Origin of the sequence: Micromonospora sp. NPDC047644 (assembly GCF_040704315.1) — a bacterium.
GTDB lineage: Bacteria > Actinomycetota > Actinomycetes > Mycobacteriales > Micromonosporaceae > Micromonospora.
On record NZ_JBEYSY010000012.1, the window covers coordinates 57,672 to 113,672 of the forward strand.

Below are 56,001 nucleotides of genomic sequence, written 5' to 3' on the forward strand. Positions count from 1 at the left end.
GACAGCGTGGCCACCCCGAGCGAACCCATCGCACCAGCGCCGACCACCAGGGCCGGGTGGCCGACAAGGTCGCCGTCGAGGTGCCCGGCGGCCAGCTCCAGGGCGGCGGTGACGACGCTCTGGCCGGCCCGGTCGATGCCGGTCTCGGCGTGGGCCCGTTTGCCGACCCGCAACGCCTGCTGCATCAGCTCGTGCAGCAGGCGGCCGGCCGAGTCGGCGCCGGTGGCCCAGTGGTACGCGTCACGCAGCTGGCCGAGGATCTGCGCCTCGCCCACCACCATCGAGTCCAGCCCGGTGGCGACCCGGAAGACGTGGTCCACGGCCGCGGTGTCGTAGTGCACGTACAGGTGGCTGGCGAGCGCGGTCGGCGAGCTGCCGGCCTGCTCGGCCAGCACGGCGCAGACGTCGCCGAGCCCACCGTGGAAACCGGACACGGCGGCGTAGACCTCCACCCGGTTGCAGGTGGAGACGATCACCGCCTCGGCCACGTACGGCTGGGCGACCAGGCGGTCCAGTGTGCGGGTCAGGTCGGCGGGGGGCACGGCCAGCTGCTCCAGCGTGGCGACCGGGGCGGTCCGGTAGGACGCGCCGACGACGAGCAGTTTCACGTGCCGATCGCCTCCTGGGTGTCGGTGGCCGCGAACCCGCCCGGCAGGGCGGTGAGAGCGGACCCGCCGGTGGCGGGCAGCGCGGTCAGCGACGCCTTGCGGTGCTCGTGGAAGGACAGAATCTGCAGCTCGATGGCGAGGTCGACCTTGCGCACGTCGACCCCCTCCGGAACCGAGAGTACGCACGGCGCGAAGTTGAGGATGCTCGTCACGCCGACGGCGACCAGTTGGTCGGCGACCTGCTGGGCGGCGGCGGCCGGGGTGGCGATCACGCCGATCGCGAGGGATTCCTCCGCGGCGACCGCCGGCAGGTCGTCAACATGCCGGACCACCAGGCCGTTGATCTCCTCACCGACCCGCGAGCGATCGGCGTCGAGCAGTGCGGCGATCCGGAAACCCCGGCTGGCGAAGCCGTCGTAGCCGGCCAGAGCGTGACCGAGATTACCCACGCCGACCAGGGCGACCGCCCGACGTTGGGTGAGCCCGAGCACATACTCGATCTGCTCGATCAGCAGCGCCACGTCGTAACCGACGCCCCGGGTGCCGTACGAGCCGAGGTGGGAGAGGTCTTTGCGGAGCTTGGCGGAGTTGACCCCGGCGGCGGCGGAGAGCCCCTCGCTGGAGACCGTCTCGTGCCCGGTGTCGGCGAGGTTGTGCAGCGCGCGCAGGTACTCCGGGAGCCGAGCGACGGTCGCCTCGGGCAGGTCCGGGAGCGCCGGTACGGCACCGGCGCGGCCGGGCGCGCCTGGGTGACGGTGCTGACTCATGAGACTCCGTGCGGTGCGATCCTCGGCCAACTCCGCTGGTCGGCCGTTTGTGGACTCCCGCTGGCGACCGAGATTGCCGGCTGTGCTAGCAGGGCGCGTCGGAGTCACAGCGTAGGCGCTTGTGAAGACGTGCACAAATCGCGATCTTGTCGCTGCGTGGCGCGACCTCACCAGCCCCTCCATTCCACAAGATCGATTGAACGGCCTGGTCCGCTCACCGCCCGGGCGATTATTGCTCAATCCCGACTTCTCTGACCAATCCCGCGCCGGCCCTGCCCCCGACCTACCGCCACGCCTCGCGATCTTGCACTTTCTGCTCTCACTTCTCGCCCATTCAAGGGCAATTCACCAACACAAACTGCAAGATCGACGCCGTTGAGGGGTGGGGTGGGGTGGGGAGGGTGGGGGGTGGGGCGGGCGGGGGTGGGGGTAGCACTACGGCGGATGGGCGGGGTTTCGGGATGGGGGCGGGGTCCCCGGCTGCCTAGCCTTTGAGCATGACCACCGTTGCCGCCACCAGCGCCCGACCGCCGCTGGCACCGAGCATCCCCCGCCAACTCCTCGTCGACTCCGGCTACGTGCTGCTCGGCCTGCCCCTGGGGCTGGCCAGCTTCGTCGTGCTCGTCGTCGGCCTGTCGGTGGGCGTCGGCCTGGTCGTCCCGGTGATCGGCCTGCCGATCCTCAGCGGCACCCTGTACGCCGCCCGTGGCCTGGCCGACATCGAGCGGCTGCGGATGGCCGCGGTGCTCCGACAGCCCCGGATCCGGCCGAACTACCGGCTGCCCGAGGCGGGCGCGAACGCCTGGAAGCGGATCTTCGTGCCGATCCGGGACGCCCAGTCGTGGCTCGACCTGGCGCACGGCATCCTGCGGCTGATCGCGGCGGTGGGCAGCTTCGTGGTGACCACGGTCTGGTGGGCCATCGCGATCGCCGGCTCCCTCTACTGGGCCTACGATTGGGCCATCCCCCAGCCGTCCGGCGAGGGTGACCAGGATCTGGCGCAACTGCTCGGCCTGGGCGACTCGACCACCGCGCGGATCGGGCTGAACACCGCGCTCGGGGTGTTCTTCCTGATCACCCTGCCGATCGTGGTGCGGGGTTGCGCACTGCTCCAGGCGAGTTTCGCCAAGGCGATGCTGACCGGGGTGGCCGAGATGCGCGACCGGATCACCGTGTTGGAGGAGCAGAAGCGGGCCGCCGTGTCCGCCGAGGCATCCGCGCTGCGCCGGTTGGAGCGGGACATCCACGACGGACCACAGCAGCGCCTGGTCCGGCTGGCGATGGACCTCAGCCGAGCCCGGATGCAGCTCTCCTCGGACCCGGACGCGGCCGGCCAGACCATCGACGAAGCGGTCAGCCAGACCCGGGACACGCTTGCCGAGTTGCGGGCGCTGTCCCGGGGCATCGCCCCGCCGATCCTGGTCGACCGGGGCCTGCCCAGCGCCCTGGCCGCGATCGCCGGCCGCGGGCTGATCCCGATCGAGCTCCAGGTGGACCCGCAGCTCGGCACCCCGGCCGGGCGGCTCGACCCGGCGGTGGAGAACACGGCGTACTTCGTGGTGTCCGAGGCGCTGACGAACGTCGCCAAGCACAGCCGGGCCACCGAGGCCACCGTGACAGTGACCCGGCGAGGCTCCCACCTGCAGGTGTGGGTGGGCGATGACGGGCAGGGCGGCGCGCACCTGGCGAAGGGTCACGGTTTGGCCGGCATCGCCGACCGGGTCCGGGCCGCGGGTGGCGAGCTGATGGTGGTCAGCCCGACCGGTGGCCCGACCGAGATCCGCGCCGAGCTGCCGCTGTGAGCGCGAGGAGTGAGCCGGGTTTGCGAGCCCCGCACTCGCGAACCACGAAGTCGCGGTGAGCCGCCGCGATGGTGAGTGACGTGGTAGACAACACAGCCATGCGCATCGTGATCGCCGACGACGCCGTCCTGCTCCGGGAGGGGCTGGTCCGGCTGCTGACCGAGAGTGGGCACCAGGTGGTGGCCGCGGTCGGGGACGGTGACGCCCTGGTCGAGGCGGTGGTCGAGCACCGGCCCGACGTGTCGATCGTCGACGTCCGGATGCCGCCGTCGCACACCGACGAGGGGCTGCGGGCTGCGGTGGAGGCGCGCCGGTTGGTGCCGCGTACGCCGATCCTGGTGCTCTCCCAGTACGTCGAGGTCTCGTACGCCGATGATCTGCTCGCGACCACCGGCGGCGCCGGCGGCGGGATCGGCTACCTGCTCAAGGACCGGGTGGCCGCGATCGACGAGTTCCTGGACGCGCTGCGCCGGGTGGCGGGCGGCGGCACGGTGCTCGACCCGGAGGTGGTCGGTCAGCTCTTCGCCCGACGCCGCCGCGACGACCCGCTGCGGGAGCTGACCCCCCGCGAGCGCGAGGTGCTCGCGCTGATGGCCGAGGGGCGTTCGAACACCGCGATCGCGCGCGCCCTGGTGGTCAGCGACGGCGCGGTGGAGAAGCACGTGCGCAACATCTTCACCAAGCTCACCCTGCCACCGGACACCGAACAACACCGGCGGGTGCTGGCCGTCCTCACCTATCTGCGGAACTGACCTCCCGGGCCAGGGCCACCGCGTCGGTGAGGGTGTCGGCGACCGGGTGACCGGAGGCGCGCAGCCGACCCGGGTCGGTGAACCCGCCGGTGTAGAGCACGGCACGGCCGCCGACCGCGAGCGCCGCGTCGGCGTCGTCGATGGAGTCGCCGATCAGCACCACCGAGGCGCCGTCGACGCCCAGTTCGGCGAGGTGCAGCTTCAGCGACTCGGCCTTGGGGCCGCCGCCGACCGTGGCCCGCAGCCCGTCGACGCGGGTGAAGTGGCTGGTCAGACCGTACGTGTGCACGGTCGGGACCAGCTCCTCGTGGAACCACATGGAGAGCAGGCTCTGGGTGCCCGGCCAGGCGGCCATCGCGGCGCGCGCGTCGGCGGCCAGCTCACAGGTGGTCAACCCGGTGCGGTACGCGTCGTGGAAGATCTTGTCCAGTCGACCGAACTCGTCGTCGTCCACTGCCTGCCCGAGCACGTCGGCGTAGTACTCGGCGATCGGCCTGCGGAACCGCACCCGGTGCTCGTCGGACGTGACAGTCGGCCCACCCAGGCTCGCGAACACGACGTTGGTGGCGGACACCACCAGGCTGAGGTCGTTGAGCAGGGTGCCGTTCCAGTCCCAGACGAGGTGCGGGCGCGCAGAGGTCATCGGAGCACCATAGGCATCCGTCAGAGCTGCGGCGTGGTCAGGTCCCGCAGCAGCCGGTCCTCCTCGACCCGCCAGTAGCCGTGCTCCTTGCCGTCGAGCATGACCACCGGCAGCCGGTCCCCGTACTCCCGCTCCAGCCCCTCGTCGGCGGTGACGTCCCACTCGACCCACTTGTCGCCGGTGACCGCGACCACCCGGTCGAGCGCCGCCTTGGCGTCGTCGCACAGGTGGCAGCCGGGACGGGTGATCAGGGCGAGTCGGGCGTCAGTGGCCATCGGTTACCTCCGTGCGGTCGGTCGGCGGGGCCGACCGGAGTTGGGTCTTGCGTACCTTGCCGATCGCCGAGTGCGGCAGGGCGTCGACGAACTCGACGGTGGTCGGGCACTTGAACCGGGCCAGGTTCCGTGCGCAGTGGGCGAGCAGCTCCTCGCTGGTCACCGGTCGGCCCCGCGCCGGCACCACGTACGCCCGCACAGTCTCGCCGGTCCGCGGGTGCGGCACACCCAGTACCGCCGACTCGACCACCCCGGGGTGCCCGGCGAGCACCAGCTCGACCTCGTGCGGGTAGACGTTGAACCCGTTGACCAGGATCAACTCACCGAGCCGGTCGACCAGGAAGAGGTCGCCGTCCTCGTCGGCGTACGCGATGTCACCGGTGCCCCACCAACCGTCGGCGTCCGGGCCGCCCCGACCGTCGGGCCAGTAGCCGGTGAAGAGGTTCGGACCGGACACCACTATCTGCCCCGGGTCGGTGCCCGGAGCCACGTCGGAGATGTCCAGCTCGTCGGGGTCGTCGTCGAGGACGGCCAGTCCGTCCCGCCACAGGTCCGCCCCGTCGGCACCGACCAGGCGTAGCCGCACCCCGGGCAGCGGCCGGCCGATCGAACCCGGCTTGGCCACGCCGCCGACCAGGGTGGAGGTGAGCACCGGCGCGGTCTCGGTGAGGCCGTACCCGATGTGGACCTGATGGCCGGTGACCTCGGTGAAGCGCGCCGCGACAGCCGGTTCGAGCGGTGCCGCGCCGCAGACCGCCACCCGCACCGACGCGGTCGCCGCGCGGGCCGTGGCCGCGCCGGCCCAGGTCAGGAACATCGACGGTACGCCGACCAGCACGCTGACCCGGTGCCGTGCGACCTCGTCCAGCCCCGCCGTCGGGCCTGGCTCGTCGAGCAGCACACCCGTCGCGCCGTGGTGCACGACCGCGCCGAGCCCCGAGTTGAGCCCGTACGCGTGGAACAACGGCAACGCCAGGAGGACGGTGTCGGTCGGCCCGACCACCGGCGGCGCGATCCCGGCGACCTGTTCGTGGTTGGCGAGCAGGGCCTGGTGCGAGAGCATCGCCCCCTTGGGTCGCCCCTCGGTGCCGGAGGTGTAGAGCAGGACAGCCAGATCGGGGCCGCCGCGTCGCGGGCGGGGTGCCGGTCCGGGCGGGTCGGCGGTCGGTGGCGTGCCGTGCACCGAGGCGAGCGCGGGCAGGTCGGCGGCCACGTCGGCGACCAGGCCTCGAACGTGGTCGGTGGCGATGAGCACCGACGCGCCGGAGTCGGCGAGCACGTGCCGTAGCTCCGGGGCGGTGAGGCCGGGGTTGACCGGCACGGCGACCAGCCCGGCGCGCAGGGCGCCGAGCCAGGCGATCACGAAGTCCGGTGTGTTGGGCAGCGCGATGGCGACGCGTGGCGGCGTACCGCCGGGATCGGTGGGTGGCGCGGCGGCGGACAGGCCGCGGGCGGCGGCGTCCACCGCGGTGTCCAGTTCGGACCAGCTCAGGGTGTGGTGACGCCAGTGCAGCGCGGGCCGGTCGGCGCTGTCGAGGGCCGCCCGGCGGACCCGGTCGGCGAGGTTCGGCGCGGGGCTTTCCGAGGCGTCCTGCACGGTGATCGAGTCTGGCACAACGGGCCTCGGCGGGCCACGCCCGACGGTGGTGCGCCACGCCCGGAGGACGACACCGCGACAGTCCCATGTACGGGACTGTCCGGTGTGCCACCGGCGATCCGATCGGGTCCTGTCGATGGGACGTGCGACGCTGACCAAGGGCAGTTCGGCCACCCTCGTCCGGCCGGCCGACACGGCGGGCCAGCCGAACGGGCGGAGCGCCTCCGACCTGGGGATCCACCCTGGAACACCGAGCCGACGGAAAGTCAATCGCACACGACGGACAACCGGTCCGCCACCGGTGCGACGGAGCGGGAAATACTTCCGCCTTGTGTAACGGACTTGCCACGCGCGGGTGACGTTGGCCCTATCATCACTCGGGTCGGCTCACCCCATTTGCCGTGAGTCGACACCCCTCAGCCCGAGGAGGCCCCCGTGCCTGTGAGCGCATTGGACCAGCACCTCCACGGGACTTGCCGCGCGTCGGCAACTCCCGTGACCGTCCTGCCCGACCGGTCACCCGGCCGGTCCGCCCCGACGAGACCCAGACCGGCCCGCCCGGCGACCGACGGGACGGGGGCGACGCGATGACCACCTTCGGATACGCGGAACGTCCGGTCGGCCTGACCGGTCAACCCGCCCGCTCCCACGTCAACGAGCGGCCGGCGGCCCGTGCCCCGTCCGACGAACAGCACGGCGGCGGCGTGCGGGGTGACGGCGCGACGCAGCGGATCCGCAGCCGGTCACACCACAACGAGCCACCGCCGCGACCCGCGGTGCCCGGCGGAAACGCGAAGCCGGCCGGCGGCCGGGTCGCCGTACCGCCGCGACCCACGATGCCCGTGCAGGGTCGTCGGGTAAACGACACACCGACGGTCACCACCGACCCGGCGGCGGGCGAGACAGCGGTGATCCCGGCGGTGCCGGCCACCACCGCGACCACCCCGACCGGTTTCCCGAGCCGCCCGGACCCGTCCGACCCGGCGACCGAGGTCTGGACGCTGATCGAGCGGGCCCAGGCCGGCGAGTCCGAGGCGTTCGGTCTGATCTACGACCGCTATGTGGACACCGTCTTCCGGTTCGTCTACTTCCGGGTCGGCAACCGGCAACTCGCCGAGGACCTCACCTCGGACACCTTCCTGCGCGCGCTCAAGCGGATCGGCAGCTTCACCTGGCAGGGCCGCGACCTCGGCGCCTGGCTGGTGACGATCGCCCGTAACCTCGTCGCGGACCACTTCAAGTCGGGCCGGTACCGGCTGGAGGTCACCACCGGCGACGTGCTCGACGCCGACCGGGAGGACCGGGGCCCGGAGGGCAGCCCGGAGGCAGCGGTGGTGGAGCACATCACCAACGTCGCGCTCCTCTCCGCCGTGAAGCAGCTCAACCCGGAGCAGCAGGAGTGCATCGTGCTCCGCTTCCTCCAGGGCTTCTCGGTCGCCGAGACGGCCCGCGCGATGGGCAAGAACGAGGGAGCCATCAAGGCCCTCCAGTACCGCGCCGTCCGCGCCCTGGCCCGGCTGCTGCCCGACGGCTTCCAGCCGTAGTTTGTTACGGCGGGACCGACGGACGCCGATCAACGTCCGCGCAGCTCAGAGTCGGTCCCGCCCGGTGATGACCATCACTTTCTGTAATTTCCGCTCCGCCAGGCCCGTAACCCGTGCCCGGTCCGCCGCGTTTCTCCGGGTGCGACCGGTGGATGTCCCGGCAGGCCCGGGGCACCGAGGTCCGACCGGTACGCCGGCGGCACCTCACCTCCGTGGTGTCACACTGCCGCCCGGTCGCTGGCAACGACGGCGGCCGACCGGCCGTGACCAGCGAGAGGAGGTGCCTGCGGTGGACAACACCCTCTTCTCCCGCCGGCGCGCGGAGCGCTTCGCGCAGCTTCTCGACGAGGCCAACGGCGCTCGACGACACCACGTGCGATCCCAGGTGGACGGCCAACTGGCGCCGCTCGTCGCAGTGGGTCAGCGACTCAGCGTCGACCCCCCGGCTGTCGAGGTGGACCAGGACTTCCGTACCGGCCTGCGGGCGATGCTGCTCGCCACCGCCGAGCGGGAAGGGCTGGGCAGCACACCGGCGGCGGTCAGCGAACCGACCGCCACGACCACCCGCGGGCGGCTGCTGCCGGCGGTCACCGCACGACGGGCCCGAGCCCGGGGCGCGATCCTGGTCGGCATCGCCGCCGGGGCCATCGCCGTCTCCGGGATCTCCGCCGCCAGCGAGAACGCGCTGCCCGGTGACGCGCTGTACGGCATGAAGCGCTCCACCGAACGGGCACAGCTCGCCCTGGCCAGCTCCGACATCAGCAGAGGCCAACTCTTCCTGGACTTCGCCCGGACCAGAGTCGGCGAAGCCGCCAAGCTGCGCGGCGACCGGATCGGCTTCAGCGCGGTCCTCGACGACATGGACGCCGACAGCCGGCAGGGAGTTCGCCTGCTGACCTCCGCCGCCGTGCAACGGGCCGAGCCCGGCAGCCTGGACACTCTCAACACCTTCGTGTCGAGCCAGCGCCGGGCCGTACGCGGCCTGCTCGACGGGAGCACCCGGGTCGACCGGGAACGGACCCAGCGGTCGCTGGTGCTGCTGGACAGCATCCGGGAACGCTCGGACGACCTGCGCGCGGCGATCGCCTGCGGCCTGCCGGCACCGACCGCCAGCGACGCCCTCGGGCCGAACCCGGACACCTGCCCCGGGGCCCGCTGACCTGCACTCCCATACCGCACGACCGACCGGCCGCGCCACAGTTCGCTGTGTGCCCGGCCGGTCGCCCGTCTACGGCGGATACGCTCGCTGGAGAGCATCCGTCGTACCGGTGAGAAAGGGATTCGCGTGGCGCGCAGCCGTAAGGTGACGGTCAGCACCGACGCCGAGGGGCACACCGCAGCCTGGGCGGAGACCGACCTGGCCCCGGTCAGCGCACCCGATCCGAGCGCCGCGGCGTTCTTCGACGTGGACAACACGATGATGCAGGGCGCCTCGATCTACTGGTTCGCCCGTGGGCTCGCCTCCCGAAACTACGTGACGACCGCCGACCTGGCCCGATTCGCCTGGCAACAGCTCCGCTTCCGGCTGCTGGCCCGGGAGCACGCGGGTGACATGTCACTGGCCAAGGAGGCCGCATTGGCCTTTGTCCAGGGCTGGCGCGTCAACGAGGTCGAACACCTCGCCGAGGAGATCTTCGACGAGATGATGGCCCCCCGGATCTGGGCCGGCACCCACCAGCTCGCCCAGCGTCACCTGGACGCCGGCCAGCGGGTCTGGTTGGTCAGCGCCGCCCCCGTCGAGATCGGCCGGGTGATCGCCGCCCGGCTCGGCCTGACCGGTGCCATCGGCACCGTTGCCGAGGTGTTGGACGGGGCGTACACCGGACGGTTGGTGGGTGACCTGATGCACGGTCCGGCCAAGGCTGAGGCGGTCACCCAGCTCGCCGCCGTCGAAGGGCTCGACCTGTCCCGCTGCGCGGCCTACAGCGACTCGGCGAACGACCTGCCGCTGCTCCGCGCGGTGGGCCGGGCGGTGGCCGTCAACCCGGACGGCACCCTGCTGCGGCAGGCCCGCCGGCACGGCTGGGAGGTGCGGGACTTCCGCAACGGTCGCCGAGCTGTCAAGATCGCCGTGCCGTCGACCGCCGCCGCCGGGCTGGTCGCGGGCGCGGTCACCGCCGGCCTGGCCCTCCAGCGCCGCCGCCGAGCCGGCTGACGTCACGCCGGCTGGCTCAGGGGCCGAACGGGTCGGGCCGTCGCTCCAACAGCGTGTGCAGGGTCTGCTGGATGGTCTCCCGCACCTGGTCGGCGAGGTTGAAGACCACCAGCGGGTCGTCCGCCGAGTCGGTCAGGTGGGCGGTGGGAATCGGCGCGCAGAACTCGATCAGCCACTTGCTGGGTAGCGGCACCATCCCCAGCGGGCCGAGCAGCGGGAACGTCGGCGTGATCGGGAAGTAGGGCAGCTTCAGCAGCCGCGCCAGGGGCTTGATGTCGGCGAGCATCGGGTAGATCTCCTCGCCGCCGACGATGGCGACGGGCACGATCGGGGTGCCGGTACGCAACGCCGCCGAGACGAACCCGCCCCGCCCGAACCGTTGCAGCTTGTACCGGTCGGCGTAGAGCTTGCCGATGCCCTTGAAGCCCTCGGGGAACACACCGACCAGATCGCCGCCGCCGAGCAGCCGCTCGGCGTCCGGGTTGCAGGCCACGGTGCCGCCGGTCTTGCGGGCCAACTCGGAGACCACCGGCATCCGGAAGACCAGGTCGGCACCGAGCAGCCGCAGGTAGCGGTGGGCGGGATGCTTGTCGTGCAGCGCCGCCGAGAGGATCAGGGCGTCCAGGGCCACCGTCCCGGAGTGGTTGCCGACCACCAGGGCGGGCCCGTCCACCGGCACGTGCTCCACCCCGCTGACCTCGGTGCGGAACCAGTCGCGGTAGAGCACCCGCAGCAGCGGGTGGAAGACCGCGTCGGTCAACTCCGAGTCGAACCCGAACTCGTCGACCTCGTACTCACCGGAGAGCCGCCGGCGCAGGAACGCCAGCCCGTTCGCGACCTTGCGGTCCCAGTGGTCCCCGGGCCGGTCCGACACCGCCGGCTCGGTGCCGCCGGCCAACCCGCCGTCGATGCCGTCAGTCGGAGCCGGGGCCGGCGGCGCGGCCGAGGTCGGCGGCGCGGTCGGGGTCGGCGGCGCGGTCGGGGTCGGCGGCGCGGTCGGGGTCGGTCGATGTCCATTGCGCCGCGCCGGCTCCGCGTCCGGCCCGGGCACCTGCTCGGGTACGTCGAAACGCCCGACCGACTGCGGGTCGCGCCCCTCCTCGAAACCGCTCACGATGCCGCCTCGGTTCGCGACTGCGGGACTCGCACAACCGGCTCGTTCCTCGCGCTCACGATGCCGCCTCGGTTCGCGACTGCGGGACTCGCACAACCGGCTCGTTCCTCGCGCTCACGATGACCGCTCCCGGACCGCCGAGCGCACCTGCCGGATGCCGTCCAGGACGAGTTGCTCGGCGGCGGCCAGCTGATCCCGGGTGACCACCACCCCACCGTGGTGGGCCCGGATGAAGTCCTCGAACGCCTCGGCGGTCGACCGGGGCGTGAAGCCGTACTCCTGCTCGAGCCGGCTGGTGTCGACCACCCGGCCGTGCACGAAGAGGTCGACCTGGTCCAGGCCGTAGCGGCCGAAGCCCATGGTGCGGGCCAGCGCGGCGGCCCCGGAGAGACCCGGCTCCAGCACCGGCACGGCGACCCGGCCGGCGCGCCGGATCGCCTGAGACAGCGACAGCACGCCGGGGCCGGCGACGTTGTACGTGCCGGGATGGTCCTCCACGATCGACCGGTGCAGCACCTCCAACGCGTCGTCGAAGTGCAGGAACTGCAGGCGGGGGTCACGGCCGAAGACGGTCGGCACGAACGGCTGCGAGAAGTAGCGGGTCAGCGTGGTGTCCGCGGTCGAGCCGATGAACGGGGCGAAGCGCAGCACCGTGGCGGTGACGTCGGGCCGACGGCGGCGGAAGCCGCGCACGTACCCCTCAAGGTCGAGGATGTCGCGGCCGAAACCGCCGCGCGGCACCTCGCGGGGTTCGGTCTCCTCGGTGAAGACCGCCGGGTCCCGGAACGACACCCCGTAGGCGGCGGTCGACGAGCGGACCACGAGCTTGCGCAGTCGGGGTGCCCGCTGGCAGGCGGCGAGCATCTGCATGCTGCCGATGACGTTCTGGTCCTTCATCCCGGACCGGCCACCGTGCTGCGGGTCGGGTGAGGTGACGAGCGCGAGGTGCACCACCGCGTCGACGTCCAGGTCGGCGAGGAGGCCACCGAGGGAACCGCTGTCGACGCGGATCCGTTCGACCCGGTCCAGCAGGTCGGTGAACTCGATGCCGGAGTCAGGTGCGTCGACCCCGATGACCCGTTCGATGCGGGGGTCGGCGGCCAGTCGGGCCGCCACGTGGGCTCCCAGGTAACGGCCCACTCCGGTGACGACGACGACCCCCGGAGCACCTGAGGTGCCACCGGGGGTCATCTGACGCACCTACGCCGGCAGGATGGACCGAGCCGGGACGACCACGGCCTGATCACCTGAGCCTCCGGAGGTCGACAGTTTGGCAAGTGACGCCGAACGCCGGGCCTGAGCCCGGCGGCGATCACTTGCCGAGACGGCGACGCTGGACGCGGGTCTTGCGCAGCAGCTTGCGGTGCTTCTTCTTAGCCATGCGCTTACGGCGCTTCTTGACCACCGAGCCCATACGACAGCCTTTCGATACAACGTGCGGGGCGGACCGGATGACACCACGCAGGTGGCGACGGCGACCGCTTGCGGACAACGGACCGGACCAGTCTGGGCGGCGGGGCGCACCGGTGGGGTCTCGGTCGGGTTCCAGGGTAGCCGCAGGGCGTCAGCCGGACCAACGCGCCCCCGTCGCGGCCGCTTCCGGCGCACGACCCGGGGCACGCGAGCTCACCCCTCACGCCCACCGATGCCGGTCAACCGACGATCGGAGGGTGAGGCGGTGGCTCAGGCGGTCTCCTGAAAGGCACCCCGGAGATATTCGTGCACCGCGTGCTCGGGCACCCGAAACGACCGGCCGACCCGGACGGCGGTGAGCTCACCGCTGTGCACCAGGCGATAGACGGTCATCTTTGACACCCGCATGACCGTCGCCACCTCCGCAACGGTCAGGAACTTGACCTCCGACAGCCGTCCGTCGGACTGTGACCCGGCCATGGCTCACCGACCCATCCCATGCCCGGCGCGTGCCAACCCGACGGATGCTCCGGGCCGGGCCGACGACGCGCGTGTTACCAGTACGGTAGCGGGGCGGTTGTGACCGGCGCGATCCCTTCCTGCAACTGATCACGCTTCGGTGGCCGGTTCACCCGATCCGTGCTCCCGGTATCGGCCCGTCCGCGCCCGTCGTCCGGTTGTTCCTTTGCCGCTCATTCGGTGCGCAGCGCGACCACCGGGTCGAGCCGGCCGGCGCGTTGCGCGGGAACCACCCCGAAGACGATGCCCACCACCGCCGAAACCCCGAAGGCGAGCGCCAACGACCACCAGGTGATCGCCGCCGGGATCGGCGACAGCGCGTCGACGAGCAGGGCGGTTCCCACGCCCAGGGCCATCCCGGTCAACCCGCCGATCGTGGTGAGCAGCACCGCCTCCAGCAGGAACTGCACGCCGATGTCGCGGGGGCGCGCGCCGACGGCCTTGCGCAGCCCGATCTCCCGGGTCCGCTCCCGGACGCTGACCAGCATGATGTTGGAGACGCCGACGCCGCCGACCAGCAGCGAGATGCCGGCGATGGCGGCCAGCACGCCGGTGAGGACACCGAGGATGTCGCCGAGCACGCCGAGGATCTGCTGTTGGGTGACGGCGCTGAACTCGGTGTCCGGGTGGCGGCGGTTCAGCTCGGCGACGATCCGTTGGCCCAGTTCGTCGATCCGCTCCCGGTCCGGCGCCTTCACCGCGATGCCGTCGACCCGCTGGGTGCCCCAGAGTCGTTGCGCGGCGGTCACCGGCACGTGCACCTCGTCGTCCCGGTCGACGCCGAGGCTCTGCCCGAGCGGCGCGAAGACACCGATCACCCGGAACCGCACCCCGGCCAGCGCCACCTGCTGGCCGAGCGGGTCCCGGTCGGGAAAGAGCGCACGGGCGACCGAGTCACCGAGCACCGCCACCCGGCGGCTGGTGTCGACGTCGGTGCCGGTGAGGTAGCGTCCCCGCGCCAGCGAGCGGGTGAACACCGCCGGGGTGGTCTCCAGGACGCCCTGCACCGTGGTGAAGTCGGAACGGGCGCCGGCCCGCGCGGTCGCCCCGGAGGCGACGGTTACCGCCACCCGGTCGGGGTCGCCGACCACCCGGGTGACGGCGTCCACGTCCTTGAGGGTCAGCGGCGAGACGACGGGCGCGTTGCCCACCTCGATGCGGCCGGGGACGACCAGCAGCAGGTTGGAGCCGAGCCCCTCGACCTGTTGCTCGACCTTCTGCTTGGTACCGGTGCCGATCGCCACCAGCAGCACCACCGAGGCCACCCCGATGATCACCCCGAGCATCGTCAGCGCGCTGCGCAGCCGGTTGGCCCGCAGGGCGTCCAGTGCCACCCGCCATGCCTCGGCGACCCTCACGCCGTACCTCCGGGTCGCTCGACCGCGCGCGGGCCCGCGGCGCTCTCCCGCGCCTCGCCCCGGTCGGCCTCGGGTCGCTCGACCTCGCGCGGAAGGCGCCCGGTGGCTCCGGCGGCGCCACCGGAGCCACCGGACGGGTGCCCCGGACCGCTTCCGGACGCGGACCGGGGCTCCGCGCTGGGAGCGGGGAACAGTGTCGCAGGTCGACCGTGATCAACGGACGGCGGTCGATCATGAGCGGAGCGGGGGTCGCCGCTGTCCGCCACCACCACCCCGTCGCGCATGGTGATCCGACGCTGGGCGCGGGCCGCCACCTCCTGGTCGTGGGTGACCATCACCAGGGCCACCCCCGACTCCGCGTTCAGTTGTTCCAACAGCCCCAGCACGGCGGCGCCGGTGGCGCTGTCCAGGTTGCCCGTGGGTTCGTCGGCCAGCAGCACCGTCGGCTCGGTGACCAGCGCGCGGGCGATCGCCACCCGCTGCTGCTCGCCGCCAGACATCTGGTTGGGCCGGTGATCCAGCCGGTGCCCGAGGCCGACCCGGCCCAGCATCGCCGCCGCCCGCTCCCGCCGCCGCCGGGCCGGGACCCCCCGGTAGACCAGCGGCAACGCCACGTTCTCCACCGCCGAGGTACGCGGCAGCAGGTGGAACGCCTGGAAGACGAAGCCGATGGTCTCGTTGCGCAGGGTCGCCATCTCCGGTGGGGCGAGGGCGTTGACGTCGCGTCCACCGATCACCAGGCGGCCACCGGTGGGCCGGTCCAGCCCGCCGAGGAGGTGCATGAGGGTGGACTTGCCCGAGCCGGACGGGCCGACCAGCGCCACGTAGTCCCCCGGCTGCACGGTGAGCGACACCCCGCGCAGCGCCTCCACCGACACCCCGTCGAGCTGGTACGTCCGGGACACGTCCACCGCCTCGATGGCCGGAACGCGCTTGCCTTTCGGCGGATCGCCGCCCGGGTCCGCGACGGCCGGTTCGCTCACCGGACTTCCTGGCCGTCGCGAACCTGGTCCGCGCCGCGCACCACGATCCGGTCGCCGGGCTGCACGCCGTTGAGGATCTGCACCAGGTCGGACCCCTGGACGCCCACGGTCACCGGCGCCCGGCCCGCCTTCCCGTCACGGATCACCCAGACCGCGTCCCGGCCGTCGGCGGAGAACACCGCCGACGCGGGGACCGTCACGGCGTCGACGGCCTCGCGTACCCGCAGGTGCACGATCGCGTTCATGCCGGGGCGGGGCGTGGGAGCGGGCTCGTCCTCGGCCAGCTTCCCGGCGCCCAGCGCCAGGCGGACCCGGTAGGTGACCCCGCCCTGCGCGGAGTTGGTGGGCAGCACGTCGACCGAGCGGACCACCGCGTCGTAGCTGGCGCCGGTGACGGCGTCCAACTCGACGGTGGCCGGCACGCCGGCCTTGACCAGCAGAACATCGGTCTCGTCCACCTCGGCGAGCAGGCCCAACTGCCCGGTGTCCACAACGGTCAGCACCGGGGTGCCGGCGGTGACCTGACCACCGATTGCGACGGCGTCGTCGACCCCGGGGGGCGGGCCGCCCTGGCTGGGGGCCAGCACGGACGGGTCGAGGCCGGCCGCCTGCGCGCCACCGGCCTGCTCCAACAGCCCGGCCAGACCAGCATTCGCCCCGCCGCCGGCCCGGGTGCCGCCGGGCTGCACCACCCCGGCGATCGGGGCGCGCAGGGTCAACGCGTCGACCGTCGCCTTCGCCAGGTCGTACGCCTGCTGGGCCTGGAGCCGTTGCGCCGCGGAGAGCGCGCCGACGGCGGAACTCAACCCGTTGACCCCCCGCTGCACGGCGCGGACCGCCTGGTCGGCGCTGCGCGCGGCGGCAGCGTACTGGCGTTGCGCGGACGTCACCTGGGTGAGCAGCGCGTCGCGCAGTTGCCGGTCGGCGATCTTCTCGGCGGCCTTGCGGGCCGCGTCGAACGCCTCGTCGGCGGCCTTGTCGGTGCCACGCCGGCTGCTGGTCAGACTGCCCGCGCCGACGCCTCGGCCGGCGCGCTTCGCGGCGGCCAGCGCCTCCTTGGCCTGACGGAGTCGCTGGTGCGCGCTCGGCGAGTCGACCACCGCCAGCACCTGACCGCGCTTGACCCGCTGTCCGGGTTGGACGCGCAGGCTGGAGAGGGTGCCGTCGGCGGGAGCGGTGAGGGTGGCGGCGGCGCGGGCGGTGATCGTGGCGGGTGCGTCGATCACCTCGGTGACCGGGTTGCGGGTGGCCGACGCCAGCGCGAGATCGGGGCCTTCGTCGCCGCAGGAGGCGGCGGTCGTGGCGGTGAGGACGACGACGGCGGTCAGGGCGATGAGCAGGCGGGGCCGCGTGGTGCTGGCGGGCCGTGACGACTGGGAACGGCGCACCCATCGATGGTACGGCGCACCGCCGCACCGCCTGCGAGCTGCGTCAGGCGGCGGTGGCGCGGACGTACGCCACGCACTCGTCGTGCAGCGTCGACCACTGCTCACCGAACGCCTTCTCGGAGGCCGCGTCGATGGTTCTGCCGTCGTGCACCACGGTCTTGAAGAAGGTGAGCAGCCGCAGCGGCCCGTACCTGTCGACGAGGTGCCGAACGGCCAGGTAGCCGATGCCGTAGCTGGCGGCGACCCGTTCGGCGGAGGCGTCGTCGGCGGGGTTGACGCCCTCCAACTTGCCGTCCCAGCCGCCCCGGACCATCTTGCGCACGTCGGCGATCCCCTCGTACCGGTCGACCGCCTGGCCGCCGGCGCCGGCGAACTCGGCCAGGCCCTCGACCAACCACCAGGTGAGCTTGCCCGGGTAGCCGCGCTCCGGCAGCGACGCCGCGTGGGTCAGCTCGTGCCGCAGCAGGTCGTCGGTGCCGCTGTTGGTGAGCCCTTCGGCGTTGAGCACCACCTCGTGGTGGCCGCCGCCCACCGTCACCGCGTAGCCGCCGGTCCACTCCGGACGATCCCCGCCGTACCAGCGTTGCCACTCGGTGCGCCCGGCGTAGAAGATCCGGTACCGGTCCGGCGGTGAGCCGGTCACCGCGTACGTGTCGGCGACCTTCGCCGCCGCCTCCGCCTGCGCGAGCAGGCCGGGCAGCTTGCCGCGCAGGGCCGGGGTGGTGGCGACGATGGTCCGCGCGCCGACGGCGACGGCCAGGTTGCTGATCTCCCACGGCCGGGTGCCGGTCTCCACCGACTTGGATTCCTCCATGGCGACCATCCGGGGCTGGTCGCCGTTCTCCCGCCACCGGGTGCCGATCAGCACCGGGCTGGGCCGGCAGTTCGGTGTGACGAAGCAGTACTGGAAGCGCACCAGCAGCCGCCACTCGCCGGGCTTGCCGATGATCGGCACGGGCAGGCCACTCGGCTCGGCCCGCCAGCCGGTCACCTTGAGCTCGCGCAGTGCGGCGAAGCGTCGACGCAGGTCGTTGTGGGCGGCGGGATCGGCGACGGCGAGGAACCCGGCGCGGTCACCGCCCAGCAGTGCCGCCGACTGCCGGTGGAGCTGGGCGGTGATCAGGTCGGACAACCCCCGGGCCACGGCGGTGGCCGGATCGTCCGCCGACGAGGCGCCGACCCGGCTGACAGTGGCGCGGGAGCCTGTCTCCCGGATCACTCCGACGACGAGCGCCGCCGGCAGGCCGCAGCCCAGCAGCAGGACGACCACCACGAGCACCGTCCACAGCGGCCAGAGCCGCCGCGGTACGGGCTGCTGCACCTCGTCAGTCACCCGCCGAAGGGTACGACCACTACCTGGACGCGGCGAGGCCGCCCCGGCCGCTCGCTCACCCGCCGGTGCGCGGCCAGGAACGGAACGAGATGTCCATGCTCGCGACCAACTGGTGGTACGAGCGGTCGACGTCACGGGGCAGACCGAAGCCGCCCGCGGCCTCCAGGGTCACGAAGCCGTGCAGGGCGCTGCGCAGCGCGCGGGTCGCGTCCACCGCGTCGTCCCCGGTGAGCCCGTACCCGCGCAGCACCGCGAAGACCGCGCCGACGGCGCGTTCGCCGGCCGCCACGTGTTCCTCATCGGCCGGGTCCGGCACCCGCTGCGTGGTCGGGTAGCGGCCGGGGTGCCGCAGGGCGTAGCCACGGTAGGCGTCCGCCATGGCGCGGAGCGCGTCGCCACCGGAGCGGCCGACGGCGGCGGTGGTCATCTCGGTGGCCAGTTCGGCGGTGGCCAGGGCGGCCAGTTTCTGGGTCAGCGCGTCCGCCCCCCGCACGTGCTTGTAGAGGCTGGGCAGCGCCACCCCGAGCCGGCTGGCGAGCGCGGCGAGGGTGAGCTGCTCGAAGCCGACCTCGTCGGCCAGCCGGGCCGCCTCCCGTACGACGGTCTGCTGGTTGAGGCCGACCCTAGGCACCGGCGCACACCGCCAGGAAGCCGAGCAGCTTGTCGGCGGTGCGGTGCGGCCGGTCGGCGTGCGGGTAGTGGCCGGACTCCTCGATCATCCGAGCTTCGGCGGTGCCGAAGAGCCGCCGGGCGGCCCGCGCCTCGGCTCCCGGGTCGGGGAAGTCCGGGTCCTTCGAGCCCATCAGCACCAGCACCGGTTGCCGCACCTGCCGGGCACGGGCGGTCCAGTGCGGCTCCGCCGGTGCGATCACGCCGCGCGTCGCGGCCATCCGACCGGGCTCGCGCAGGTTGGCCACCATCGATCGACGGTACGCCGCGTCGTCGGCGGGCCGGTGCACCGGGAACAGGGTGTTGTGGAACATCCCGAACAGGCGAGGGCTGTGCAGCACCGACCACATCGCCATCCGCAGCATCGGGTTGAGCTTCGGCTGACCGACGAACGCGCCGATCTGCACGATGCCGCTGACCAGCTCGGGCGCGTCGGTGGCGGCGAACACCACCGCCGCCGCGGCGGACGAGCTGCCGACCAGCACGGCCGGGCCGGCGTCGAGGTCACGGACCACGGCCAGCAGGTCCGCGCCGACCTCCGCCGGGGCGTACGTGGGCCACCCGGCGCTGGACTCGCCGTGCCCCCGGACGTCGACCGAGGCGACCCGGTGACCGGCGGCCACCAGCAGCGGCACGAGGTGCCGGAAGCTCGCCCTGTTCTCGCCCATGCCGTGCGCGAGGACCACCAACGGCCCCTCGCCCCGCGCCTCGTACGCGATGTGTCCGTCGCCCCGCCGCACCTGGCTAGCTGTCATAGCCTTAAAGCTAAGCCACTTAGCCAAGCTTGGCAAGCCGGATAGCGAGACGGGCCGGCGGTGACCCCGAGGAGTCGCCGCCGGCCCGTCGCGCCGAAGCGCGGGAACTACTTCTTGGAGATCAGGGCACGGCCGAAGAAGACCAGGTTGGCGGGGCGCTCGGCGAGCCGGCGCATCAGGTAGCCGTACCACTCGTCGCCGTACGGGACGTAGGTGCGCACCGTGTAGCCCTCGCCGGCCAACCGGGCCTGCTCCTCGGGGCGGATGCCGTAGAGCATCTGGAACTCGAAGCGCTCGGGACCCCGGTCGAACCACCGGGCCCGGTCCTCGCCGATGGCGATCATCCGCGGGTCGTGGGTGGCCAGCATCGGGTAACCGTCGCCGGACATCAGGATGTTCATGCAGCGCACGTACGACTTGTCCACCTCACGGGTCGACTGGTACGCCACCGACTCCGGCTCCTTGTAGGCACCCTTGCACAGCCGCACCCGCGACCCGGCCGAGGAGAGTTCCCGGCAGTCCGACTCGGTCCGCCGCAGGTACGCCTGGAGCACCGCGCCGGTCGACGGGAAGTCCTTGCGCAGCCGGCTCAACACCTCCAACGTCGAGTCGGTGGTGGTGTGGTCCTCCATGTCCAGGGTGACAGTGGTGCCCGCCGCGTCGGCCGCCGCGCAGATCGCCCGCGCGTTGTCGTACGCCAACTGCTCGTCGAACATCTGGCCGAGGGCGGAGAGCTTCACGCTCACCTCGGCGGCCGGGGTGAGCCCGGCGGCGCCGAGCATCGACAGCAGTTTCAGGTATTCGTCGCGGGTGGCGGTGGCCTGCTCGGGGCGGACGGTGTCCTCACCGAGGTGGTCGAGGGTGACCGCGAGGCCGTCGTCGACGAGCCCGCGGGTCGCGCGCAACGCGTCGTCGGTGGCGGCGCCGGCGACGAACCGGCGGACGACGTCCCGGGTGTACGGGGCAGTCGCGACGAGCCGCTCGACCTGGGATGACCGGGAGGCGGCGAGGATGACGGAACGGAGCATGAGCCGAGCGTAACGCCCCTGCGAGGGGCCCCGCCGAGGGGCGGCCGGGCCACCTCGGCCCGGGGGCGGGGCGGCGGCGGTGGCGTCGATCGGCTACAACGATGCCGTGGACCAACGCCCCCGCCGCCGACTCCGCTCGGCCTCCGTGCAGCTCGGCGCGCTCACCGCCCTCGCGCTCGCCCTCTCCGGCTGCAACATGACCTCGGACGACGACGATGACGACGACTGCGCCCTCGGGCCGGTCGGTGGCGGCGACACCGTCGCGCTGGCGATGCGGGTCAGCGACCCGGCCGCCGGTCGCACCGCCCCGGAGCCGACCGCCGCCGCCCTGCCCGAACGCGGCGGATTCGGCACCCACCTCGCCGCCTGCGGCGGCTGACGTGCGCCGCGAGTCGGTCACGCCGCGCCCCGACTGGGACGCCACCATCCGGTCGCAGGGTCTGGTCTACGTCGACACCGAGCTGCCCGACGGCGGGATCATGTCGTACTGGGACGAGACCGCCGCGTACGCGTTCGACCTGGACGAGGTGCTGCGGCTGGAGGAGGCCACCGAGGAGCTGCACCGGATGTCGGTGGCCGCCGCCGAGCACGTGGTGGCGCAGCGCCGGTACGCCGAGTTCGGCATCCCGCAGTGGGCGGCCGAGGCGGTGGCCCGGTCGCTGCGGGAGGCGCCACCGACCCTGTACGGGCGCTTCGACCTCGCGTACGACGGCACCTGGCCGCCGAAGATGTTGGAGTACAACGCGGACACCCCCACCGCGCTCGTCGAGGCGAGCATCATCCAGTGGTACTGGCTGGAGCAGACCCGGCCGGAGCTGGACCAGTGGAACAGCCTGCACGAGCGACTGGTCGGCGCCTGGGCCAAGATCGGGGCTGGGCTGCACGACCCTTCGGTGCACGTGCTCTGGTCGAACGAGGAGGAGTCCGGCGAGGACCACATGACCGCCGGCTACCTCGCCGAGACCGCCCGGCAGGCCGGCCTCAGCGTCGAGCTCCAACCCATCCAGGAGATCGGCTGGGACGGTCGGCGCTTCGTCGACGCCGACGACCGCCCGGTGACCACCTGCTTCAAGCTCTACCCGTGGGAGTGGATGCTGGCCGAGCCGTACGGGCCGGCGGCCCTGGCCCCGGGCACCCCGACCACCTGGATCGAGCCGGCCTGGAAACTGCTGCTCTCCAACAAGGCGCTGCTCGCCGTCCTCTGGGAGCTGTACCCCGGCCACGAGTACCTGCTCCCGGCGTACCTCGACTCGCCGCGCGGGATGCCGGAGTACGTCGCCAAGCCGCTGCTCGGCCGCGAAGGCGGTTCGGTACGCATCGTCACCGCCGACGAGGAGATCACCAACCCGGGGATCTACGGCGACGAGGGCTGGTGTTACCAGGAGTTCCGGGCGTTGCCGCAGTTCGCCGGCAACCGGATGGTGCTGGGCAGCTGGATCGTCGACGGCGAGTCGGCAGGCGTGGGCGTGCGGGAGAGCGCCAGTCTGATCACCGACGGCTACGCGCGGTTCCTGCCGCACTACATCGACGCGCCGCGCACCCGCTGAGTCGTCTACCGTTGGGGGTGTGAACTTCGACGCGTACGCCAGGACCGGTGTTGACCTGGTCAACGCCCGCCTGGACGACCTCGACGACCTGCGGGCACTCTTCACCGACGACCACGGCTGGATGCGCGACGAGGTCGCCGACCGGGACGTCGCCATCTTCCGCCGGGCGCAGAAACGGTTGCGCGACGTCTTCGAGTACGGCACCTCGGGCCGGGACGCCCAGGCGGTCACCGAGCTGAACGCGCTGCTCGAGGCGTTCCCGGTGCAGCCGCGCATCTCCGGGCACGACTCCAGCGACTGGCACATGCACGTCACCAGCCGGGGCGCCTCGGTCAGCGCCGAATACCTGGCCGGCGCGGCCTGGGGGCTGTCGGTCTGGCTCTGCGAGTACGGCAGCGCCCGGTTCGGGGTCTGTGCCGACGAGCGGTGCGGCAACGTCTACCTGGACACGTCGTCCAACTGCTGCCGGCGGTTCTGCTCGGAGCGCTGCGCCACCCGCTCGCACGTCGCCGCGCACCGGGCCCGCAAGCGCGCGGCGGTCGGCGAGCAGGTGACTGTCGCCCCGCAGCCGACCTCCGCCACCGACTCCCTCTCACCGGTCAGCTGAGCGACATCGCCCGGTAGCGGGCGGACGGGTCAGGCGTCGACAGGTGACGGCGCGGTCAGGTGCTGGCGGGCGAACTCCAGCGCGGCGCGCAGGTCCGCCTCGCGCACCGCGCGGCTCTTCGCGCCCCGGGTGGCGACCTCCACGGCCACCGCCCCGGTGAAGCCCCGGCCAGCCAGCGAGGAGAGCAGCTCCCCGCAGGGCTGGGTACCCCGCCCGGGCACCAGGTGCTCGTCGCGGCCCTCGCCGGTGCCGTCACCGAGGTGCACGTGCGCCAGCCCGGCGCCCATCCGGTCGGCCATCTCCAGGGGGTCGCTGTGCGAGGCCGCGCAGTGCGACAGATCCAGGGTGTACGACGGGTAGCCGGCGTCGGTCGGGTCCCAACCGGGCACGTACGGGACGAACTGCCGGCCCGCCATCCGCACCGGGTACATGTTCTCGACGGCGAAGCGCAGCCCGCTGAACCGCTCCGCGACGGTGGCCAGACCCTCGGCGAAGTTACGCGCGTAGTCGCGCTGCCAGCTGAACGGTGGGTGCACCACGACGGTCGGCGCGCCCAGCGTCTCGGCCAGCTCGGCGGCCTTGCGCAGGCGCTCCCACGGGTCCGGGCTCCACACCCGCTGGGTGACCAGCAGGCAGGGCGCGTGCACCGAGAGCACCGGCACGTCGTAGTGCGCGGAGAGGCCGCGCAGCGCACCCGCGTCCTGGCTGACCACGTCGGTCCAGACCATCACCTCGACGCCGTCGTAGCCGAGCGCCGCGGCCAGTTGGAACGCCGCCGCGGTCGGCTCGGGGAAGACCGACGAGCTGGACAGGAGCACGGGAACGCGGGAAGTCACATCAGCCAGCGTAGCCCGGCAGCGCCGGGGGCATCGTGACGAGCGCCGGCAAACCGACCGAAAACGGCCGCCGGATCAGATCGGCTCCAATTGATCGAGCCGGCGGAGGATGACGCCCTCCCGCAGCGCCCACGGGCAGATGTCCAGCGAGTCCAGATCCAGACGGCGCATCGCCGCCTCGGCGACCACGGCACCGGCCAGCAACTGGTGCGCCCGACCCGCGCTGACCCCTTCCAACTCCATCAACTGCGCCGGTGGGATGTGCCGGATGAAACCGATCACCTGCCGCAGACCGGCCCGGGTGAGGCTGCGTCGCGCCCACAGCCCGGCGCCGGACGGAGCGGCCCCGGCGAGTCGAGCCAGCGTGCGGAACGTCTTCGAGGTGGCCACCGTCCGGTCCCAGCCGACCTGGGTGATCTGGTCCACCACCTTGTCCAGCCGGCTGTCCACGTACTCCCGGAGCTTCTCGACGGCCTCCGCCGACGGCGGGGCCGTGCTCGCCGGGTCGACCCGTAGCCGCTCACGGGTCAGCCGGCCGGCGCCGAGCGGCAGGGAGACCGCGACCTCCGGGTCCTCGTCGATGCCGGCGGCGATCTCCAACGAGCCGCCACCGATGTCGAGCACCAGCAGCCGGCCGGCCGACCAGCCGAACCACCGCCGGACGGCCAGGAACGTCGAGCGCGCCTCGTCCGCCCCGGAGAGCACCGCCAGGCGTACGCCGGTCTCGTCCCGAACCCGGGCCAGCACCTCGGCCGCGTTCGTGGCGTCGCGCACCGCGGACGTGGCGAAGGCGATCAGGTCGTCGGCCTCCAGCCCGGCAGCCGCCGCCTTGGCCATGCTCACGGCCTTGACCAGGCCGTCCGCGCCCGCCTCGGTCAGCGCGCCGTCGGGGCCGATCTGCTCGGCCAGCCGGAGCACCACCTTCTCGGAGTGCGCCGGCCACGGGTGCGCGCCGTGGTGCGCGTCCACCACAAGGAGGTGCACCGTGTTGGATCCGACGTCGAGGACACCCAGTCGCATGATGAAGACAGTAGGCGCAACACGTTTGCGCGGCTCGCCGGCCTGCGGACGTCACCGCGCGTACGCTGGGCCGAGTGACGATGGAGCTCCGTGTGCTGGTGGACGACCCGGGTGACCCGCGCAGCCGTGAGGTGCCTCTGGACTTCCCTCGGGAGTGGATCGAGTTCACCGACCCGGCCGACGAGACGCACCTGATCCGGGCCGACCTGACCTGGCTGCTCTCCCGCTGGACCTGCATCTTCGGCAAGGGCTGCCACGGCATCATCGCCGGCCGGTCCGCCGACGGGTGTTGCTCGCACGGCGCGTTCTTCACCGACTCCGACGACGAGAAGCGGGTTCGCAACGCCGTCCGTCGGCTGACCCCGTCGACCTGGCAGCACTTCCGGCGCGGGTTCAAGAACTGGACCGACGAGGACACCATCGACGGCAAGAACCCGGCCCGCCGCACCGCCACCCGGAGCCCCGACGCTCCGTGCGTGTTCCTCAACGACGCCGACTTCGCCGGCGGTGGCGGTTGCGCCCTGCACGCCCAGGCGCTGCGCGACGGGGTGCACCCGTTGGAATACAAGCCGGACGTCTGCTGGCAACTGCCGATCCGCCGCGATCAGGACTGGGTGAAGCGACCAGACGACAGCAAGGTGCTGGTCTCCACCCTGTCCGAGTTCGACCGGCGGGGCTGGGGAGCCGGCGGGCACGACCTGGACTGGTGGTGCACCTCCTCGACGGACGCGCACGTCGGCACCGAGCCGATGTACCTGTCGTACGGGCCGGAGCTGACCGCGCTGATCGGCGCTGCGGCCTACGAGCGGCTGGCCGAGCTGTGCGCGACCAGGACGAGGCAGGGCATGATCGCCCCGCACCCGGCCGACGAACTCTAACGGATCTTGGCAGTATTCCCGCTACTCCGACGGTCGTCGCTCAGCGCAGGGCGTCGTCGACAAGCGTGCGGGCGCTGCGCTGGGCCGCGTCGGCGATCAGGGGGTCGCCGTCGAGCACACCGGCGACGAGCCCGCCGTCCAGCAGCAGGGTGAGCTGCTGGGCCAGCAGTTCCGGGTCGGCCGCGCCGGCCCGGCGGGCCAGCTCGGTCACCCAGGCACGGACCACGGTTTTGTGCTCGACCGTCCGGGCGTGCACCGGCCCAGCGGCGGACTCGGCCGCGGTGTTGATGAACGCGCAGCCGTGGTAGCCCTCCCGGCGACAGGCGCCGGTCAGCGCGTCGAACATCCCCACCAGTTGGTCGCGTGGCTCGTCGCCGGCATCCCGGGCCGCGGACCGCAACGCGCCGAACCACGCCTGGTCGACCCGATCGAGGTACGCCAGCACGAGGTCGTCCTTGCGCGGGAAGTGCTTGTAGAGCGTCGCCTTGGCCACGCCCGACTCGGCGATCACCGTGTCCACCCCCACGCCGCGTGGCCCGTGGGCGTAGAAGAGCCGGAACGCGGTGTCCAGGATCCGGTCCCTGGCCGAGCCGGCCGGAGTACGGGGCGCGGGCATCGGTGCTCCCTCGTTCTGCTGATGGCAGCCCTGATCCTATAGACGACTTCGTCTACGGGGGCACTGCCTCCGGCTTCGGCGACCCCGCGAGGGCCGCGCGTCTGTGGCACGACGACGTCGCGACGGCCTTCGCGGGCGAGGGGCGGGACATGGGCTCGGGGCGCTTTGGAGCTGAATCGCTTATGACATCAGCGGAAGGCACCGGCCGGCGACGGCGGATGACTCGTTTGTGACATCAGCTCCAAAGGACTACCAACCGTACCGCCGCACCGCCGGGGTCCAGAGAGGGCCGACCGCCGACACCTCTGCGGCTCATTAGAGGGCTGCGGTAGACAGACCTGTCTGTTAGCCTGCCTGTGATCGGCATCAGCCGATCCACTGTCCCGACGGAGGATCGATCGACATGCGCATCGCAGTCCTCGGCACCGGCTCGGTCGGTCGAGCCATCGCCGCCCGCACGGCGGAGCTGGGTCACCAGGTGACCATCGGCACCCGCGACGTCGCGGCCATCCGGGCCGGCGACCACGCCCACTGGGCGGCGCAGCACCCCGAGGTCGGCCTGGCGAGCCTCGCCGAAGCCGCCAGCGGCGCCGAGCTGGTGGTGAACGCCACGAACGGCAACGGCTCGCTCCCGGCACTGGCCGCGGCCGGCGCACCGAACCTGGCCGGCAAGGTTCTGCTCGACATCGCCAACCCGCTCGACTTCGGTGCGGGCTTTCCACCCACCCTGTCGGTGGTCAACACCGACTCCCTCGCCGAACGCATCCAGCGCGAGTTTCCACAGACCAGGGTGGTCAAGTCCCTCAACACGGTGACCGCCGAGCTGATGGCGCACCCGCATCAGCTGGCCGAAGGCGCGCACAGTGTCTTCGTCTCCGGCGACGACGCGGAGGCCAAGCGGATCGTCACCGGGCTGCTGGTCAGCTTCGGCCACACCGACGTGATCGACCTCGGCGACCTCTCCACCGCACGGGGCACCGAGATGCTGCTGCCGCTCTGGTTGCGCCTCTACGGTCGACTCGACACCGCCACCTTCAACATCAAGGTCGTCCGCTGACCGGGCGGGAACAGACCGAAGGGGGCCTGCGCCGAGCGCAGACCCCCTTCGCGTACGCCGATCAGGGCTCGAACTTGTAGCCCAGACCCCGCACCGTGACGATGAAGCGCGGCGCGGACGGCTCCGGCTCGATCTTGGAGCGCAGCCGCTTGACGTGCACGTCGAGCGTCTTGGTGTCACCGACGTAGTCGGCGCCCCAGACCCGGTCGATGAGCTGACCGCGGGTGAGCACCCGGCCCGCGTTGCGCAGCAGCAGCTCCAGCAGCTCGAATTCCTTCAGCGGCAGCTGCACGGCCCCGCCGTCGACTGTCACCACGTGCCGCTCGATGTCCATCCGCACCGGGCCGGCGGCAAGCGTCGGCGCACCCGCCTCGGCCACCTCCGGGCTCTGCCGGCGCAGCACCGCCCGGATCCGGGCGACAAGTTCCCGCGGAGAGTACGGCTTCGTGACGTAGTCGTCGGCGCCGATCTCCAGCCCGACCACCTTGTCGATCTCGCTGTCCCGAGCGGTGACCATGATGATCGGGACAGCGGAGCGCTGCCGCAACTGCCGGCAGACCTCGGTGCCCGACATCTCGGGCAACATCAGGTCGAGCAGCACGATGTCGGCGCCGGTCCGGTCGAACTCGGTGAGGGCGTCGGTGCCGGTCGCGGCGACCGAAACCTCAAAGCCCTCCTTACGGAGCATGTACGACAAGGCGTCGGAGAACGACTCCTCGTCCTCGACCACGAGAACGCGGCTCAACGGGGATTTCCTTTCCATCTGCTGTCAGACCTGCCGTAGCCCAGTCGGACCGGACTCGATCCCAACCGGCGGCAGTGTCGCCAGTAGGTCATCCGGTGGACTGGCGGGCAGCCGGAGGGTGAACGTCGACCCACCACCAAGAGTGCTCGACACCTCGACCCGTCCGCCATGGTTGCTCGCAATGTGTTTCACGATCGCCAGGCCGAGCCCGGTGCCGCCGGTGGCACGCGAGCGGGCCTGGTCGGCCCGGTAGAACCGCTCGAAGATCCGGTCGACGTCGGTGGGGGCGATACCGATGCCCTGGTCGGCAACGGCGACCTCGACGTGCTCGTCGTCGCCCCGCAGGGTCACCCGCACCGTGGTGTCCTCGCCGGAGTAGTTGATGGCGTTCTCCACCAGGTTCGCCACCGCCGTGGCGAGTTGGGAGTCGCTGCCGTACGCGGTCAGGCCCCGTTGCCCGTCCACGGTCACCGCGACACCCCGGGCGGAGGCCGTGGTGCGGGTCCGATCGACCACCTCGGCGATCACCCAGTCCAGCGCGACCGGTTCCGGTGGCGGCTGCGGCTCAGCTCCCTGCAACCGGGTCAGCTCCAGCAACTCCTGCACCAGCCGACCCAGCCGGGTCGACTCGTGCTGGATCCGCTCGGCGAACCGGCGGGCGGCCACCAGGTCCTCGGAGAGGTCGGGCGTCGCCGCGTCGGCCGGCTCGGTGGCGTCCAGCAACGCCTCGGCGAGCAGTTGCAGGGCACCGATCGGGGTCTTCAGCTCGTGGCTCACGTTCGCCACGAAGTCGCGTCGTACCCGGGTCAGCCGGTGCGATTCGGTCACGTCGACCGCCTCGACCGCGATGAACCCGTTGCCGAGACCCATTGCCCGCAGGTGCACGCCGAGCGGGTTCTCCCCCGCGCTGTCGCGACCTCGCGGCAGGTCCAGCTCGATCTCGCGTCGCACGCCGGTGCGTCGCACCTGACCGGCGAGGGTACGGATCAGCGGGTGCGCGACGATGGAGCCCGGTGTGCTGCCGGTACGCAGCAGCCCCATCGCGCGGGCGGCCGGGTTGATCAGAACGGGGATGTCGTCGTTGTCCAGAACCACGACGCCGGCCCGGAGTGAGTCGATCGTCCGACGACCGAGCCCGGCCTGCTGCTCGTCGACTATCGCGGGCCTCCCCATGATCCGGGGCAGCAGGAAACCGGCGGCCATCCCGGCCACCAATGCCACGGCCACCACGACCGCCACTGCCCACTCCACCCGGCGATCGTAGGGTCATTGTTAACCTGGCTACCACACAGAACGGGACGAACTACCCTCACTTACGGAAGTGTTCACCCCCACGTCTGGCGTCGTTCACCGTGGTTCATCCGGGATCCGTCCACGCGCCCTACCGTTGGCTTCGCACCTGCTCAACCCCCCTGCGCCGGCACCCGTCGGCGGCGACCGACCACAGGACGTGATGATGCGCGACGAGTTCCGGGCCGACCTCCAGATCGTCAGCCAACTGCTGGTGGACATGGCGGAGGGCGTCCGCGCCGCCATGCGCCAGGCCACCCGGGCCCTGCTCACCGCCGACCGGCAGGCCGCCGAGACGGTCATCGAGCGGGACGCCGAGATCGACGACCTCTACCGGCACGTCGAGGAGCGGGTCTGTGACCTGCTCGCCCGACAGGCGCCGGTCGCCTCCGACCTCCGGGCGATGATCACCGCGCTGCACGTGGCCGCCGATCTGGAACGGATGGGCGACCTCGCCGAGCACGTGGCGAAGACCGCGCTGCGCCGGCACCCCTCCCCCGCCGTCCCGGCCGAGCTGCGGACGGTCTTCACCGAGATGTCCGAGATCGCCGACCGGATGGCCGTCAAGATCGGTTCGGTGCTGGCGAAGCCCGATGCCGACCTCGCCGGCGAGCTGGACCGCGACGACGACGCTATGGATGAGCTGCACAAGAACCTGTTCGCCGTGCTGCTCGGCGACGACTGGCCGTACGGGGTGGAGACGGCGATCGACGCCACCCTGCTGGGCCGCTTCTACGAGCGCTTCGCCGACCACGCGGTGAACGCCGGCGAGCACGTGATCTACCTGATCACCGGCGAGAGCGCGCCCAGCGGTAGCTGACCGGCAGGCAGAGGGCCCCTCACCATCGCTCTCCGCGATGACGAGGGGCCCTCTATCTGGTGGCTCGAGCTTCCGGTGGCTCAGCGCCCCTGGTTGGCCACCGCCGCGGCGGCTGCCTTCGCGGCGGTCGGGTCGAGGTAGGTGCCGCCCAGGGTGAGCGGACGCAGCTGCGGGTCGAGGTCGTAGCGCAGCGGGATGCCCGTCGGGATGTTCAGCTTGGCGATCGCCTCGTCGGAGATCTGGTCGAGGTGCTTGACCAAAGCGCGCAGCGAGTTGCCGTGCGCGGCCACCAGCACCGTCCGGCCGGCCAGGATGTCCGGCACGATCGAGTCGTACCAGTAGGGCAGCATCCGGTCGACGACGTCCTTGAGGCACTCGGTGCGCGGCATCAGCTCGGTCGGCAGCAGCGCGTAGCGCGGGTCGCCCACCTGCGACCACTCGTCGTTGTCGTCGATGGGGGGCGGTGGCGTGTCGTACGACCGGCGCCAGAGCATGAACTGCTCCTCGCCGTACTCGTCGAGGGTCTGCTTCTTGTCCTTGCCCTGCAGGGCGCCGTAGTGCCGCTCGTTGAGCCGCCACGACCGGCGCACGGCGATCCAGTGCCGGTCGGCGGCGTTGAGCGCCAGCTCGGCGGTGCGGATCGCCCGGCGCATCAGGCTGGTGTGCACGACGTCCGGCAGCAGGCTGTGCTCGCGCAGCAGCTCGCCGCCGCGCCGCGCCTCGCCCTCGCCCTTCGCGGTCAGGTCGACGTCCACCCAGCCGGTGAAGAGGTTCTTGGCATTCCAGTCGCTCTCACCGTGTCGCAGCAGGACCAGCGTCCCGACGGTGGGCCCTTCGCTCGCAGTCATGCGGATCATCCTGCCTCAACCGCCCGGCGGACACGCGGGCAGTCGTCGTGACGACCACCACGTGAAAAAGCTGATGACCAGCCGATCCGGCCGCCACTAGGGTCGTAAGGCACGCCAGTCAGATCGGTCATTACTTGCAAGCGGGGCGCCATATGCGGACGATGCGGAGTTGGTTCCGGGACACCACCGGCGGCTTACCGACCACTTTCTGGTACCTGTGGTCGGGCACCCTGATCAACCGACTCGGCTCGTTCGTCCTCGTCTTCCTCGCCATCTATCTGACCCAGGAACGTGGCTTCTCGGCCTCGCAGGCCGGCCTGGTGATCGGCCTCTGGGGTGTCGGCGGGGCGTTCGGCACCACCGCCGGCGGCACCCTCGCCGACCGTTGGGGTCGCCGCCCGACGCTGCTCACCGCCCATGTGGGCGCGGCGGCCATGATGCTCGGGCTCGGACTGGCCCGGGATCTCTGGGCGGTGGCGCTGGGCGCGCTGCTGCTCGGCATGTTCGCCGAGGCGGCCCGGCCCGCGTTCGGGGCGATGATGATCGACGTGGTGCCGGCAAAGGACCGGCTGCGCGCCTTCTCGCTCAACTACTGGGCGATCAACCTCGGTTTCGCCTGCGCCGCCGTCCTCGCCGGCCTCGCCGCCCAGGCCGACTACCTGCTGCTGTTCGTGGTCGACGCCGCCACCATGCTGGTCACCGCGTTGATCATCTTCAGCAAGGTGCCGGAGACCCGGCAGGCCGGCCCCGTCACCGCCATGACGGCAGCGGCGGCTCCGCGCGGCGCCCTGCGCACGATCCTCACCGACCGGGTCTACCTCGGATTCGTGGCACTCAACCTGTTCGCCGCGCTGGTGTTCCTCCAGCACATCTCGATGCTGCCGATCGCGATGGGCGACGACGGCCTGAGCCCCGCCACCTACGGCTCGGTGATCGCGCTCAACGGCATTCTCATCGTGGTCGGCCAGCTCTTCGTGCCCCGACTGATCCGAGGTCGGAGCCGCTCACACGTGCTCGCGCTGGCGTCGGTGGTGACGGGGGTCGGGTTCGGACTGACCGCGTTCGCCGGCACCCCCTGGTTCTACGGGCTGACCGTGCTGATCTGGACGGTCGGCGAGATGCTGAACTCGCCGTCCAACTCCACGCTGATCGCCGAGTTGTCCCCGGCCGAGCTGCGCGGCCGCTACCAGGGTGTGTTCTCCCTCTCCTGGCAGATCGCCGGGGCCAGCGCGCCGATCCTCGGTGGCCTGGTGCGCGAGCACGCCGGAAACGACGCCCTCTGGTACGGCTGCGCCGCGCTGGGCCTGCTGACCGCGGTGGCCCACCTGGTCTCCGGGCCGGCCCGGGAGCGGCGTGCGGCGGCGCTGCGCCGCTCCGGCGAGGCGCTGGCACCGACCACCGTCTCCCGTGCCGCACAGCCCGCCGAGGCGTAACGACTGGCGCGGCGGTGCCGGAGTTCCTACTGTGCAGAGGAAATAGTTAACAACCTGAACTGTCGGGAGGTCGGGTGCACGCCCTGCGGCGCTGGTGGCACGACACCGCAGGCGGGCTACCCGCCACCTTCTGGTATCTGTGGGCCGGCCTGCTGATCAACCGGGCCGGCGCGTTCGCCATGCTCTTCCTCTCGCTCTACCTCACCGACGTACGCGGCGCGAGCGAGGCGCTGGCCGGCACCGTGGTCGGCGCGTACGGGGCCGGCGGGGCGGCCGGCGTACTCCTCGGCGGGGTGCTCGCCGACCGGTGGGGCCGCCGGGCGACCCTGCTCGCCGCACACCTGGCCACCGTCGGCCTGATGGTGGCGCTGGCGTTCACCCGACCCCTGCTGCTGATCGCGGTGCTCTCCGCGCTGATCGGCGTGGTCCACTCGATGCCCAGCCCGGCGTTCGTGGCGGCGATCGTCGACGTGGTGCCCGCCGAACGCCGCTCGCGCGCGTTCAACCTCCAGTTCTGGGCGTTCAACCTGGGCATGGCGGTCGCCTCGCTGCTCGCCGGCGTACTGGCCGAGGCGAGCTTCACCGCGCTCTTCCTGGTCGACGCGGGCGCCACACTGACCGCCGCCGCCGTGATCGGCTGGAAGGTGCCCGAAACCCTGCGCCTCGCCCGGCCAGCGGCCGACCCCGCGCCCACCACCAGCGCGGCACCGAAACCCGTCCGGGCCCGACGGCCTGGGCTGCACACCGCGCTCACCGACCGCACCTTCCTGGTCTTCGTCGGGCTCACCTTCGTGCTGGCCGTACTCACCATGCAGACGTCGACGATCATGCCGCTGGCCATGCGCGCGGACGGCCTGGGCCCATCGGCGTACGGGCTGGTGGTGGCGCTCGGCGGCACGCTGATCGTGGTCGGGCAGTTGTTCGTGCCCCGACTGATCGACCGGCACCGCAAGGACGTCGTACTGGCCGCCTCCACGGCGCTGCTCGCACTCGGCTTCGGGGCGCTCGCCGTCGCCGACGAACTGGCCATCTACCTGGGTGCCGCTGTGATCTGGACGGTCGGCTCCATGCTGGCCGCCCCGCCCAACGCGCAGATCAACGCGGACCTGGCGCCCCCGCTGCTACGCGCCCGCTACCAGTCGGTCTTCTACCTGACGTTCCCGGCCGCGGCGTTCGTCGCGCCCACCCTCGGCGGGGTCAGCCTCCAGCACCTCGGCGACCGGCACTGGCTGATCGTGGGCGGGCTGGGTCTGCTGGCCGCGCTCGGACACCTGCTGGCCGGACCACCCCGGGAACGACACGTCGCCGCGCTGCGCCGGGCAGTCGACCCGGAGCCGACAACCGACGCGGACCGCGTACCGATCGGATGACCGACGCAAAACGCCCACCACGTCCCTGAGGTCGTGGTGGGCGCTCGAAGGCGGGGCCGGCGGCGGCGGGCAACACTCACCCCCGTAAGCATCGCCCGCTCACGCCGCCGGTCCAAACAGGTGGGAACCGTCCCCCAACGGTTGTTCCACCCGTCCCCTCGCGCCTCGTCTGGTGCGCGGATCTGATCGATCCGCCGCTCCCCCGAACGTTTCCAAACGTGGCGCGGTGCAATAAAGCTAGTTCGCCCGGATTCTGGATTCAACCCAGAAGGGCTGTCTCGCCGGTCACAACTGGCGAGTATCCGCTGCTCCAGCCTCGTCCGTTGGCAACAGCCGGGTACCCGTCGGCCATTCCCGCAAACACCTCAACCGTCTTCCCGATCGGGTGACTCGGTCCGGAAGAAGCTGCTCTGACGGCCGTTCCGCAACTGTTCCTGATAAATCAGGTTCAGCCGCCGCAGGTCAAACGTGTAGAACCACTCATCCCAGGTGATCTCGCGAATCCGGCTGCTTTCCCGGTATCCGGGAATGTTGAAGGTCAACACACCCGCCCGGCCATCCCGCTCGGTGCCGGCGATGGTCGCCGGTTTGGCCCCGCGTTCCCGGGCCCACCGCTGGATCACCTCGTGGTTCGCCGTGATCAAACTCCGTCCCGGCCGCTCCGGCCGGTCCGTGATCGACGAGATCACCTGCGAACTGCGGACCGACCGCCCCGTACCCCGTCCGGTCCGGATCCCGCCCGCCGCCGTCGCGCCACCGGTCGACGGCGTCAACGTACGCTTCGCCGCCGCGCTCTTGGCTGGTGTGGCGCGCTTCGCTGTCGTGCTTTTGGCCGCCGTGCTCTTGGCCGGTGCCGCGCGCTTCGCTGTCGTGCGCTTCGCCGCCGCGCTCGTGGCCGAGGCGGTGCGCTTGGCCGCCGTGCTCTTGGCCGGAGTGGCGCGCTTCGCCGCCGGCCGCGCCGGTGCCTTCTTCGCCGGCGCCTTCCGCGCGGGTGCCGTACGCGCCGTCGCCGCCTTGCGGGCCGCCGTGCTCTTCCGCGCCGCGGCGGTCTTCCGGGCGGCGGTAGTCCTGCTCGCCGCAGTAGTTCTGCTCGCGGCGGCAGTTCTGCTCGCGGCCGTGGTCTTGCGGGCGGCCGTGGTCTTGCGGGCTGGCGTCGACGACGCCGCTGTGGTCCTCTTCGCGGCGGTCGCCTTCTTCGCAGGCGCCCTCTTCGCCGCCGCCGTCGACTTCCGCCCGGCCGTCGCCTTCGCGGCGGCGGCCCGCTTCGCAGGCGCGCTCTTGTTCGCGGGCGCGGCCTTCGCGCGGCTCGACGCCGGCCTGGCCGCCGACTTCCTGGTGGCGGCGGCCCGCCCCGCCGACGCCCGGGTGCCGGCGGCCCGACCCGACGGGCCCGTGCTGCTCCGACCCGCGCCGGCCCGCATCGACCGCACCAACTGTTTCACCAGCTCCGGCTTGCGCAGAGCGGAGATCCCGGAGACTCCGCGTTTACGCAGCTGCCCACGGATGTCGTCCACCCGCATCCGGGAAATCTCCGACTCGGAGACTCCGGGCGTACCCGGCGTCTGATTGCCGGCCTGTCGCTTGGTCCTGGTCGCAGTCGCGCCGCGACCTGAGCTGTTCCGCTGAGCCATGGGACGCTCCGCTCCTTGGCACTCCGTCATCGGCGCGCGGGGGTCCCTTGCCGCACCGCGCGGAGCGGCATACCCGTCAGGAGCACTCCGAACCACCGCCAACTCGCCGGAACGCCCCGCCCGCGCCGATCTTGCGTTTTCGGTCGAGGAAAAGCGAGTAATGCCCTCTACGCCGGGACAGCAAGTGCAAGATCGCGGCTGCGTCCGATCGATCATGGAGTTGTGCTGCCTGGTTTGGTGTCATGCACGGACTTTGTCACCCACCACAACTCCATGATCGACTGGTGCGGGTGGGCGCGCGGGGCGGGGCGGGAGCGCGCGGCAGGGCGGTGCGGGGGCGGGGGGTCAGGTTGGGTTGGGGGTGGTGGCGGAGGGTTCGAAGAGGTGGGCGAAGGCGGCCAGGTTGGCTGTCGACTCGCCCCGCTTCACCCGCCACTCGTACTCACGCCGGATCGAACTGCCGAAGCCGATCTCCAGCATCGTGTCGAACGACTCGTCGGCGTACGTGAGCACCGCGCCGAACAGTCGGTCCAACTCGTCGGCGTCCACGCCGGCCGGGTTGACCCGACCGGTCAGGTACACGTCGCCGACCGCGTCGGTGGAGAAGGAGACGCCGTACATCCGGGCGTTGCGCTGCAACAGCCAGGCCCACAGCTCCTCACGGCGCTCGTCCGGCTGGCGCATCACGAACGCCTCGATCCGTAGCGCGTGCTCGCCGACGATCAGGTTGCAGATCGTCTTGAGTTTGTGGGTGCCCGGCAGCGTCACCGCGTACGAACCGGGGCCGGTCGACTCCCACGCCAGGTCCCGCTCGGCGCAGACCGACTCGATCAGGGTCTCAAGATCGCTCTTCGGGCTCACCGGACCCACTCTACGACCGACCCGGCCCACGCACCGGGTGACAACCGGGCCCCCGGGTCACCAGGAGCAGGAAAGCGCCGGGTCACCCGCCAGGTCGGCCGCGAGCCGGGCGCGGTGCCCGGCGATCGCCTCGCCGTAGACCCCGAGCAGCCCGGCGACCGTACGCTCCCAGGAGAAGTGCCGGGCGTGCTGCTCGGCACCTCGCCCCAGCACCGACCGCAGCGGCCGGTTCGGCAGCAGGCTGCCCATCGCACGGGCCCAGTCGACCGGATCATGACCGTCGATCAGTACGCCACTGACCTGGTCGCGCACGGCGGTGACCAACCCTCCGACGGCGGCGGCCAGCACCGGCGTACCGCAGGCCTGCGCCTCCAGGGCGACCAGCCCGAACGACTCGTTGTGCGACGGCACCGCGACCAGGTCCGCCGCCCGGTACAGGGCCGGAAGGTCGTCCCCGGTGAGCGGCGGCAGGAACCGCACCCCGTCGCTGACACCGAGCTTGGCGGCCAACTCGATCAGGGCGGTCGGCCGGTCCAGCCCACTGCCGCTGGGCCCGCCGCAGATCACCACCGTCACCTGATCGGCCAGCGCCGGATCGCGCTCCCGCAGCGCGGCGATCGCACGAATCAGCACGTCGGGGGCCTTGAGCGGCTGGATCCGACCGACGAAGGCAACCACGTACCCGTCGACTGGAAGCCCCAGCCGGCGGCGGGCCTGGCGGGCCGCCGCGGACCTGTCACCCGGCGCGGGCCGGAACCGGCCCAGGTCGACACCCGGCTGTACGACGGACACCCGGGTCGGATCGGCGTCGTACCGGTCGAGCAGGTCGGCGGCCTCGACCCGGGTGTTGGCGACCAGCCGGTCCGCCTCGGCGACGACCTGTTCCTCGCCGATGACCCGGGCCTTGGGCTCCGGCCGGTCCCCGGCCGCGAGCTGGGCGTTCTTGACCTTCGCGAGGGTGTGCGCGGTGTGTACCAGCGGCACTCCCCAGCGCTCCTTGGCCAGCCAACCGACCTGACCGGAGAGCCAGTAGTGGGAGTGGATCAGGTCGTAGTGGCCGGGCGGACGGGACGCCTCGGCACGCAGCACCCCAGCGGTGAAGGCGCAGAGCTGACCGGGCAGCTCCTCCTTCGTGAGGCCCTCCAGGGGGCCGGAGGTGATGTGTCGAACCTGCACCCCGGGTGCCATCTCGACCACCGGAGGAAGATCACCGGAGGTGGCCCGAGTGAAGATCTCCACCTCCACGTTGGCCTCGGCGAGCCGCCGGGCGACTTCGAGGATGTAGACGTTCATCCCCCCTGCATCACCCGTGCCGGGCTGGTGCAGGGGGGAGGTGTGTACCGACAGCGTCGCGATGCGGCGGGGCCGGGGCCACGGTTGGGCACCTCGCTGACGCCCGACACCGGTGTGCATTTCCGCCACATCCGCTCCTTCTTCACGGTTGATGCCGTCTCGCACGACCGGCGCTTCTCGGTCAACCTGTACGCCGGATGTCATCTTCCCCATCGGGCTTCGGAAATTCCCCGGCGCGGCCCCTCGGCGTGACGGACCTCATCACCGAACACGCGCCCATGACTGCCGCACGCCCGGTCGGAACGGGTCGTACGCCCGCTGTGACAATGTCGGGATGACCTCAGTCGCCATCGTCACCGGAGCGTCCAGCGGGATCGGCGCGGCCACCGCCCGCCGGCTCGCCGCCGAGGGCTTCCACGTGCTCGCCGCCGCCCGCCGCGCCGAACGGCTCACCGACCTGGTCGCCGACATCACCGCCGCCGGCGGGCAGGCCACCGCCGTGACCTGCGACGTCACCTCGGACGAGTCGGTGGCCCGGCTGGCCGAGGCCGCCGCCGAGGCACCCGGGCCGGTCACCCTGCTGGTCAACAACGCCGGCGGAGCGCGCGGGCTGGACCCGGTGGAGTCCGGCTCGATCGCCGACTGGCAGTGGATGTACGACGTGAACGTGCTCGGCACCCTACGGGTCACCCAGGCGCTGCTGCCGGCGCTGGAAGCCTCCGGCTCCGGCACCATCGTGGTGGTCTCCTCCACCGCCGGCCTGACCGTGTACGAGGGCGGGGGCGGCTACACCGCCGCGAAGCACGCGCAGACCGCCATCGCCGGCACGCTCCGCCTGGAGCTGTGTGGCCGGCCGCTGCGGGTCGTCGAGATCGACCCGGGCATGGTGAAGACCGACGAGTTCGGGCTGGTCCGCTTCGAGGGCGACGCGGAACGGGCCGCCGCCGTCTACGCCGGAGTGCCGGGGCCGCTGGTCGCCGAGGACGTCGCCGACTGCATCGCCTGGTGCGCCACCCGTCCCGAGCACGTCAACATCGACCGACTGGTGGTCCGGCCCCGGGCACAGGCCGCCCAGCACAAGGTGCACCGGATCTAGCAGTGCTGCACGAGGGTGAGCCGGGGTTGCGAGGGGTGAGCCGGGGTTGCGAGGGGTGAGCCGGGGTTGCGAGGGGTGAGCCGGGTTCGGGAGCCTCGCGGTCGCGAACGGAGACTGGCCTTGAGGTCGACATGAGCCCTGCGGCACGACGCCGGCCGGTCGGCGTGGTCACGCGCGGCACGACGAACCCGAACCGGCTCCGTCGGGTCGACAACTGGATCGTCGCCACCTGCGCCGACCGGCTGGTGACGGCGGACGACCCCCTGGTGGTCGACCTCGGCTACGGCGCCACCCCGGTCACCGCTGTGGAGTTGCGCGCTCGACTGGCGGCCGGAGTCCGCCCGGACGTACGGCTGGTCGGGTTGGAGATCGACGCGGCCCGGGTGGCAGCCGCGGCACCGGCCGCCGACCCACCCGGGCTGACGTTCGCCCGAGGTGGGTTCGAGTTGGCCGGGCTCCGGCCGGTGCTGGTCCGCGCGTTCAACGTGCTGCGACAGTACGACGAGAGCGAGGTCGCCGAAGCCTGGCAGACGATGACCGCCGCGCTCGCCCCCGGCGGAGCGCTCGTCGAGGGCACCTGTGACGAGTTGGGGCGACTCGCCAGCTGGCTGCTGATCGACGCCGACGGCCCGCGGACGCTGACCCTGGCCGCGAAGCTCACCACACTGGGCAGCCCTGCCGACCTGGCCGAGCGGCTCCCCAAGGCGCTGATCCACCGCAACGTTCCCGGTGAGCCGGTGCACGCGCTGATCCGGGCCCTGGACGACGCCTGGCAGGCCGCCGCCCCGTACGCCACCTTCGGCCCCCGGCAACGGTGGCTGCGCGCGGTGACCCGCCTCCGCGAAACCGGCTGGCCCGTCCTCGACAACCCCACCCGCTGGCGCCAAGGCGAACTAACCCTCCCCTGGCCCCTCCCCTAACCCCCTCCCGGCCCCGCCCCTGCTCGCCCCGCCCCATCTCGGCCCACGCCGCCCCGCCCTCGCCGCGCCCCGCTCGCCCCGCCCCGCCCCGCCTCGCCTCGCCTCGCCCCGCCTCGCCCCGCCTCGCCCCGCCCCGCCCCGCCCCGCCTCGCCTCGCCTCGCCCCGCCCCGCCCCGCCTCGCCCCGCCTCGCCCCGCCCCGCCTCGCCCTGTCGATCATGGAGTTGTGGTGGGCGCTTTAACCCCTCACAAGGCAATTGCCCCCACCACAACTCCTTGATCGACGCGGTCAGGCTGTCGGGCGATAGGGCTGCACGAAGTTCGTGTGGCGATAGCAGGGCGCGCCCACGCCGATCTTGCACTTTCTGTCGACGATTCGTCCCCGTAAAACCCCTATGTCTCAGCAGAAACTGCAAGATCGACGGCCGGGGCCGGGGCCGGGGCCGGGGCCGGGGCCGGGGCCGGGGCCGGGGCCGGGGCCGGGGCTGGCTCAGCCATGGCCGGGAGAGGGCTGAGCCGGGCCGGGGCGGGCCCGGAGTGCGGGCCGGGGCTGGCTCAGCCAGGGCCGGGAGGGCTAAGCCGGGCCGGGGCGGGCCCGGAGTTAGCAGGAGCCCGGTGGCGAGACCCGCGCGGGCGGGACCCGGGCTGGCGGGACCCGGGCTGGCGGGACCCGGGCTGGCGGGAGAGGAGGGCTGAGTGGGGTGGGCACGGCTGAGGCACGGCCCAGGGGCGCTGGGGTGGGTGAGCTAGAGGGTGCAGTTGATGAGGACTGGTTCGGGGTGCAGGGTCACGCCGAACCGGGCGTGGACCTGGTCGCGGATGGTGCGGGCCAGGGCGAGCAGGTCGCTGGTGTGGGCGGTGCCGCTGCGGTTGGTCAACGCCAGGGTGTGCTTGCTGGAGATGGCCACTCCACCCTCACCGGGATGGCCCTTGGCGAAGCCGGCCTTGTCGATCAGCCAGGCGGCGCTCACCTTGACCAGGCCGTCCGCCCCGGGCCAGGCGGGCGGGTCGCCCAGGTCGGCGGAGCGTTCCAGAAGCTGTTCGTACGTCGTGCGGTCGAGCACCGGGTTGGTGAAGAAGGAGCCGACCGAGCGAGTGTCCGGGTCGTTGGCGTCGAGCACCATTCCCTTGCCCGCCCGCAGCCGCAGCACCACCGTTCGGGCGTCGGCCAGCGGCACCTGCTCGCCCACCTCGACACCGAGGGTTCGGGCCAGCTCGGCGTAACGCACCGGCGTGGAGAGCGGAGATCTGGTGAGTCGGAAGTCGACCGAGAGGACCACCCAGCGGTCCACGTACTTGAAGATGCTGCCCCGGTAGGTGAAGCCGCAGTCGGCTGCGGGGATGGTCTGGCGGGTGCCCTGGACCCGGTCGTACACCTCGACGCCGGTGATCGTCTCGGCGACCTCCTGGCCGTACGCGCCGACGTTCTGGATGGGGGTGGCACCGGTCGAGCCGGGGATGCCGGACAGGCACTCCACCCCGGCCCAGCCGTTGGCGACAGTGGCGGCGACGAGGTCGTCCCACGGCTCGCCGGCGTCGACCCGTACGGTGACCGAGGTGGCGTCCTCGGCGATGACCCGTATGCCACGGGAGCGCACCAGCACGACGGTGCCGGGGAAACCGGCGTCGCCGATCACCACGTTGCTGCCCCCGGCCAGGATCAGGACCGGCTCGGTCGCGGCGCGTACCGCCTGGACGAGTTCGTCGGCATCGCCGGCGGCCACGATCCGCTGGGCCGGCCCACCGGTTCGCAGGGTGGTGTAGCCGGCGAGTGGACCGGGGATGGCACGATCGGCGTCGGTTGTCGGCTGGGCGGAGGCGTCTGGCACGCCCTTCACCTTAGGCTGACAAGTAGCCGTGGCACCCACTGGTCGCCCGGCACCCCCGGGAGGATGGCGATGAGCAGACTGCAGGGCAGCAAGGATTTCTGGATCGGGGCGCTCCGGGCGGAGGGTCCGGCTTTCGCGGCAGCGGTGGCCGAGGCGCCGCCGGAGACACCGGTGCTGTCCTGTCCGGGCTGGACGGTCAACGACCTCACACTGCACCTGGCCGGCTTCTACCACTGGGTGTCGTCGTTCGCTGGTTCCGGCCAGACCGGCCAACCGCCTCGGTGGGAGAAGGCCGAGGCCGACCCGGGGGTCAACGCGCTCCAGCTGTGGCAGCAGGGTTACGACCGCCTGATGACCCTCTTCGACGGGCTCGACCCCGAGGCGCCGGCGTGGAACTGGGCCCCGCAGCCGAAGAAGGCTGGTTTCTGGCCGCGCCGGACGGCGCACGAGACGGCTGTGCACCGCTGGGATGCCCAGCTCGCCATCGCCGCCGGCGACCCGGTGGAGGCGAAGCTCGCGGCCGACGGGGTGAGTGAGGTGCTGGACACCTGGCTGCCGGCGGGCCGGCGGCAGGTGCCGGGTGACTGGCACGGGGTGGTGCAGCTGCGCGCGACCGACGCGGACCAGGAGTGGTATCTGCGGTTGCGCGGCGAGGGGGTGGCGCTGCTCGACACCGCGACCATCTTCGACCACGACGATCACCACGCCCGCGCCCAGGTCAGCGGCACCGCGAGCGACCTGCTGCTGGCGCTCTGGGGGCGGGTGAGCTTCGAGACGCTGGACGTCGTCGGTGACCGCAGGCTGTTGGACGGTCTGCGCACCGGCTGACCGTCCCACCGCGAGCGAGGGCGTCACCCCCATCCGGGGTGGCGCCCTTCGTCGATGTCGGGGGTTGCCCCGTCTGCCGGCCACCGCATTGGCGGTGAGGGTTCATCACGGGACCACAACGCTGAGAGAGCGCTCTCTTGACACTGGGATGGCTACCCACCACCCTGTCGTGAGAGCGCTCTCTTAGCCATCTGCCATCACCCGCCCGCCTTGAGAGAGGTCGATAACCCATGGCTGTCTTCCCGCGCCGCCGCCTCGCCGCGGTGGCCCTCGCCGCCGCCACCGCCCTGCTCGTCACCGCTGGCTGCGGCGGCGGCGACGAGCCGGGCGACGGATCGGTCACCCTGACCGTCGACGTCTTCGGCCAGTTCGGCTACGAGGAGCTGTACCAGGAGTACATGACCGCGAACCCGGGCGTGAAGGTCGTCGAGCGCGGCACCGGCACCAACCTCGACGAGTACTCGCCGAAGCTCACCCAGTGGCTCGCCGCCGGCCGGGGCGCCGGCGACGTGGTAGCCATCGAGGAGGGCCTGCTTGTCGAGTACAAGGCCAATCCGGCGAACTTCGTCAACCTGCTGGACCACGGTGCCGCCGAGCTCAAGGGCAACTTCCTGGAGTGGAAGTGGAACGCCGGCCTGACCGCCGACGGCAAGCAGCTCATCGGCCTCGGTACCGACGTGGGCGGGATCGCCATCTGCTACCGCAAGGACCTCTTCCAGAAGGCCGGCCTGCCCACCGAGCGGGACGCGGTCTCGAAGCTCTGGCCGACCTGGCCGGACTACATCGCCACCGGTGAGAAGTTCACCGCGGCGAAGACCGGCGCGTCGTTCCTCGACGGCGCGACGAACACCTTCAACACCATCCTGCTGCAGACCGCCGGCAACACGACCGGCTACAGCTACTACGACACCAGCGACAACCTGGTCGTCGACAGCAACCCGTCGGTCCGGCAGGCGTGGGACACCACGATGGACATCATCGACTCCGGCCTCTCCGGAAAGTACGGCTCCTGGTCGGAGGAGTGGGTCTCCGCCTTCAAGCAGTCGAAGTTCGCCACCATCGCCTGCCCCGCCTGGATGACCGGCGTCATCGAGGCCAACGCCGGCACGGGCGCCCAGGGCAAGTGGGACATCGCCCGGGTGCCCGGCAACGGCGGCAACTGGGGTGGGTCCCACCTCGCGGTGCCCAAGCAGAGCAAGCACCAGGCCGAGGCGATCAAGCTGGCCAAGTTCCTGACCAGCGCCAAGGGGCAGATCGGGGCGTTCAAGGCCAAGGGCCCGCTGCCCTCCTCGCCGCAGGCGCTCGACGACCCGGCGATCACCGGCGCGACCAACGCGTACTTCTCGGGGGCACCGGTCGGCGCCATCTTCGGCACCGGCGCGAAGAGCCTGAAGCCGGTCTACATGGGCCCGAAGAACCAGGCCGTACGGACCGAGGTGGAGAACGCCGTACGGACCGTGGAGCTGGGTCAGCGCAGCCCCGCGCAGGGCTGGACCGACGCGGTGACCAACGCGAAGAAGGCCGCCGCCAAGTAGCCCAACCAGCGTGCGGGCGGGCTCCGACGACAGGGGTCCCGCCCGCACGGCGGAAAGGAGTTTCCGGGCATGACCGTCCAGCTCGACGTCCGCCCGCCGGTCGTACCGGCACCCCAGCGCCCGTCAGGTCGGCTCAGCCGGCTCGACACCCGGTTCTCGCCGTACCTCTACGTCGCCCCGTTCTTCCTGATCTTCGGCATCTTCGGGGCGTACCCGCTGGCGTACACCTTCTGGGTCTCGCTGCACGACTGGGACCTGCTCGGAGCCGACCACCCCTTCGTCGGGGCGGAGAACTACACCCGGCTGCTGGCCGACGCCGACTTCTGGCACGCGCTGGTCAACACGCTGGGCATCTTCGTGATCTCGACCGTCCCGCAACTGCTCGCCGCGCTCTGGCTGGCCAACCTGCTCAACCGCGGCCTGCGGGGGCGTACCGGTTGGCGGATGGCGGTGCTCGTCCCCAACGTCACGTCCACGGCCGCGGTGGCGATCGTCTTCGGGGTGCTCTTCGGCCGCGAGTTCGGCATGATCAACTGGTTGCTCGACCTGGTCGGGGTAGACGGGATCGACTGGAAGTCCAATCGGCTGGCCTCCTGGGTGGCCATCTCCGCCATGGTCGACTGGCGGTGGACCGGCTACAACGCGCTGATCCTGTTGGCCGCGATGCAGGCCATCCCCCGCGACCTGTACGAGGCGGCGGCGATCGACGGCGCCAGCCGGGCCCGACAGTTCTGGTCGGTCACCGTGCCGCTGCTCAAACCGACGATCATCTTCTGCACCATCATCGCCACCATCGGCGGCCTGCAACTCTTCACCGAACCCCGGATGTTCAACTCCGGTACCAACCCGATCCGCGGCGGGCCGATGCGCGAGTCGCAGACGCTGACCATGTACATGTTCGAGAACGCCTTCGCCCCGCACTACAACTTCGGGTACGGCTCGGCGGTGGCCTGGCTGCTCTTCGCGCTCATCGCGATCGTCGCGGCGGTCAACGTGCTCATCCTGCGCCGCCTCGGTGGCCGGGACCGATCGCAGAAGGGATCGGCGCGATGAGCCGACTCTGGCGGGCCAGCCCGCTCACCTACCTCGCCCTGATCGTCGCCGCCGGCCTGTCGGTCTTTCCGATCTGGTGGATGTTCGTCGTCGCCAGCCGCAGCAACGACGCGATGGGCCAACTCCCACCCCCGGTCACCCCCGGTGGCAACCTGGGCGCGAACATCGCCCGCCTGTTCGACAACACCGACGCGTACTTCCTGACCGGCCTGATCAACTCCGCGATCGTCGCGACCACGGTGACCGTGTCCGTGGTGTTCTTCTCCAGCCTGGCCGGGTTCGCCTTCGCCAAGCTCAGGTTCCGCGGTCGTAACGCCATGCTGCTGGTGATCATCGCGACCATGATGGTGCCGACGCAGCTCGGCGTGATCCCGCTCTACCTGCTCATGAGCAAGCTGCAATGGAACGACCGGCTGCCCGCCGTCATCGTTCCGGTGCTGGTCACCGGGTTCGGGGTGTTCATGATGAGGCAGTACGCCGGCCAGGCCATCAGCGACGAACTGATCGAGGCCGCCCGGATGGACGGCTGCGGCACCGCCCGGATCTGGTGGCACGTCGTGCTGCCCGCCCTGCGTCCCGCCGCCGCCGTCCTCGGTCTGCTCACCTTCATGACCACCTGGAACGACTTCCTCTGGCCGTACGCTGTGCTGAACGATCCGGCGAATCCAACGGTGCAACTGTCCCTACGGGCACTGTCGGACGGGTATTACCAGGACATGTCGCAGGTGTTCACCGGAACGGCCATCGCGACGCTGCCCCTGCTACTGGTCTTCGTGTTGTTCGGCCGGCAGATCATCGGCGGAATCATGGAAGGTGCGGTCAAGGCGTGAACGAGCGGAGCGAGTCAACCAACCGGACCGGCAACGAGATCCGGTTTCCCGAAAACTTCCTCTGGGGGACGGCCACCGCCGCGTACCAGATCGAGGGCGCGGCCCGCGACGACGGTCGCGGTCCGTCCATCTGGGACACCTTCAGCCGTACGCCGGGCAAGGTGTACCAGGGTCACACCGGCGACGTCGCCTGCGACCACTACCACCGGTACGCCGACGACGTGGCGTTGATGGCCGAGCTGGGCCTGCGGGCGTACCGGTTCTCGGTGGCCTGGCCGCGGATCCAGCCCGACGGCACCGGCCCGGCCAACCCGCGAGGGCTGGACTTCTACGACCGACTCACCGACACGCTGCTCGACCGGGGCATCGACCCGATCGTGACCCTCTACCACTGGGACCTGCCGCAGGCCCTCGGCGACCGGGGCGGCTGGACCAACCGGGACACCGCCGAGCACTTCGCCACCTACGCCACCGCCGTGTACGCCCGCCTCGGCGACCGGATCGACACGTGGACCACCCTCAACGAGCCCTGGTGCTCGGCCTACCTCGGTTACGCCAACGGCGTGCACGCCCCCGGTGAGCAGAGTCCGGCGGCGGCCTTCACCGCCGTACACCATCTGCTGTTGGGGCACGGCCTGGCCGCGCGGGCGCTGCGGGCGGCCGGCGCGCGCAGCGTCGGCATCACCCTCAACCCGGCCGACGTACGCCCGGCCGACCCGGAGAGCGCTGTCGACGCCGCCGCGGTACGGCTCGTCGACGGCCTGCACAACCGGATCTTCCTCGACCCGCTGCTGGCCGGCGGCTACCCGGACGACGTTCGGGAGCACGTGGCCCGGATGGTCGAGCCGACGTTCATCCGCGACGGCGACGAGAAACTGATCGCCGCCCCGATCGACCTGCTCGGCATCAACTACTACGCACCCGGCTACGTGGCGGGTCGACCCGACGCGGCGGGCAACCCCGCCTACCCGGGCACCGAGGGCACCGTGCACTTCCTGCCGCCCACCGGCCCGCTCACCGACATGGGCTGGATGATCGAGCCGGCCGGGCTGACCCGGCTGCTGGAACGGATCGCCACCGACTACCCCGGGGTGCCGCTGCTGATCACCGAGAACGGCGCGGCGTTCCCCGACAAGCCGGGCACCGACTCGCCCGACGGTTCGGCACAGGTGATCGACGCCGATCGCATCGCCTACCTCGACGGGCACCTCCGTGCGGCGCACGAGGCGATCTCCCGGGGCGTGGACCTGCGCGGTTATCTCGTATGGTCATTCCTGGACAACTTCGAGTGGGCGGAGGGTTACCGCAAGCGGTTCGGGATCGTGCACGTCGACTACCTGACCCAGCGGCGCACACCGAAGGCCAGCGCCCGGTGGTACCAGGAGGTGATCTCCCGGAACGGGCTGTGACGAGCGGGGGGGGAAAGCGCGATGACGACGGCGCAGCGGCCGACGCTCGAAGCGGTGGCAGCGCGGGCCGGGGTGTCCCGCGCCACCGTTTCCCGGGTGGTCAACGGCTCCACCACCGTCGCCGAACCGATCCGCGAGGCGGTCACCCGGGCGGTCGCCGAGTTGGGGTACGTGCCCAACCTGGCGGCCCGCAGCCTGGTCACCCAGCGCACCGACTCGATAGCCCTGGTCATGCCGGAGGCGGCCACCCGGGTCTTCTCCGACGACCAGGTCTTCCCCGGCATCATTCGCGGCGTCAGCCAGGAGCTGGAGGCGGCTGACAAGCAGCTGGTGCTGATGCTCGCCGGCTCGCCCGCCGGGCACCACCGGGTCGAGCGGTACACCACCGGCCGGCACGTCGACGGTGTGCTCTTCGCGTCGCTGCACGGTGCCGATCCGCTGCCCGGCACGCTGGCCCGACTCGGCATCCCGGTGGTGGTCAGCGGCCGCCCACTCGGCGACGTGCCCGTCCCGTACGTCGACGTCGACCACGTGAGCGGGGTGACCGAGGCCGTTCGACACATGATCGACAGCGGTCGTCGACGGATCGCGACCATCGCCGGGCCACAGGACATGGTCGCCGGAATCGAACGGCTCAGCGGCTACCGCAGCACGGTCGCCGACGCGGGGCTGCCCGAGATGGTCGCCATCGGCGACTTCACCCGGGAGTCCGGTTCGGCGGCGATGCGCCGCCTGCTCGCCGAGCACCCCGACCTCGACGGCGTCTTCGCCGCCTCCGATCTGATGGCGCACGCCGCACTGCGGACGCTGCGCGAAGCTGGCCGGCGGGTGCCCGACGACGTGGCGGTGGTCGGCTTCGACGACATCGAGACCGCTGCCTACACCGAGCCACCGCTGACCACCGTCCGGCAGCCGATAGTGGAACTCGGCCGCCGGATGACCCGCCAACTACTCCGGCTGGCCGCCGGGGAGAGCATCGAGCAGGCGATCATGCTTCCCACCGAGCTGATCCGCCGCGCCTCCGCCTGACCGCGCCACCGGCTGCGGCTGCGGCTGCGGCTGCGGCTGCGGCTGCGGCTGCGGCTGCGGCTGCGGCAAGATCCGCACAACTTCAGGGAAATAGTGGTCTCCGAGCGCCGGGAGGCCACTACATCCCTGAAGTTGCTGCCTGCTTGTCGGTCGCCGGCACCTGGTCGGTCGCCGGCTGCGGAAGCACACGGTTAATGCGTCGCTCCGGCGGACGGTCTTGGTTAGCCTCGCCGATATGCCGGACGCTGTCGCACTGCTCAGCCGCTCCCACCAACTCGTCGAGGTCAAGGCCGTCGTCGCGGCCGTACGGACGGGGGCCTGACATGCGTATTCGGGTGGCACAGCCGGACGACGCTGCGGGCGTGGTGGCGCTGCGGGCGATCGTCTACCCGTACCAGGTGCGCAGCGTCGAGTCGACCCGGAAGATGATCGCCGAGCCGGTACCGGGCCAGGACTGGGTCGCCTTCGTGGCCGAGGTCGACGCCCAGGTCGTCGGCTGGGTGACGGCGCAACGCAACGCGTCGACCTCGACGGCGGACTTCGGTGACATCTCCCTCCTGCACGTCCACCCCGAACACCGCCGGCACGGGATCGGCACCGCGCTGCTGACGACCGCGACAGGTCACCTTGCCCCGCTGGGGGTCCGCCGGCTCCGCGCCTTCGCCCAGCCGGAAGGGCTGCCGTTCGCCCGTCGACACGGCTACGAGCCCAGTCGTGAGCTGCGCTTCTCCGCGCTCGAACTGAACCCGGAACCCGCGCTGCCCGAGCCGCCCCCGGGCGCGCGACTGCGCCAGATCGCGGACCTGGATCCGCATCGCCTCTACGCGGCGGACGTGGCGGCAGCGCTGGACGAGCCGGGCGACGTACCGGTCGACTCGATCAGCTACGAGAGCTGGCAGTACGACGTCTGGGACAACCTGGGTCTGGACAAGGAGTCCAGCACCGCCGTCGAAGTCGACGGGGAGGTGGCCGCCTTCAGCCTGGTGAAGCGGGACGGGGACCGGATGTGGTCGGACTTCACCGGCACCCTCCCGGCGTACCGGGGGCGGGGCCTCGCCCGGCTCGCCAAGACGGCGGCGCTGCACCGGGCCGCCGCGAACGGCGTGCGCGTCGCGTACACCTCGAACGACGAGGCGAACGGGCCGATGCTCGCGATCAACACCCGGCTGGGCTACCGCCCGGTGGCAGCCGAGTGGAGCTGCCTGGCGGACCTGACCTGACGGCCCACCCCTGCGTCGATCTTGCACTTTCTGTCCCGACAATCGGGACATAGCCCTACATATCTACCGCCCAAACCGCAAGATCGGCGGGGCGGGCGGGGGCGGGCGGGGCGCGGGCGGGGCGGGGCGGGGCGCGGGCGGTGGGGCGGTCAGTCGGCCTCGAAAACCTGGCGGGCGGCGGCGTACGTGTGGGCGCCCAGGAGGACCAGGCGGGCCTCGGTGACGGTGGTCGGGGTGGCCGCGCGCAGCACCGTCAGCGCCTGGCCGACCGCGTCGTCGACCGGCCAGCCGTAGATGCCGGCGGAGATCAGCGGGAAGGCCACCGTGCCGGCGCCCAACTCGTCGGCCACCGCGAGGCTGTTGGCGTAGCAGTCGCGCAGCAGCGCCGACCGGTCTTCCGTAGCCGACCAGACCGGCCCGACGGTGTGGATCACCCAACGGGCCGGTAGTTCCCCGGCCGTGGTCGCCACCGCCTGGCCGGTCGGCAGCCCTCTGCCGTAGTGGGACGCCCGCAGCGCCCGGCACTCGGCCAGGATCGCAGGCCCACCCCGCCGGTGGATGGCACCGTCGACCCCACCGCCGCCGAGCAGGGACGAGTTCGCGGCGTTCACGATGGCGTCCACCCGCTGGGTGGTGATGTCTCCCTCGACCAGGCTGATCTCCATGTCAGGTCTCCTCGATCGGCTGGCCCATCGAGCGACGGGCCAGCAGCGTGGCACCGGCGACCGCGGCCGGCATGATCAGCACCGCGCCGAGCGGGATCAGGAAGCACAGGAAGACGGCCACTCCGAAGCCGAGCGCGGTGGGTCGGTCGGCCTTCAGGATGGTCCGGCGCTGCGGCAGCCGCATCCCCCGTCGGTAGAACGGTGCACCCACCAACTCCACGGCGAGGAACCACCCGCCCACTGCCGCTCCGATGACCGGGACGACCGTCTGGCCGACCACCGGGATGAAGCCGGCGACGAAGAGCGGGATGCCGACCAACGCCGTGAGCGCCAGCAGGCGTATTGAGTCGGCGAGGCTACGGCGCAGCGACGACCAGAAAGGCACGTCCACCGCGCCCGGCGTGCCGCCGTACCGCTGCTCGACCTGCTCGGAGATCTTCTCGTAGAACGGGTCGCCGATGACCAGGGTGACGGCGGTGAAGGTGAGCACGCCGAGCAGGCCCCCGACTCCCAGGAAGGCCAGCCCGGCGATGACCCGGACCAGGCTGCGGCCGGTCGTCGACCAGTCGTCGGCGAACGGGGTGACCAGCGCGGCGAGGTCGTCCACGAAGTACACCAGCGTGGCGAGCGCGGCCAGGAAGAGCAGGCCGGAGATCAACGCCGGCACGATGCCGAGCAGCATCAGCCCCGGGCTGCGGACGTAGAGGGCCAACCCACGCAGGAGCAGCCCCGCACCGGCGAGGAAACGTCCGACGACCCCGGTCACCGGGCTGGCGATTCTGCTGGCATCCACGATCGAGCAGCCTAACCAGCCGTGATCGGATCCGCCGGGCAGAACACGTAGCAGCGGCCCGCCGCCTACACATCAACCGGTTGACGGACGGCAGCGATCCACCGGGCACGCCGAGGTTCGTCGCTGACCGGTCGATTCGCCGCCGGGCCAACCCGACAACCCTTGAGGGGTACGAAGTCAGCGGCGGCGGAAGGCGACACGATGCCGGTCATCGAGGTGACCCACCTGAAGAAGCGGTACGGCGACCTGGTGGCGGTGGACGACGTGTCGCTCGCCGTGGAGGCCGGAGAGATCTTCGGCGTCCTCGGTCCGAACGGTGCCGGCAAGACCACCACTGTGGAGTGTGTCGCCGGGTTGCGTGTCCCCGACGGGGGTGGGGTGTCGGTCCTCGGGCTCGACCCCCGCGGGGACGCGGCCCAACTGCGTCAGCGGGTCGGCGTGCAACTCCAGGAGAGTCAGCTGCCGGACCGGTTGCGGGTGGCCGAGGCACTGGAGCTGTACGCCTCGTTCTACCGCGACCCGGCCGACCCGGCGGCGCTGATCGACAAGCTGGGCCTCGGCGACAAGCGGAACACCGCGCACAAGAAGCTCTCCGGCGGTCAGAAGCAGCGGCTTTCCATCGCGTTGGCGCTGGTCGGCAACCCGGAGATCGCGATCCTCGACGAGCTGACCACCGGGCTGGACCCGCAGGCCCGCCGGGACACCTGGGGCCTCATCGAACAGGTCCGCGACAGCGGGGTGACGATCGTGCTGGTCACCCACTTCATGGAGGAGGCCGAGCGGCTCTGCGACCGGGTCGCGGTGATCGACCGGGGACGGGTGGTAGCCCTGGACAGCCCGGCGGGCCTGGTGTCGACGGTGGCTCCGGAGCAGCGGATCAGGTTCCGGCCCTCGACTCCTGTCGACGACCGGCTCCTCACCGACCTGCCCGAGGTGTCCGCCGTGCAACGGACCGGTAGCCAGGTGGTGGTGACCGGCACCGGCGAGCTGCTGCATGCCGTCACGTCGGTGCTCGCCCGTCACCAGATCGTCGCGGCGGACCTGCGGCTGGAGCAGTCCACCCTCGACGACGCCTTCGTCGAGCTGACCGGGCACCGGCCCGCCAACTGAAAGGAAGCCGGCATGCACGCCTTCCGCAACATCCTGAGAACCGAGGCGCGACTCTACCTGCGGGACCTGCCGACGCTGCTCACCACGATCGGGCTGCCCACCCTGATCCTGGTGGTGCTCGGGTTGATCCCCACGCTGCGTAAGCCGGATCCGACCTTCGACGGGCAGACCTTCGTCAGCTACTTCGCCCCGTCGCTGCTGGTGGTCACCCTCGCCATGGTGGGGGTGAACATCCTGCCCGCCGTGCTGGCGACCTACCGGGAACGCGGCGTGCTGCGTCGGCTGGCGACCACCCCGGCGCACCCGGCAGCTCTGCTCGCCGCCCAACTGGTGCTGGCCCTGGCCGGGATCCTGGCCAGCGCGCTGCTGCTCATCGTCGTCGCCCGGCTCGCGTTCGGGGTGCCGTTCCCCCGGCACCCGCTCGGCTTCACGCTGGCGTTCATCCTCGGCACTGCCGCCCTGCTGTCGCTGGGCCTGCTGGTCGCCGCCGTCGCCCGCACGACGAAGGCGGCACAGGCCCTGGCCGTGCCGCTGTTCCTGGTCACCATGTTCTTCGGCGGGGTCTACCTGCCCCGGTTCCTGCTCCCGGATTTCGTGGCGCGGATCGGCGACTACACGCCGCCCGGAGTGCAGGCGCTCCTCGACGCCTGGACCGGCGACCCGCCGCAACCGCTGCACCTGGGGATAATGGCGGTGATCGCCGTGGCGGCCGGTGCCGGCGCGGCGAAACTGTTCCGCTGGGAGTGAGCGGAGATGCAATGACCAGCAACGGTGGGCACGACCGTCTGGCAAGTTGGCGGGAGCGTGAGGCGGGCCTCTACCGGGTGTTCCCCTTCGGCGGGTTGGCCCTGGGCACCCTGCTGGCCCTCGTCGCACCGGCACCCCGACATCTCGGGGCACTGCCCACCCTTGCTGTCGCCGTGGCAGCCGGATGCTGGGTCGCCTGGTTCGTCACCCTGCACCCCGGCTGGCACAGCCGGCGCACGCTGATGGCGGTCTACTACGCCGGCCTGCTCACGTTCGCCGCCGCACTGGTGGCCGCCAGCCCGTGGTACGGCTTCTTCGCCTGGATCGGCTACATCCACGCCTTTCCGGTGCTGCCCGGACGCTGGCGGGTCGCCGGGGTGGTCACCACGGCCGCTATCGTCGCCACCTCGCAGGGCGGTGGCCTGTCGGTAGTGGTGTCGCACTGGCCGCTCTGGCTGGTGCTGGTGCTGTTCAACCTGGTGGTGGCCGGCTCGGTGAGCTGGTTCGCGATGATCGCCGAGCAGGAGGACGCCAAACGCAAGCGGTTGGTGGCGGAACTCGGCGAGACCAACCGCCAACTCACCGAGACGGTCAGTGAGAACGCCGGCCTGCACGCCCAGCTGCTCACCCAGGCCCGGGAAGCCGGAGTGCTCGACGAACGGCAACGGATGGCGCGCGAGATACACGACACCCTGGCGCAGGGACTGACCGGCATCATCACCCAGCTGGAGGCGGCCGAGCAGACCCGTGACCGGTCCGCCGACTGGCGCCGGCACGTCGACAACGCGCTCGCCCTGGCCCGGGAGAGTCTCACCGAGGCTCGCCGTTCGGTACAGGCGGTCCGTCCGGAACCGTTGGAGACGGCCCGCTTACCGGACGCCCTCGTCGATCTGGGCGGGCGCTGGACGGCGCTGAACGGGATACGGGCCGACGTGGCCACCACCGGCACCCCCCGCCCGCTGCACCCGGAGATCGAAGTGACCCTGCTGCGGGCCGCCCAGGAGGCGCTGTCCAACGTGGCCCGGCACGCCGCCGCGTCACGGGTCGGGCTGACCCTGTCGTACATGACGGACGTCGTCACCCTCGACGTCCGTGACGACGGGGCGGGTTTCGACCTCACCGAGGACCCGCTGCCCCGTGAGCCGGGCGGTGGGTACGGGTTGACCGCCATGCGGCAACGGGTGACAAGGGTCGGTGGCGAGTTGGCCGTCGAATCCGAGCCGGGCGGCGGCACCGCCATCTCGGCGTCCGTTCCCGCGCTGCCCGGAGGTGCCGGTTGACCGCCCCGGTTCGGCTGCTGATCGTCGACGACCACCCGGTGGTGCGGGACGGCCTGCGGGGGATGTTCACCGGCGACCCCGATTTCGAGGTGGTGGGCGAGGCGTCGGACGGCTCGGAGGCGTTGGCTCTGGTCGCGTCGCTCCGACCCGACGTGGTGCTGATGGATCTGCGGATGCCCGGCATGGACGGGGTGACCGCCATCGGCAGGCTGGCTCGCGCCGGCAGCACCGCCCGGGTGCTGGTGCTCACCACCTACGACACGGATGCGGACGTGCTGCCGGCGATCGAGGCCGGTGCGACCGGTTACCTGCTCAAGGACACACCTCGGGAGGATCTGGTTCGGGCGGTCCGGGCCGCGGCCCGGGGCGAGTCGGTGCTGGCGCCGAGCGTCGCCGGCCGGCTGATGGGTCGGCTGCGCGCTCCCGCCGAGGAACCGCTCAGTCAACGGGAGCTGGAGGTGCTCACCCTGGTGGCCCGGGGTGCCTCCAACCGGGAGGCAGCGTCCCGCCTGTTCATCAGCGAGGCCACCGTCAAGACGCACCTGCTGCACCTGTACGCCAAGCTCGGGGTCAACGACCGGGCTGCCGCGGTGGCCACCGCGTACGACCGGGGGTTGCTGACGCCCGGCGGGCGGTGACCGGCACCGGGCAGGATGGGCGGATGCGCGCGTCCCGACTGATCTCGTTGCTGTTGTTGTTGCAGTCGCGCGGGTCGATGACCGCGAGCGAGTTGGCACGGGAGTTGGAGATCTCGGAGCGGACCGTCTATCGGGACGTTCTGGCGCTCTCCGCGGCGGGCGTGCCGGTCTACGCCGATCGGGGGCGGGCCGGCGGTTACCGCCTGCTCGGCGGGTACCGCACCCGGCTGACCGGACTGACCCGGGACGAGGCGGAGGCGCTCTTCCTCGCCGGGCTGCCCGGACCGGCCGGCGAGATGGGGCTCGCCGACGCCGTCGCGTCCGCCGAGCTGAAGGTGCTCGCCGCGCTGCCACCCGCCCTGCGCGACGCGCCGGCCCGGACCGGGCAGCGGTTCCACCTGGACGTACCGGGCTGGTTCCGGCAGAGCGCGCCACCGCTCTGGCTGCCCGAGCTGGCCCGGGCGGTCTGGGGCGACACTGTGGTGGAGCTGCGCTACCGACGCGGCGACCAGGAGGTGACCCGCCAGGTCCAGCCGTACGGCCTGGTGCTCAAGAGCGGGGTCTGGTATCTGGTCGGCCGGGTCGGCGACGATGTGCGCACCTATCGGGTGGACCGGGTCACCGGGGTCGAGGTGGGCGACGAACACTTCGATCGGGACGAGGGCTTCGACCTGGCCAGGCACTGGCGCGAGCAGGCCGGGTCGTTTCTGCGGACCATGCTGCGGGCCGAGGTCGCCGTCCGGCTGAGCCCCGCCGGCCTGCGCCAGCTCCGGCACCTGGTCAGTGCCCCCGATGTGTACGACGACATCGTCGCCGCCGCCGGCCAACCCGACGGGCAGGGCTGGGTGATGACGCGGCTGCCCGTCGAGTCGGTCCCGGTGGCGTACCACCAACTGCTGGGGCTTGGCCCGGAGGTCGAGGTCCTCGAACCAGCCGAGCTGCGGCAGTTGTTCGCGGAGAGCGCCGAGCGGCTCGCCGCGCTCTACCGGTAGCCGGTCACGTCCGCCGGTTTGCCCGCGTCGACCACCTCGGTGATGTAGCGGAAGCCCTCGGGTTGGCTGCCGTCGAGGTCGGTGAAGCCGTACACCTTGGACAGGCTGCCGGCGTCCACGGACCTGCCGTTCCAGCGGGCCTTCTCCTCGTCGGCGGCGAGCGCGGCCACCGCCCGGCCGACGAAGGCCGGGGTCTCCGAGATGAGGAAGTTCGGGTCGGTGGCGGCCCCGTCGCGCCAGTTCTCCTCGGTGACGCCGAAGTGCTCCAGCATCGCCTCGGAACGGATCCAGCCGGGGGTGAGTGCCACGGCCGTGCAGCCGTGTGGCTTCAGTTCGTGCGCCTGAATGAAGGCGAGCCGGTTGACCGAGACCTTCGCCAGGTCGTAGAAGACCGACTGCCGGTAGTTCTCGTCGTTGTACGCCTTGGTGCCGTCACCCATCTCCACCACCAGACCACCGGGCTTGCGGATCAG

The 56,001-nt window shown here is 71.7% G+C and carries 56 protein-coding genes and 1 pseudogene (2 of these 57 running past the window's edge); 28 read left to right on the forward strand and 29 right to left on the reverse strand.

Annotated elements, in window-relative coordinates; translation table 11 throughout:
* Both AB0877_RS20560 and AB0877_RS20565 read right to left on the reverse strand, forming a co-directional pair.
* Positions 1–608, reverse strand: the 5' end (the start) of a protein-coding gene (locus tag AB0877_RS20560; RefSeq protein WP_366610691.1) for a glutamyl-tRNA reductase. 790 nt of this gene lie to the left of the window's left edge; the window shows 608 of its 1,398 coding nt (coding positions 1–608); its start codon is at positions 606–608; the stop codon falls past the left edge of the window.
* The gene (locus tag AB0877_RS20565) at positions 605–1,375 is read right to left on the reverse strand and encodes a redox-sensing transcriptional repressor Rex (protein ID WP_366610693.1); all 771 of its coding nucleotides are present in this window, start codon (positions 1,373–1,375) and stop codon (positions 605–607) included. Before AB0877_RS20565 ends, AB0877_RS20560 begins: the two co-directional genes overlap by 4 nt.
* 497 nt (positions 1,376–1,872) lie before the next feature.
* Between AB0877_RS20565 and AB0877_RS20570 the strand changes: the two genes are divergently transcribed.
* Both AB0877_RS20570 and AB0877_RS20575 read left to right on the forward strand, forming a co-directional pair.
* Positions 1,873–3,177 (forward strand): sensor histidine kinase, encoded by a 1,305-nt coding sequence (locus AB0877_RS20570; RefSeq protein WP_366610694.1) that lies wholly within the window; start codon positions 1,873–1,875, stop codon positions 3,175–3,177.
* Between the two features lie 98 nt (positions 3,178–3,275).
* The gene (locus AB0877_RS20575; protein ID WP_030329744.1) at positions 3,276–3,929 is read left to right on the forward strand and encodes a response regulator transcription factor; all 654 of its coding nucleotides are present in this window, start codon (positions 3,276–3,278) and stop codon (positions 3,927–3,929) included.
* On the opposite strand, the gene AB0877_RS20580 is transcribed toward AB0877_RS20575, so the two are convergent.
* The 3 genes from AB0877_RS20580 to AB0877_RS20590 are packed head-to-tail and all read right to left on the reverse strand — an operon-like array spanning position 3,910 to position 6,444.
* Entirely contained in the window at positions 3,910–4,572 is a 663-nt protein-coding gene (locus AB0877_RS20580) for an HAD hydrolase-like protein (RefSeq protein ID WP_366610695.1), read from the reverse strand. The two genes, AB0877_RS20575 and AB0877_RS20580, sit on opposite strands and share 20 nt — an antisense overlap.
* 20 nt (positions 4,573–4,592) lie before the next feature.
* A complete protein-coding gene (locus AB0877_RS20585) occupies positions 4,593–4,847 on the reverse strand; it encodes a glutaredoxin family protein (RefSeq protein ID WP_357356194.1) in 255 nt (84 codons plus the stop codon).
* Positions 4,837–6,444: an AMP-binding protein gene (locus AB0877_RS20590; RefSeq protein WP_366610697.1), complete on the reverse strand. Its 1,608-nt coding sequence runs from the start codon at positions 6,442–6,444 to the stop codon at positions 4,837–4,839. The genes AB0877_RS20585 and AB0877_RS20590 overlap by 11 nt, the downstream gene beginning before the upstream one ends.
* A 587-nt stretch (positions 6,445–7,031) precedes the next feature.
* Here AB0877_RS20590 and AB0877_RS20595 point away from each other — a divergent pair.
* From AB0877_RS20595 to AB0877_RS20605, 3 genes are all read left to right on the forward strand, one after another.
* Positions 7,032–7,988 (forward strand): ECF subfamily RNA polymerase sigma factor, BldN family, encoded by a 957-nt coding sequence (locus AB0877_RS20595; protein WP_366610698.1) that lies wholly within the window; start codon positions 7,032–7,034, stop codon positions 7,986–7,988.
* A gap of 289 nt (positions 7,989–8,277) precedes the next feature.
* Positions 8,278–9,147: a DUF5667 domain-containing protein gene (locus AB0877_RS20600; RefSeq protein ID WP_366610699.1), complete on the forward strand. Its 870-nt coding sequence runs from the start codon at positions 8,278–8,280 to the stop codon at positions 9,145–9,147.
* A 126-nt stretch (positions 9,148–9,273) separates the two neighbouring features.
* Positions 9,274–10,143: an HAD-IB family hydrolase gene (locus AB0877_RS20605; protein WP_366610701.1), complete on the forward strand. Its 870-nt coding sequence runs from the start codon at positions 9,274–9,276 to the stop codon at positions 10,141–10,143.
* Between the two features lie 16 nt (positions 10,144–10,159).
* Here AB0877_RS20605 and AB0877_RS20610 read toward each other — a convergent pair whose 3' ends face one another.
* The 11 genes from AB0877_RS20610 to AB0877_RS20660 form a co-directional block, all read right to left on the reverse strand.
* Positions 10,160–11,041 (reverse strand): lysophospholipid acyltransferase family protein, encoded by an 882-nt coding sequence (locus tag AB0877_RS20610; protein WP_366610974.1) that lies wholly within the window; start codon positions 11,039–11,041, stop codon positions 10,160–10,162.
* 330 nt (positions 11,042–11,371) lie between these two features.
* A complete protein-coding gene (locus tag AB0877_RS20615; protein ID WP_366610703.1) occupies positions 11,372–12,448 on the reverse strand; it encodes an NAD-dependent epimerase/dehydratase family protein in 1,077 nt (358 codons plus the stop codon).
* 121 nt (positions 12,449–12,569) lie between these two features.
* The gene (locus AB0877_RS20620; protein ID WP_007465623.1) at positions 12,570–12,671 is read right to left on the reverse strand and encodes an AURKAIP1/COX24 domain-containing protein; all 102 of its coding nucleotides are present in this window, start codon (positions 12,669–12,671) and stop codon (positions 12,570–12,572) included.
* A 269-nt stretch (positions 12,672–12,940) separates the two neighbouring features.
* Entirely contained in the window at positions 12,941–13,150 is a 210-nt protein-coding gene (locus AB0877_RS20625; RefSeq protein ID WP_007465625.1) for a helix-turn-helix domain-containing protein, read from the reverse strand.
* Positions 13,151–13,362: 212 nt separating this feature from the next.
* Positions 13,363–14,547 (reverse strand): ABC transporter permease, encoded by a 1,185-nt coding sequence (locus AB0877_RS20630; protein ID WP_366610705.1) that lies wholly within the window; start codon positions 14,545–14,547, stop codon positions 13,363–13,365.
* Positions 14,544–15,530 (reverse strand): ABC transporter ATP-binding protein, encoded by a 987-nt coding sequence (locus AB0877_RS20635; RefSeq protein WP_366610707.1) that lies wholly within the window; start codon positions 15,528–15,530, stop codon positions 14,544–14,546. The genes AB0877_RS20630 and AB0877_RS20635 overlap by 4 nt, the downstream gene beginning before the upstream one ends.
* A complete protein-coding gene (locus AB0877_RS20640) occupies positions 15,527–16,918 on the reverse strand; it encodes an efflux RND transporter periplasmic adaptor subunit (RefSeq protein WP_366610709.1) in 1,392 nt (463 codons plus the stop codon). The genes AB0877_RS20635 and AB0877_RS20640 overlap by 4 nt, the downstream gene beginning before the upstream one ends.
* A gap of 43 nt (positions 16,919–16,961) precedes the next feature.
* Positions 16,962–18,251: a hypothetical protein gene (locus AB0877_RS20645; RefSeq protein WP_366610710.1), complete on the reverse strand. Its 1,290-nt coding sequence runs from the start codon at positions 18,249–18,251 to the stop codon at positions 16,962–16,964.
* A gap of 55 nt (positions 18,252–18,306) precedes the next feature.
* Positions 18,307–18,882: a WHG domain-containing protein gene (locus AB0877_RS20650; protein WP_366610712.1), complete on the reverse strand. Its 576-nt coding sequence runs from the start codon at positions 18,880–18,882 to the stop codon at positions 18,307–18,309.
* A complete protein-coding gene (locus AB0877_RS20655; protein ID WP_366610714.1) occupies positions 18,875–19,675 on the reverse strand; it encodes an alpha/beta hydrolase in 801 nt (266 codons plus the stop codon). Before AB0877_RS20655 ends, AB0877_RS20650 begins: the two co-directional genes overlap by 8 nt.
* A gap of 107 nt (positions 19,676–19,782) precedes the next feature.
* Positions 19,783–20,703, reverse strand: coding sequence for a proline dehydrogenase family protein (locus AB0877_RS20660; RefSeq protein ID WP_366610716.1), 921 nt, complete (start codon positions 20,701–20,703; stop codon positions 19,783–19,785).
* A gap of 106 nt (positions 20,704–20,809) precedes the next feature.
* Between AB0877_RS20660 and AB0877_RS20665 the strand changes: the two genes are divergently transcribed.
* The 3 genes from AB0877_RS20665 to AB0877_RS20675 are packed head-to-tail and all read left to right on the forward strand — an operon-like array spanning position 20,810 to position 22,857.
* On the forward strand, positions 20,810–21,082 hold the full coding sequence (locus tag AB0877_RS20665; protein ID WP_366610718.1) for a hypothetical protein: 273 nt from the start codon (positions 20,810–20,812) through the stop codon (positions 21,080–21,082).
* A 1-nt stretch (position 21,083) separates the two neighbouring features.
* Positions 21,084–22,250: a glutathionylspermidine synthase family protein gene (locus AB0877_RS20670; RefSeq protein WP_366610720.1), complete on the forward strand. Its 1,167-nt coding sequence runs from the start codon at positions 21,084–21,086 to the stop codon at positions 22,248–22,250.
* Positions 22,251–22,269: 19 nt separating this feature from the next.
* The gene (locus AB0877_RS20675; protein ID WP_366610721.1) at positions 22,270–22,857 is read left to right on the forward strand and encodes a CGNR zinc finger domain-containing protein; all 588 of its coding nucleotides are present in this window, start codon (positions 22,270–22,272) and stop codon (positions 22,855–22,857) included.
* 29 nt (positions 22,858–22,886) lie between these two features.
* Here the strand turns inward: AB0877_RS20675 and AB0877_RS20680 are convergent, their stop codons facing one another.
* Both AB0877_RS20680 and AB0877_RS20685 read right to left on the reverse strand, forming a co-directional pair.
* Positions 22,887–23,693, reverse strand: a complete 807-nt coding sequence (locus AB0877_RS20680; RefSeq protein ID WP_366610723.1) for a sugar phosphate isomerase/epimerase — start codon at positions 23,691–23,693, stop codon at positions 22,887–22,889.
* 75 nt (positions 23,694–23,768) lie between these two features.
* The gene (locus AB0877_RS20685; protein ID WP_366610725.1) at positions 23,769–24,713 is read right to left on the reverse strand and encodes a Ppx/GppA phosphatase family protein; all 945 of its coding nucleotides are present in this window, start codon (positions 24,711–24,713) and stop codon (positions 23,769–23,771) included.
* Positions 24,714–24,793: 80 nt separating this feature from the next.
* Here AB0877_RS20685 and AB0877_RS20690 point away from each other — a divergent pair, with 80 nt between their 5' ends.
* Entirely contained in the window at positions 24,794–25,591 is a 798-nt protein-coding gene (locus tag AB0877_RS20690; protein ID WP_366610975.1) for a hypothetical protein, read from the forward strand.
* Between the two features lie 40 nt (positions 25,592–25,631).
* Here the strand turns inward: AB0877_RS20690 and AB0877_RS20695 are convergent, their stop codons facing one another.
* A complete protein-coding gene (locus AB0877_RS20695) occupies positions 25,632–26,207 on the reverse strand; it encodes a TetR/AcrR family transcriptional regulator (RefSeq protein WP_366610726.1) in 576 nt (191 codons plus the stop codon).
* A 403-nt stretch (positions 26,208–26,610) separates the two neighbouring features.
* Here AB0877_RS20695 and AB0877_RS20700 point away from each other — a divergent pair, with 403 nt between their 5' ends.
* On the forward strand, positions 26,611–27,264 hold the full coding sequence (locus tag AB0877_RS20700; protein WP_366610728.1) for an NAD(P)-binding domain-containing protein: 654 nt from the start codon (positions 26,611–26,613) through the stop codon (positions 27,262–27,264).
* 61 nt (positions 27,265–27,325) lie between these two features.
* Here the strand turns inward: AB0877_RS20700 and AB0877_RS20705 are convergent, their stop codons facing one another.
* Positions 27,326–28,009 (reverse strand): response regulator transcription factor, encoded by a 684-nt coding sequence (locus AB0877_RS20705; protein ID WP_030329696.1) that lies wholly within the window; start codon positions 28,007–28,009, stop codon positions 27,326–27,328.
* A 24-nt stretch (positions 28,010–28,033) separates the two neighbouring features.
* Positions 28,034–29,260 (reverse strand): ATP-binding protein, encoded by a 1,227-nt coding sequence (locus AB0877_RS20710; RefSeq protein WP_366610730.1) that lies wholly within the window; start codon positions 29,258–29,260, stop codon positions 28,034–28,036.
* A gap of 205 nt (positions 29,261–29,465) precedes the next feature.
* Between AB0877_RS20710 and phoU the strand changes: the two genes are divergently transcribed.
* Complete coding sequence (phoU, locus tag AB0877_RS20715) at positions 29,466–30,119, forward strand: phosphate signaling complex protein PhoU (RefSeq protein WP_366610731.1); 654 nt, start codon at positions 29,466–29,468, stop codon at positions 30,117–30,119.
* 80 nt (positions 30,120–30,199) lie between these two features.
* On the opposite strand, the gene AB0877_RS20720 is transcribed toward phoU, so the two are convergent.
* Entirely contained in the window at positions 30,200–30,967 is a 768-nt protein-coding gene (locus AB0877_RS20720; protein ID WP_357229052.1) for a phosphoglyceromutase, read from the reverse strand.
* 152 nt (positions 30,968–31,119) lie between these two features.
* On the opposite strand from AB0877_RS20720, the gene AB0877_RS20725 reads away from it, so the two are divergent.
* Both AB0877_RS20725 and AB0877_RS20730 read left to right on the forward strand, forming a co-directional pair.
* Entirely contained in the window at positions 31,120–32,400 is a 1,281-nt protein-coding gene (locus AB0877_RS20725; RefSeq protein WP_366610733.1) for an MFS transporter, read from the forward strand.
* A 74-nt stretch (positions 32,401–32,474) separates the two neighbouring features.
* Positions 32,475–33,770 (forward strand): MFS transporter, encoded by a 1,296-nt coding sequence (locus AB0877_RS20730; protein WP_366610734.1) that lies wholly within the window; start codon positions 32,475–32,477, stop codon positions 33,768–33,770.
* Between the two features lie 365 nt (positions 33,771–34,135).
* Here AB0877_RS20730 and AB0877_RS20735 read toward each other — a convergent pair.
* A pseudogene (locus AB0877_RS20735) lies at positions 34,136–34,504 on the reverse strand (hypothetical protein); the annotation flags it as partial.
* Between AB0877_RS20735 and AB0877_RS20740 the strand changes: the two are divergent.
* Positions 34,443–35,336: a hypothetical protein gene (locus AB0877_RS20740; protein ID WP_366610992.1), complete on the forward strand. Its 894-nt coding sequence runs from the start codon at positions 34,443–34,445 to the stop codon at positions 35,334–35,336. The pseudogene AB0877_RS20735 and the gene AB0877_RS20740 overlap by 62 nt on opposite strands.
* Before the next feature lie 410 nt (positions 35,337–35,746).
* Here AB0877_RS20740 and AB0877_RS20745 read toward each other — a convergent pair whose 3' ends face one another.
* Both AB0877_RS20745 and mshA read right to left on the reverse strand, forming a co-directional pair.
* Positions 35,747–36,262 (reverse strand): YbjN domain-containing protein, encoded by a 516-nt coding sequence (locus tag AB0877_RS20745; protein WP_366610736.1) that lies wholly within the window; start codon positions 36,260–36,262, stop codon positions 35,747–35,749.
* A 57-nt stretch (positions 36,263–36,319) separates the two neighbouring features.
* On the reverse strand, positions 36,320–37,684 hold the full coding sequence (gene mshA, locus AB0877_RS20750; protein WP_366610738.1) for a D-inositol-3-phosphate glycosyltransferase: 1,365 nt from the start codon (positions 37,682–37,684) through the stop codon (positions 36,320–36,322).
* Positions 37,685–37,889: 205 nt separating this feature from the next.
* Here mshA and AB0877_RS20755 point away from each other — a divergent pair, with 205 nt between their 5' ends.
* Together AB0877_RS20755 and AB0877_RS20760 are read left to right on the forward strand one after the other, a co-directional pair.
* Positions 37,890–38,651, forward strand: a complete 762-nt coding sequence (locus AB0877_RS20755) for an SDR family oxidoreductase (protein WP_366610739.1) — start codon at positions 37,890–37,892, stop codon at positions 38,649–38,651.
* A 131-nt stretch (positions 38,652–38,782) separates the two neighbouring features.
* On the forward strand, positions 38,783–39,571 hold the full coding sequence (locus tag AB0877_RS20760; protein WP_366610740.1) for a class I SAM-dependent methyltransferase: 789 nt from the start codon (positions 38,783–38,785) through the stop codon (positions 39,569–39,571).
* 745 nt (positions 39,572–40,316) lie between these two features.
* Here the strand turns inward: AB0877_RS20760 and AB0877_RS20765 are convergent.
* Positions 40,317–41,354: a UDP-N-acetylmuramate dehydrogenase gene (locus AB0877_RS20765; RefSeq protein ID WP_366610977.1), complete on the reverse strand. Its 1,038-nt coding sequence runs from the start codon at positions 41,352–41,354 to the stop codon at positions 40,317–40,319.
* A 114-nt stretch (positions 41,355–41,468) separates the two neighbouring features.
* Here AB0877_RS20765 and AB0877_RS20770 point away from each other — a divergent pair, with 114 nt between their 5' ends.
* From AB0877_RS20770 to AB0877_RS20800, 7 genes are all read left to right on the forward strand, one after another.
* Positions 41,469–42,227 carry a maleylpyruvate isomerase family mycothiol-dependent enzyme gene (locus AB0877_RS20770; protein WP_366610742.1) on the forward strand — a complete coding sequence of 253 codons (759 nt, stop codon included), beginning with the start codon at positions 41,469–41,471 and terminating at the stop codon, positions 42,225–42,227.
* A gap of 230 nt (positions 42,228–42,457) precedes the next feature.
* Complete coding sequence (locus tag AB0877_RS20775; protein WP_366610744.1) at positions 42,458–43,762, forward strand: extracellular solute-binding protein; 1,305 nt, start codon at positions 42,458–42,460, stop codon at positions 43,760–43,762.
* A 69-nt stretch (positions 43,763–43,831) separates the two neighbouring features.
* Positions 43,832–44,815 (forward strand): sugar ABC transporter permease, encoded by a 984-nt coding sequence (locus tag AB0877_RS20780; protein WP_366610746.1) that lies wholly within the window; start codon positions 43,832–43,834, stop codon positions 44,813–44,815.
* Positions 44,812–45,645: a carbohydrate ABC transporter permease gene (locus tag AB0877_RS20785; protein ID WP_366610748.1), complete on the forward strand. Its 834-nt coding sequence runs from the start codon at positions 44,812–44,814 to the stop codon at positions 45,643–45,645. Before AB0877_RS20780 ends, AB0877_RS20785 begins: the two co-directional genes overlap by 4 nt.
* A complete protein-coding gene (locus AB0877_RS20790; RefSeq protein ID WP_366610750.1) occupies positions 45,642–47,054 on the forward strand; it encodes a GH1 family beta-glucosidase in 1,413 nt (470 codons plus the stop codon). The genes AB0877_RS20785 and AB0877_RS20790 overlap by 4 nt, the downstream gene beginning before the upstream one ends.
* Before the next feature lie 21 nt (positions 47,055–47,075).
* A complete protein-coding gene (locus AB0877_RS20795; RefSeq protein WP_366610751.1) occupies positions 47,076–48,083 on the forward strand; it encodes a LacI family DNA-binding transcriptional regulator in 1,008 nt (335 codons plus the stop codon).
* A 323-nt stretch (positions 48,084–48,406) separates the two neighbouring features.
* Entirely contained in the window at positions 48,407–49,303 is an 897-nt protein-coding gene (locus AB0877_RS20800; protein WP_366610752.1) for a GNAT family N-acetyltransferase, read from the forward strand.
* Between the two features lie 149 nt (positions 49,304–49,452).
* Here AB0877_RS20800 and AB0877_RS20805 read toward each other — a convergent pair whose 3' ends face one another.
* Both AB0877_RS20805 and AB0877_RS20810 read right to left on the reverse strand, forming a co-directional pair.
* Positions 49,453–49,968, reverse strand: a complete 516-nt coding sequence (locus tag AB0877_RS20805; RefSeq protein ID WP_366610754.1) for an O-acetyl-ADP-ribose deacetylase — start codon at positions 49,966–49,968, stop codon at positions 49,453–49,455.
* 1 nt (position 49,969) lies between these two features.
* Entirely contained in the window at positions 49,970–50,761 is a 792-nt protein-coding gene (locus AB0877_RS20810) for an EI24 domain-containing protein (RefSeq protein WP_366610755.1), read from the reverse strand.
* A gap of 201 nt (positions 50,762–50,962) precedes the next feature.
* Here AB0877_RS20810 and AB0877_RS20815 point away from each other — a divergent pair, with 201 nt between their 5' ends.
* From AB0877_RS20815 to AB0877_RS20835, 5 genes are read left to right on the forward strand one after another with little or no spacing between them, the layout of a single operon-like run.
* Positions 50,963–51,871, forward strand: coding sequence for an ABC transporter ATP-binding protein (locus tag AB0877_RS20815; protein WP_366610756.1), 909 nt, complete (start codon positions 50,963–50,965; stop codon positions 51,869–51,871).
* Between the two features lie 12 nt (positions 51,872–51,883).
* Positions 51,884–52,618 (forward strand): ABC transporter permease, encoded by a 735-nt coding sequence (locus AB0877_RS20820; RefSeq protein WP_366610757.1) that lies wholly within the window; start codon positions 51,884–51,886, stop codon positions 52,616–52,618.
* An 11-nt stretch (positions 52,619–52,629) separates the two neighbouring features.
* The gene (locus AB0877_RS20825; protein ID WP_366610759.1) at positions 52,630–53,898 is read left to right on the forward strand and encodes a sensor histidine kinase; all 1,269 of its coding nucleotides are present in this window, start codon (positions 52,630–52,632) and stop codon (positions 53,896–53,898) included.
* Complete coding sequence (locus AB0877_RS20830) at positions 53,895–54,536, forward strand: response regulator transcription factor (RefSeq protein ID WP_366610760.1); 642 nt, start codon at positions 53,895–53,897, stop codon at positions 54,534–54,536. The genes AB0877_RS20825 and AB0877_RS20830 overlap by 4 nt, the downstream gene beginning before the upstream one ends.
* A 23-nt stretch (positions 54,537–54,559) precedes the next feature.
* On the forward strand, positions 54,560–55,528 hold the full coding sequence (locus AB0877_RS20835; protein WP_366610762.1) for a YafY family protein: 969 nt from the start codon (positions 54,560–54,562) through the stop codon (positions 55,526–55,528).
* Here AB0877_RS20835 and AB0877_RS20840 read toward each other — a convergent pair.
* Positions 55,519–56,001, reverse strand: partial view of an SDR family oxidoreductase gene (locus tag AB0877_RS20840; protein WP_366610764.1) — the 3' portion only. Its footprint extends 432 nt past the window's final position; only the last 483 of its 915 coding nucleotides appear in the window; the start codon falls outside the window, past its right edge; the stop codon is at positions 55,519–55,521. The genes AB0877_RS20835 and AB0877_RS20840 overlap by 10 nt on opposite strands.

Bases quoted from the DNA above. Each gene is read 5' to 3' on its own strand.
- AB0877_RS20565 (WP_366610693.1), bottom strand. From the start codon at position 1,375: ATGAGTCAGCACCGTCACCCAGGCGCGCCCGGCCGCGCCGGTGCCGTA.
- AB0877_RS20570 (WP_366610694.1), top strand. From the start codon at position 1,873: ATGACCACCGTTGCCGCCACCAGCGCCCGACCGCCGCTGGCACCGAGC.
- AB0877_RS20575 (WP_030329744.1), top strand. From the start codon at position 3,276: ATGCGCATCGTGATCGCCGACGACGCCGTCCTGCTCCGGGAGGGGCTG.
- AB0877_RS20580 (WP_366610695.1), bottom strand. From the start codon at position 4,572: ATGACCTCTGCGCGCCCGCACCTCGTCTGGGACTGGAACGGCACCCTG.
- AB0877_RS20585 (WP_357356194.1), bottom strand. From the start codon at position 4,847: ATGGCCACTGACGCCCGACTCGCCCTGATCACCCGTCCCGGCTGCCAC.
- AB0877_RS20595 (WP_366610698.1), top strand. From the start codon at position 7,032: ATGACCACCTTCGGATACGCGGAACGTCCGGTCGGCCTGACCGGTCAA.
- AB0877_RS20615 (WP_366610703.1), bottom strand. From the start codon at position 12,448: ATGACCCCCGGTGGCACCTCAGGTGCTCCGGGGGTCGTCGTCGTCACC.
- AB0877_RS20620 (WP_007465623.1), bottom strand. From the start codon at position 12,671: ATGGGCTCGGTGGTCAAGAAGCGCCGTAAGCGCATGGCTAAGAAGAAG.
- AB0877_RS20625 (WP_007465625.1), bottom strand. From the start codon at position 13,150: ATGGCCGGGTCACAGTCCGACGGACGGCTGTCGGAGGTCAAGTTCCTG.
- AB0877_RS20655 (WP_366610714.1), bottom strand. From the start codon at position 19,675: ATGACAGCTAGCCAGGTGCGGCGGGGCGACGGACACATCGCGTACGAG.
- AB0877_RS20660 (WP_366610716.1), bottom strand. From the start codon at position 20,703: ATGCTCCGTTCCGTCATCCTCGCCGCCTCCCGGTCATCCCAGGTCGAG.
- AB0877_RS20685 (WP_366610725.1), bottom strand. From the start codon at position 24,713: ATGCGACTGGGTGTCCTCGACGTCGGATCCAACACGGTGCACCTCCTT.
- AB0877_RS20690 (WP_366610975.1), top strand. From the start codon at position 24,794: ATGGAGCTCCGTGTGCTGGTGGACGACCCGGGTGACCCGCGCAGCCGT.
- AB0877_RS20695 (WP_366610726.1), bottom strand. From the start codon at position 26,207: ATGCCCGCGCCCCGTACTCCGGCCGGCTCGGCCAGGGACCGGATCCTG.
- AB0877_RS20700 (WP_366610728.1), top strand. From the start codon at position 26,611: ATGCGCATCGCAGTCCTCGGCACCGGCTCGGTCGGTCGAGCCATCGCC.
- phoU (WP_366610731.1), top strand. From the start codon at position 29,466: ATGCGCGACGAGTTCCGGGCCGACCTCCAGATCGTCAGCCAACTGCTG.
- AB0877_RS20720 (WP_357229052.1), bottom strand. From the start codon at position 30,967: ATGACTGCGAGCGAAGGGCCCACCGTCGGGACGCTGGTCCTGCTGCGA.
- AB0877_RS20725 (WP_366610733.1), top strand. From the start codon at position 31,120: ATGCGGACGATGCGGAGTTGGTTCCGGGACACCACCGGCGGCTTACCG.
- AB0877_RS20755 (WP_366610739.1), top strand. From the start codon at position 37,890: ATGACCTCAGTCGCCATCGTCACCGGAGCGTCCAGCGGGATCGGCGCG.
- AB0877_RS20760 (WP_366610740.1), top strand. From the start codon at position 38,783: ATGAGCCCTGCGGCACGACGCCGGCCGGTCGGCGTGGTCACGCGCGGC.
- AB0877_RS20770 (WP_366610742.1), top strand. From the start codon at position 41,469: ATGAGCAGACTGCAGGGCAGCAAGGATTTCTGGATCGGGGCGCTCCGG.
- AB0877_RS20775 (WP_366610744.1), top strand. From the start codon at position 42,458: ATGGCTGTCTTCCCGCGCCGCCGCCTCGCCGCGGTGGCCCTCGCCGCC.
- AB0877_RS20780 (WP_366610746.1), top strand. From the start codon at position 43,832: ATGACCGTCCAGCTCGACGTCCGCCCGCCGGTCGTACCGGCACCCCAG.
- AB0877_RS20785 (WP_366610748.1), top strand. From the start codon at position 44,812: ATGAGCCGACTCTGGCGGGCCAGCCCGCTCACCTACCTCGCCCTGATC.
- AB0877_RS20795 (WP_366610751.1), top strand. From the start codon at position 47,076: ATGACGACGGCGCAGCGGCCGACGCTCGAAGCGGTGGCAGCGCGGGCC.
- AB0877_RS20800 (WP_366610752.1), top strand. From the start codon at position 48,407: ATGCGTATTCGGGTGGCACAGCCGGACGACGCTGCGGGCGTGGTGGCG.
- AB0877_RS20805 (WP_366610754.1), bottom strand. From the start codon at position 49,968: ATGGAGATCAGCCTGGTCGAGGGAGACATCACCACCCAGCGGGTGGAC.
- AB0877_RS20815 (WP_366610756.1), top strand. From the start codon at position 50,963: ATGCCGGTCATCGAGGTGACCCACCTGAAGAAGCGGTACGGCGACCTG.
- AB0877_RS20820 (WP_366610757.1), top strand. From the start codon at position 51,884: ATGCACGCCTTCCGCAACATCCTGAGAACCGAGGCGCGACTCTACCTG.
- AB0877_RS20825 (WP_366610759.1), top strand. From the start codon at position 52,630: ATGACCAGCAACGGTGGGCACGACCGTCTGGCAAGTTGGCGGGAGCGT.
- AB0877_RS20835 (WP_366610762.1), top strand. From the start codon at position 54,560: ATGCGCGCGTCCCGACTGATCTCGTTGCTGTTGTTGTTGCAGTCGCGC.